Source organism: Parabacteroides sp. AF17-28 (genome assembly GCF_003479205.1).
GTDB classification, from domain to species: Bacteria; Bacteroidota; Bacteroidia; order Bacteroidales; family Tannerellaceae; genus Parabacteroides; species Parabacteroides acidifaciens.
The window spans coordinates 57672-115342 of record NZ_QUGV01000005.1 but is presented as its reverse complement, the minus strand read 5'-3'; the positions used below and the strand labels follow the sequence as shown (position 1 = coordinate 115342).

The 57671-nt window shown below is 43.0% G+C and carries 48 protein-coding genes and 5 tRNA genes (2 of these 53 cut by a window edge); 9 read left to right on the top strand and 44 right to left on the bottom strand.

The window, feature by feature from the left end:
• Window positions 1-538, top strand: the 3' portion of a protein-coding gene (locus DWW90_RS05170; RefSeq protein ID WP_122344286.1) for a glycosyltransferase family 2 protein. The gene continues 527 nt to the left of window position 1, outside the view; the window shows 538 of its 1065 coding nt (coding positions 528-1065); the start codon falls outside the window, past its left edge; the stop codon is at window positions 536-538.
• A gap of 241 nt (window positions 539-779) precedes the next feature.
• On the opposite strand, the gene DWW90_RS05165 is transcribed toward DWW90_RS05170, so the two are convergent.
• The 4 genes from DWW90_RS05165 to folB are packed head-to-tail and all read right to left on the bottom strand — an operon-like array spanning window position 780 to window position 4571.
• Window positions 780-1424, bottom strand: a complete 645-nt coding sequence (locus DWW90_RS05165) for a MarC family protein (RefSeq protein ID WP_115497880.1) — start codon at window positions 1422-1424, stop codon at window positions 780-782.
• A gap of 28 nt (window positions 1425-1452) precedes the next feature.
• Complete coding sequence (locus DWW90_RS05160) at window positions 1453-2697, bottom strand: PNGase F N-terminal domain-containing protein (protein WP_122344232.1); 1245 nt, start codon at window positions 2695-2697, stop codon at window positions 1453-1455.
• Between the two features lie 6 nt (window positions 2698-2703).
• A complete protein-coding gene (locus DWW90_RS05155; RefSeq protein ID WP_115497878.1) occupies window positions 2704-4149 on the bottom strand; it encodes a monomeric [FeFe] hydrogenase in 1446 nt (481 codons plus the stop codon).
• Between the two features lie 59 nt (window positions 4150-4208).
• On the bottom strand, window positions 4209-4571 hold the full coding sequence (folB, locus tag DWW90_RS05150) for a dihydroneopterin aldolase (RefSeq protein WP_122344231.1): 363 nt from the start codon (window positions 4569-4571) through the stop codon (window positions 4209-4211).
• A gap of 92 nt (window positions 4572-4663) precedes the next feature.
• Between folB and DWW90_RS05145 the strand changes: the two genes are divergently transcribed.
• Window positions 4664-5050 (top strand): polymer-forming cytoskeletal protein, encoded by a 387-nt coding sequence (locus DWW90_RS05145; protein ID WP_122331056.1) that lies wholly within the window; start codon window positions 4664-4666, stop codon window positions 5048-5050.
• Between the two features lie 13 nt (window positions 5051-5063).
• On the opposite strand, the gene DWW90_RS05140 is transcribed toward DWW90_RS05145, so the two are convergent.
• The 17 genes from DWW90_RS05140 to DWW90_RS05060 form a co-directional block, all read right to left on the bottom strand.
• Window positions 5064-7748, bottom strand: coding sequence for a 4-alpha-glucanotransferase (locus tag DWW90_RS05140; RefSeq protein WP_122344230.1), 2685 nt, complete (start codon window positions 7746-7748; stop codon window positions 5064-5066).
• A 112-nt stretch (window positions 7749-7860) separates the two neighbouring features.
• Window positions 7861-10404, bottom strand: coding sequence for an adenosylcobalamin-dependent ribonucleoside-diphosphate reductase (locus DWW90_RS05135; RefSeq protein ID WP_122344285.1), 2544 nt, complete (start codon window positions 10402-10404; stop codon window positions 7861-7863).
• A 254-nt stretch (window positions 10405-10658) separates the two neighbouring features.
• A complete protein-coding gene (dnaA, locus tag DWW90_RS05130; RefSeq protein WP_115497875.1) occupies window positions 10659-12047 on the bottom strand; it encodes a chromosomal replication initiator protein DnaA in 1389 nt (462 codons plus the stop codon).
• 380 nt (window positions 12048-12427) lie between these two features.
• Window positions 12428-13312: an MlaD family protein gene (locus DWW90_RS05125; RefSeq protein WP_115497874.1), complete on the bottom strand. Its 885-nt coding sequence runs from the start codon at window positions 13310-13312 to the stop codon at window positions 12428-12430.
• A gap of 33 nt (window positions 13313-13345) precedes the next feature.
• Entirely contained in the window at window positions 13346-14548 is a 1203-nt protein-coding gene (locus DWW90_RS05120) for an N-acetylmuramoyl-L-alanine amidase (RefSeq protein ID WP_122344229.1), read from the bottom strand.
• 128 nt (window positions 14549-14676) lie between these two features.
• Window positions 14677-15120 carry a 50S ribosomal protein L9 gene (rplI, locus tag DWW90_RS05115; RefSeq protein WP_115497872.1) on the bottom strand — a complete coding sequence of 148 codons (444 nt, stop codon included), beginning with the start codon at window positions 15118-15120 and terminating at the stop codon, window positions 14677-14679.
• A 21-nt stretch (window positions 15121-15141) separates the two neighbouring features.
• Window positions 15142-15411, bottom strand: coding sequence for a 30S ribosomal protein S18 (rpsR, locus tag DWW90_RS05110; RefSeq protein WP_007654155.1), 270 nt, complete (start codon window positions 15409-15411; stop codon window positions 15142-15144).
• 2 nt (window positions 15412-15413) lie between these two features.
• A complete protein-coding gene (rpsF, locus tag DWW90_RS05105; protein ID WP_115497871.1) occupies window positions 15414-15767 on the bottom strand; it encodes a 30S ribosomal protein S6 in 354 nt (117 codons plus the stop codon).
• 93 nt (window positions 15768-15860) lie between these two features.
• Window positions 15861-17126 carry a GntP family permease gene (locus tag DWW90_RS05100; RefSeq protein ID WP_122344228.1) on the bottom strand — a complete coding sequence of 422 codons (1266 nt, stop codon included), beginning with the start codon at window positions 17124-17126 and terminating at the stop codon, window positions 15861-15863.
• Window positions 17123-18265, bottom strand: coding sequence for a serine hydrolase (locus DWW90_RS05095; RefSeq protein ID WP_122344227.1), 1143 nt, complete (start codon window positions 18263-18265; stop codon window positions 17123-17125). The genes DWW90_RS05100 and DWW90_RS05095 overlap by 4 nt, the downstream gene beginning before the upstream one ends.
• 539 nt (window positions 18266-18804) lie before the next feature.
• The gene (locus DWW90_RS05090) at window positions 18805-20901 is read right to left on the bottom strand and encodes a hypothetical protein (protein WP_122344226.1); all 2097 of its coding nucleotides are present in this window, start codon (window positions 20899-20901) and stop codon (window positions 18805-18807) included.
• Between the two features lie 11 nt (window positions 20902-20912).
• Window positions 20913-22598, bottom strand: a complete 1686-nt coding sequence (locus DWW90_RS05085; protein WP_115497867.1) for a RagB/SusD family nutrient uptake outer membrane protein — start codon at window positions 22596-22598, stop codon at window positions 20913-20915.
• An 11-nt stretch (window positions 22599-22609) separates the two neighbouring features.
• Complete coding sequence (locus DWW90_RS05080; RefSeq protein ID WP_122344284.1) at window positions 22610-25885, bottom strand: TonB-dependent receptor; 3276 nt, start codon at window positions 25883-25885, stop codon at window positions 22610-22612.
• A gap of 201 nt (window positions 25886-26086) precedes the next feature.
• Window positions 26087-27019 carry a FecR family protein gene (locus tag DWW90_RS05075; protein WP_122344225.1) on the bottom strand — a complete coding sequence of 311 codons (933 nt, stop codon included), beginning with the start codon at window positions 27017-27019 and terminating at the stop codon, window positions 26087-26089.
• Window positions 27020-27101: 82 nt separating this feature from the next.
• Window positions 27102-27641, bottom strand: a complete 540-nt coding sequence (locus DWW90_RS05070; RefSeq protein WP_122344224.1) for an RNA polymerase sigma-70 factor — start codon at window positions 27639-27641, stop codon at window positions 27102-27104.
• 155 nt (window positions 27642-27796) lie between these two features.
• Window positions 27797-28447: an HD domain-containing protein gene (locus DWW90_RS05065; protein ID WP_122344223.1), complete on the bottom strand. Its 651-nt coding sequence runs from the start codon at window positions 28445-28447 to the stop codon at window positions 27797-27799.
• Between the two features lie 255 nt (window positions 28448-28702).
• Complete coding sequence (locus DWW90_RS05060; RefSeq protein WP_122344222.1) at window positions 28703-30667, bottom strand: sensor histidine kinase KdpD; 1965 nt, start codon at window positions 30665-30667, stop codon at window positions 28703-28705.
• A gap of 170 nt (window positions 30668-30837) precedes the next feature.
• Here DWW90_RS05060 and DWW90_RS05055 point away from each other — a divergent pair, with 170 nt between their 5' ends.
• Complete coding sequence (locus tag DWW90_RS05055; protein WP_122344221.1) at window positions 30838-31863, top strand: alpha/beta hydrolase; 1026 nt, start codon at window positions 30838-30840, stop codon at window positions 31861-31863.
• Window positions 31864-31869: 6 nt separating this feature from the next.
• Window positions 31870-33351, top strand: coding sequence for a capsule assembly Wzi family protein (locus tag DWW90_RS05050; RefSeq protein WP_122344220.1), 1482 nt, complete (start codon window positions 31870-31872; stop codon window positions 33349-33351).
• 1 nt (window position 33352) lies between these two features.
• Here DWW90_RS05050 and DWW90_RS05045 read toward each other — a convergent pair whose 3' ends face one another.
• Window positions 33353-34090: a 1-acyl-sn-glycerol-3-phosphate acyltransferase gene (locus DWW90_RS05045; protein ID WP_122344219.1), complete on the bottom strand. Its 738-nt coding sequence runs from the start codon at window positions 34088-34090 to the stop codon at window positions 33353-33355.
• A gap of 136 nt (window positions 34091-34226) precedes the next feature.
• Here DWW90_RS05045 and DWW90_RS20625 point away from each other — a divergent pair, with 136 nt between their 5' ends.
• Window positions 34227-34397 carry a hypothetical protein gene (locus DWW90_RS20625; protein ID WP_167451602.1) on the top strand — a complete coding sequence of 57 codons (171 nt, stop codon included), beginning with the start codon at window positions 34227-34229 and terminating at the stop codon, window positions 34395-34397.
• Window positions 34398-34466: 69 nt separating this feature from the next.
• Here the strand turns inward: DWW90_RS20625 and DWW90_RS05040 are convergent, their stop codons facing one another.
• The 22 genes from DWW90_RS05040 to DWW90_RS04935 all read right to left on the bottom strand — a co-directional run bounded on the left by DWW90_RS05040 (window position 34467) and on the right by DWW90_RS04935 (window position 53559).
• Window positions 34467-34775 carry a DUF3467 domain-containing protein gene (locus DWW90_RS05040; RefSeq protein WP_122331048.1) on the bottom strand — a complete coding sequence of 103 codons (309 nt, stop codon included), beginning with the start codon at window positions 34773-34775 and terminating at the stop codon, window positions 34467-34469.
• A gap of 338 nt (window positions 34776-35113) precedes the next feature.
• Window positions 35114-35995 (bottom strand): AraC family transcriptional regulator, encoded by an 882-nt coding sequence (locus DWW90_RS05035; RefSeq protein WP_115497858.1) that lies wholly within the window; start codon window positions 35993-35995, stop codon window positions 35114-35116.
• Window positions 35996-36002: 7 nt separating this feature from the next.
• Window positions 36003-36866, bottom strand: coding sequence for an endonuclease/exonuclease/phosphatase family protein (locus DWW90_RS05030; RefSeq protein WP_122344218.1), 864 nt, complete (start codon window positions 36864-36866; stop codon window positions 36003-36005).
• Window positions 36867-36999: 133 nt separating this feature from the next.
• Entirely contained in the window at window positions 37000-41286 is a 4287-nt protein-coding gene (gene rpoC, locus DWW90_RS05025) for a DNA-directed RNA polymerase subunit beta' (RefSeq protein ID WP_115497856.1), read from the bottom strand.
• Between the two features lie 74 nt (window positions 41287-41360).
• A complete protein-coding gene (rpoB, locus tag DWW90_RS05020) occupies window positions 41361-45173 on the bottom strand; it encodes a DNA-directed RNA polymerase subunit beta (RefSeq protein WP_115497855.1) in 3813 nt (1270 codons plus the stop codon).
• Between the two features lie 107 nt (window positions 45174-45280).
• Complete coding sequence (gene rplL / locus DWW90_RS05015; RefSeq protein WP_115497854.1) at window positions 45281-45658, bottom strand: 50S ribosomal protein L7/L12; 378 nt, start codon at window positions 45656-45658, stop codon at window positions 45281-45283.
• Window positions 45659-45703: 45 nt separating this feature from the next.
• Complete coding sequence (gene rplJ / locus DWW90_RS05010; RefSeq protein ID WP_115497853.1) at window positions 45704-46234, bottom strand: 50S ribosomal protein L10; 531 nt, start codon at window positions 46232-46234, stop codon at window positions 45704-45706.
• 16 nt (window positions 46235-46250) lie between these two features.
• Entirely contained in the window at window positions 46251-46949 is a 699-nt protein-coding gene (rplA, locus tag DWW90_RS05005) for a 50S ribosomal protein L1 (RefSeq protein ID WP_115497852.1), read from the bottom strand.
• 15 nt (window positions 46950-46964) lie between these two features.
• Window positions 46965-47408 (bottom strand): 50S ribosomal protein L11, encoded by a 444-nt coding sequence (gene rplK, locus DWW90_RS05000; protein WP_115497851.1) that lies wholly within the window; start codon window positions 47406-47408, stop codon window positions 46965-46967.
• 71 nt (window positions 47409-47479) lie between these two features.
• Window positions 47480-48022: a transcription termination/antitermination protein NusG gene (gene nusG, locus DWW90_RS04995; RefSeq protein WP_122344217.1), complete on the bottom strand. Its 543-nt coding sequence runs from the start codon at window positions 48020-48022 to the stop codon at window positions 47480-47482.
• A gap of 12 nt (window positions 48023-48034) precedes the next feature.
• Window positions 48035-48229: a preprotein translocase subunit SecE gene (gene secE, locus DWW90_RS04990; RefSeq protein ID WP_115497850.1), complete on the bottom strand. Its 195-nt coding sequence runs from the start codon at window positions 48227-48229 to the stop codon at window positions 48035-48037.
• Between the two features lie 19 nt (window positions 48230-48248).
• Window positions 48249-48321 (bottom strand) — tRNA-Trp (locus DWW90_RS04985).
• A 50-nt stretch (window positions 48322-48371) separates the two neighbouring features.
• Window positions 48372-49559: an elongation factor Tu gene (tuf, locus tag DWW90_RS04980; protein WP_115497849.1), complete on the bottom strand. Its 1188-nt coding sequence runs from the start codon at window positions 49557-49559 to the stop codon at window positions 48372-48374.
• A gap of 54 nt (window positions 49560-49613) precedes the next feature.
• A tRNA-Thr gene (locus DWW90_RS04975) sits at window positions 49614-49685 on the bottom strand.
• A gap of 10 nt (window positions 49686-49695) precedes the next feature.
• A tRNA-Gly gene (locus DWW90_RS04970) sits at window positions 49696-49768 on the bottom strand.
• Window positions 49769-49804: 36 nt separating this feature from the next.
• Window positions 49805-49887, bottom strand: a tRNA-Tyr gene (locus DWW90_RS04965).
• 14 nt (window positions 49888-49901) lie between these two features.
• Window positions 49902-49975, bottom strand: a tRNA-Thr gene (locus DWW90_RS04960).
• 96 nt (window positions 49976-50071) lie between these two features.
• Window positions 50072-50371, bottom strand: a complete 300-nt coding sequence (gene raiA / locus DWW90_RS04955) for a ribosome-associated translation inhibitor RaiA (RefSeq protein ID WP_115497848.1) — start codon at window positions 50369-50371, stop codon at window positions 50072-50074.
• A gap of 2 nt (window positions 50372-50373) precedes the next feature.
• Entirely contained in the window at window positions 50374-51270 is an 897-nt protein-coding gene (locus DWW90_RS04950; protein ID WP_199662174.1) for a tyrosine-type recombinase/integrase, read from the bottom strand.
• An 82-nt stretch (window positions 51271-51352) separates the two neighbouring features.
• Window positions 51353-51544, bottom strand: a complete 192-nt coding sequence (gene rpsU, locus DWW90_RS04945; RefSeq protein WP_115497846.1) for a 30S ribosomal protein S21 — start codon at window positions 51542-51544, stop codon at window positions 51353-51355.
• 97 nt (window positions 51545-51641) lie between these two features.
• Window positions 51642-52691 carry an S-methyl-5-thioribose-1-phosphate isomerase gene (gene mtnA, locus DWW90_RS04940; RefSeq protein WP_122344215.1) on the bottom strand — a complete coding sequence of 350 codons (1050 nt, stop codon included), beginning with the start codon at window positions 52689-52691 and terminating at the stop codon, window positions 51642-51644.
• A gap of 16 nt (window positions 52692-52707) precedes the next feature.
• A complete protein-coding gene (locus DWW90_RS04935; RefSeq protein WP_122344214.1) occupies window positions 52708-53559 on the bottom strand; it encodes a hypothetical protein in 852 nt (283 codons plus the stop codon).
• A 557-nt stretch (window positions 53560-54116) separates the two neighbouring features.
• Between DWW90_RS04935 and DWW90_RS04930 the strand changes: the two genes are divergently transcribed.
• The 4 genes in view from DWW90_RS04930 to DWW90_RS04915 are tightly spaced (at most 28 nt apart) and all read left to right on the top strand, a layout consistent with a single transcriptional unit that may run on beyond the window.
• Window positions 54117-55907: an aminopeptidase P family protein gene (locus DWW90_RS04930; protein WP_115497842.1), complete on the top strand. Its 1791-nt coding sequence runs from the start codon at window positions 54117-54119 to the stop codon at window positions 55905-55907.
• A gap of 28 nt (window positions 55908-55935) precedes the next feature.
• A complete protein-coding gene (locus DWW90_RS04925) occupies window positions 55936-56463 on the top strand; it encodes a gamma carbonic anhydrase family protein (protein WP_115497953.1) in 528 nt (175 codons plus the stop codon).
• A complete protein-coding gene (locus DWW90_RS04920; protein WP_122344213.1) occupies window positions 56464-57627 on the top strand; it encodes a serine hydrolase in 1164 nt (387 codons plus the stop codon).
• A protein-coding gene (locus DWW90_RS04915; protein ID WP_115497840.1) for an HAD family hydrolase crosses the window boundary here: on the top strand, window positions 57627-57671 show its 5' portion. 612 nt of this gene lie beyond the right edge of the window; 45 of the gene's 657 nt are visible here — the first part of the coding sequence; its start codon is at window positions 57627-57629; the stop codon falls past the right edge of the window. The genes DWW90_RS04920 and DWW90_RS04915 overlap by 1 nt, the downstream gene beginning before the upstream one ends.

Below are 57671 nucleotides of genomic sequence, written 5' to 3'. Positions count from 1 at the left end.
CGATACTCCCGCCGATCTGCTTTGGGCTACGGGAGCCTGCCTGTTTGTCCGCACTGCCGTTTATAAAGAGGCGGGCGGCTTGGATGCCGGTTTCTTTGCGCATCAGGAGGAGATCGATATGTGCTGGCGCCTGCGTTCGCGGGGCTACCGCCTGGTCTGCACGCCCGCATCGGTCGTCTATCATGTGGGAGGGGCTACGCTGAATGTGGAAAGCCCGCGCAAGACCTTCCTCAACTTCCGTAACAACCTACTGATGTTATACAAGAACCTGCCGGAAAAAGACTTGAAACACGTGATGCGCACCCGCTTCTGGCTGGACTACATCGCGGCAGCCAAGTTCCTGCTCTCCGGACATCTTCCGAACGCCCGTGCCGTGTATGAAGCCCGGAAAGCCTTTTATGAATTAAAACCGTCTTACGAACCGGTCCGCCGGGAAAATCTGGCAAAGACGAAGCTCGCCGACATCCCGGAACTGCGAAAAGGAAGCCTGATTGCGGCGTTCTATTTACAGGGGAAAAAGAAGTTTACCAAATTATAAAAGGAGAGAGAAGAATCAATAACGGATAAACACCGGTCCGCTATTGCATGTTACGGCTGTATTCCTTTTATGTCACAATTGTCTTCCTTCTATGTTACAGTTGGATTTCTTTTGTTTCACGGCCGTGACATGAATAGCGGGTAGGTATGGAAGGAACGCACATCCCGCATCGTTCATTCTATCTGCCGGATGGTTCCTTCCTTTACGGCACTATAACCCCATGAAGCACTGCAATACCATTTTACAGGTTTGCTTGCTGTAAAATATCGATCATGATCGGTTTGAAACCACTGACAAAGCATTCTACGGCGATCACCATCAGGATCAAACCCATCAGGCGCATCATCACATTATTGCCCGTCTCGCCCATATAGCGGTTCAGGCGGGTGGAAGCACGAAGGATCAAATAAGTGATAAAATAGATCAGCCCGATCGTTCCGATCAAAATACATTTCTTTGCCAACGTCACGGCATCATCCATCAACATCAAGGCATTGGCAATCGCACCGGGACCGCACAACATCGGGATCGCAAGAGGCGTGATAGAGATGTCATTCACATACGTCTTCACCTCTTCTTCCTTCAGCTTCGCCTTTGCATAACGTGCCTGAAGCATATCGAAACCAATCGTAAAGATGATTATTCCTCCTGCTATACGGAACCCGTTTGTCGAGATACCGAAGAACTTGAAGAGAAACTGTCCGGAGAAGGTGAAAACCATCAAAGTCAGAAACGACACGATAGTCGCACGACGGACAATGGCACGGCGCTGTTCTTCACTCATGCCGTTTGTCATCGTCAGGAAGACAGGCATTGTCCCCAACGGATTCGTCAGGGTAAAGAACGAGGTGAAACATAATAGAAAGAAAGGCAATAGTGAATCCATAGTATAAATGATTTAATGTGTCAATTATTTATTCATCCCAAACCAGGTAAGCTGATACCAACCAATGATTCAGCTTGTTTCCGTCTATCCCGGCTGCTTCGGGAATGCTTACCGTAAAGGTATGTTTACCCGGCTGGATATCCATCAGAGCCACTTCTTCAGGCACCACATCCGACCCCGGACACCAGTTTGAACGGGACAGGTCGGATGAAGCCAACGGCTCTTCCACCTTCTTCTCCGAATAACCGTCTTTATCGATATACGATGCCAGACGCTCTTTCAACCAGACTCCCGTTGCCGGATTAAAGCGGCGAAAAGAGGCACAATCCGAACGCCAGGGGACGAAGTTCAGCACTTCTTTTCCGTCGATAGAGACGATATTCCGTTTCTCCACAAACTCATCTCCTCCGGAATGGCCGCCATGCCCCGTTACAATATATTTCAACCGGACATTACGGGCACCTTCGGGTATATCAAAATCCATCGATACATCCCGGCGGGCAAAGATATCGGGATAGGTCTGCCCTTCATAATAAACCGTATTCATCAACGGCTCTACATGACGGCGGACAAGCGGGTCATATGCCAGGTGGGATTCATCCACGTCGATCGTGATGCTGGCGATATATCCTTCTGCCGTCCAGGTATCGATAAAGATACCGACATATGCGCCTCCTTCAAGTAAGGGATAAAGATCGGTTATATCTTGTTCCCAGCTCACATTGTCGGCCCAATGGTCAATATAGACCGGCTTGCGGTTATGCGTGAGGCTGTCATCGGGTGCGCTGAAATACCCCACTCCGAATGGCGTCATGAAGCGCATCAGTTCGACAGTCGGTTTATAATCTTCACCCGGCACGATTCCTATCATGTGTTCCAACTTCGTACTGTCCACTTCCGGGAATTGCTTTTCACCTTTGGCAATATTCAACAAATTGATACCCGATGCTTTCGGTAACACAAAACAGGAACCGGACTTATCCCAACGGTCACCGTTGGAAGCAATCGTCACCCGTAATTTGACCGACACATTGCGCCGGAAGTCGGGCAATGTTATTTTCTTCAGAATAATACGTCCGTTCACCAGATGATAGACACTGTCCGGTCCCGGTGCATTATAGGCTTCCGGATAGACATCCGGGGCAAAGCGTACAGGTGTATCGTTAAATACATGTACGGTAAAATCTCCTTTCGCCGGTATTTCCCGAGGGCCACATGCCGCCAGCGATAACATCCCGGCCAGCGAAAAGAACAAAACAATCTTTCTTATCATTTGCGTTTAGTATTTAGTAAGCTCCTTGAGCAACTGCTTCTGTCCGGAAGCCCTGTCACCATGAACGCACGGGCCTGTCACACATCCTCCTTCGCAGGCCATCACTTCGATGAACTGTCCCGGAGCCTTGCCTGTCTTGGCATAAGCACGCAGCAGAGCGACGTTCTTCTTGGTCAGGTTGGCTACTTGTATTGTATTCAGATTAGCCACCTGGTCTTCCTTCAGATATACCTTTACGGCGTTGATTACACCGCCGGTCTGTGCAAATCCATGTGCTTCACGTACGGCATTGAACAGGACGGAAAAGGGTTGTGCCTCTTCTATCTTGATGTCCAGGCCTGTCAACACAGAACCGATTTCCTCGAAGGTAAGAGTAAAGTCCACACATGGGTCCATCTTCACCTCTTTGCGCTTCGCCACGCACGGGCCGACAAAGACGATCTTGGCATCAGGATATTTCTCCTTCACGATCCGGGCTGTGTAATACATCGGTGAACCGGTTGACGAAATATACTTTTTCAGGTCCGGGATATGCTTCTCGGCCAGTTGAATATAGGATGGACAACAACTGGTTGTCATAAAAGGTTGGCCTTCTTCCAGTTTTTCTTTCAATTCCTCGGCTTCGCGACGAGTCGTTTCCATCGCTCCCTGAGCCACTTCCACCACTTCGAGGAAGCCCAGTGACTTGATCGCACCGTACACTTTCTCTACCGGGGCAGAAAACTGTGCCAAGATAGAAGGGGCTACGATAGCCACCATCGGCTCTTTATTGCGCAGACGTTGCAGGATATCGAATACCTGGGATATTTCGAAGATGGCTCCGAAAGGGCAAGCGTTTACACATTTACCGCAATAGATACATTTGGACTCATCTATATGTTCCACCCCGTACTCATCCTTGCTGATCGCTTTGACCGGACAAACCTCTTCGCAAGGAATCGGGATATAAACAATCGCATGATAGGGACAGTTCTGATGGCATTTGCCGCAACTGATACAAGTGTCGTGGTCAATCTGCGCCTGTCCATTCTTCCTGAAACGGATTGCATCTTTCGGACAGTTCATATAGCAACTGCGCGCCACACAACCACGGCAAAGGTTTGTTATCTCATAGTTCACCTGTACACAGGATGAGCAGGCTTCGTCAACCACACACATCAGGTTTTCTTTCTTATTTTCCGAACGGAACAATGCTTGTTTTGCATACTCAGACAAGGGAGTCAGCTCGTCTATTTCATCCTGCATATCAAATCCGAGCAGTGGCAGTGTCTTATATTTCCAGACTGCCCGCTCCTTGTGTACACAGCAACGGCCGATGACTTTCGATTTACGGGGACTTAACTCTATCGGTAGGCGGTCTATCTCTTCAAGCAGACGGTTTTCCTTCCAAAGTTTAACTAACTTCGCCAACAATCCGTGGCGGACTATCATTACGTTGTTGGTAAATGCCATAAGATGAATGTATTATTTGTGCTTTAGGATACAAAGATAGATATATTTATTAAAATAGCCTAACAGTATGTCTCACTAAGAATAATCGATGCACTATAAACATCTCCACCGAAAGGCGGATTCAGTTTGGCAAGCTTCAATTCGATAGCTGTCAACTGTGGAAAATATTCTTTCAAAGCTTGTAAAATGCGGCCTGCCGCATGTTCGATCAGCTTGGACGGCTTTTCCATCTGCTCCTTGACGACCGCATAGACAGCGGCATAATTAATCGTGTCTTCCAGCTCGTCACTCGTAACGGCTTTATCCAGCGGAGCCGTAAGAATCAGGTTCACGACAAAGTTATTACCAACCTTCCTTTCCTGGGGCATCACACCATGATAAGCGTAGAATTTCATTGCTTCAAGCTCTATCCTTGTTGTCATAATTCGTTATTTTATCTGTAAATGTAAATAAAGTAAACCTTTCTGCAAAAAAATAGTCTTATATTTGCGAAAAGCAACTAACTACATATATGATGGGAATAAAGCAAAAAGAAGAAAACACAAACGGCGGCTTACATAATACCCTTGCTGCCGGCACTACCGTAAAAGGCAATATCATAACGGAAACGGACTTCCGCCTGGATGGAAAAGTCGAAGGAGATATCAATTGTAGTGGTAAAATCGTAATCGGTCCGAAAGGAAGTGTTACCGGAAATATTGTTTCCGCAAATGCTGAAATATTAGGGGAAGTGGATGGTTCCGTCCATGTTAGTGCCAAACTTGTCTTGAAAGCAACCGCCGTCATTAAAGGAGATATATTCACCCAAACCCTGGAAATCGAACCCAATGCCCGCTTCAACGGCGTTTGTAAGATGTCGGGGGAAGGAACTACGAAAGAGGCTGCCAAACCCAAACAATAAAGAAAAGTCGGGCTTATTTGCGGCCCGACTTTTGAATTAGTTCTATTATCTTATTATTCAGGCTATCCGCCTGTATCAATCTTTCTAACGGGATATGCATCCTGTAACGCCAATAATGGTTAGGCACGGAAGGCACATTGATACGCTCCGCTTCATAATCTTTCCGTTTAACGGAGTCATCCATTGCAAACCAATCCTGCAACGGGATAATGGTTAACATCGAACGGGATTCCAAATGAGAAGCTACAATATGTGTCGCGATATCCGCTGTACATTCTTCCGGAGCGTCTCCGGCACGTCCCAATACATTATTATAATAACGCTGTATCTTCGCGCGATCTTCCTTCCACCAACTGCGAAGCGGTGACATATCGTGCGTGGAAGTTGTACAGACCGAATGATAAGGCAGGTTGAACATATCCGAAAACTCCCTTTGTGGCGTCTTTGGCATTCGTTCTATTTCAAGACTGAATATCTGCAACTTGTTCATTACATCAGGTACGGATTCGGGAATCATCCCCAGATCCTCCCCGCAGACCAGCATATCCGTACATCCGACCAACGGTGTCAACCGGTTAAAGGCCTGAGCCTTCCAAAAGTCGTTATGACGATGATAAAAGAAATTCCAATATAACTGATCAAAGGCGTATTGATCGGCAGCACTTAACTCGCGATACAGAAAAGACTGGCTGGCAGAAATACGCGGATGGAACTTATCCGGTTCACGCGGATCACGCAGAAACAACACTTCATTGGCAATAGCAAACAAGCCATTCTTGATACGCTGGGATGCTTCATCTATCTTTCCGGCAAACAACGCATCGACTTTACGTTGCGTATCGCAGAAAGGCTTCAGGACAAAATGGTGCGACGAAGACTGCGCCAGAAAAGAGCCGATGACTTCTTCTGCCAAGTCGCCAAACAGCTCGGGTAAGAATTCCCGGTTGATATGAGGTGTCGTCAGACGAGCTTCATTAAAGTTCAGGCCATACTGCTCTATCTCGCTCGGAGTAAGAGGCAAAGCCGGATTGAAATGTCCGCAAAGCCCCTGTACATAATCCAACGGCACTTCCCAGATACGGAAAAAGCCAAGGATATGATCGATACGGAAACAATCGAAATAGTCTTCCAGTTTATGGAAACGTTTCTTCCACCAGGAGAAATTATCTTTCTCCATCGTATCCCAATTATAGGTCGGAAACATCCAGTTCTGACCGTTCACGGAAAAGTCATCGGGAGGAGCACCGGCCTGTCCGTTCATATTGAAATACTTCGGCTCCATCCATGCCTCAACGCTTGTACGGCTCACACCGATAGGCAAATCGCCTTTCAGCACAATCCCGTTCTTACGGGCATAATCGGAAACAGCTTTAAACTGGGTATGCAAGATGTATTGCAGAAAATAAAGGAAAGAGATTTCCGGATAGGCCTTGTTTGTTTCAGAACAAAGCTCGCGGATACTACTCTTATCATATACGGAATTTTCTTTCCATTGCGTGAAGTCGGAAGTGCAATACTTGTCACGCAGATAGCTGTATGCAGCATAGGGCATCAGCCAGGATGAACTTTGTGCAAAGAACTCCTTATATTCCGGAGTGGACATAACAGACTGTCCCTCTTGTTTAAAGAATTGCCGGCAATATTCTATCTTATACTTAACAGCCTGTTCATAATCGACAGTCTCCAACGCATTCAGTTCCGCCTGTTTCCGGGCAAAGAAAGCGGCTTTCTCCTGGTCTGCCAGTTTTCCCAAATGGGGCAGACTAATATACATCGGATGAAGAGCATAAATGGATATTGCACTATAAGGATACGAATCCATACAGGTATGCGACATTGTCGTGTCGTTCATCGGAAGAACCTGGATAATACGCTGATGCGTTTTCTTCACCCAGTCTACCAGCAAATACAGGTCTCCCAGATCCCCTACCCCAAAACTCTGTTCCGAGCGCAAAGAGAACACCGGTATGACCGAACCGGCACATCGCCACAAAGGCAAGTTATCACGGAAATAAAGACCGGAGATAATAGCAGTCTCCCCTACCTGCTGTGGAGGCAGGTTCAGAATACGGTTCTCATCTTCTTCCCAATACAGGGGTTGCTGATGATCGTCGCAGATCAGGAATTTATATTCCAACGGATAGGTAATCTCATTCGCATCCAGGTCTATATGCCAAACAGGAAAAGTATCGCAACTCAATATTAAAGCCTTGTCCGGATGCCAGTTGCCCAAGCATTCCTGGTTCCCTGTGATAGCCACACGCTGATCTTTTTCGACACGTGGCACGGAGATCTTAATTGTGAGCCGCTTTCCACTCTTCACAACCCGTTCGTGCGTATTACACGGATGGGCAAATAAACTTTTCGTAAAAGCCGATGAATAAAAGGCGAGATTAGCGGGACGGACCTGCCAGTAGTCGTATAGCGTATATTGGTCGGCCGAACCGATAAAGAATACCTGATGGTTCTTTTCCCATTCCTCGAATATCTGCTTATCGCTCAAACTCAGGAAATACCGGTATTCTATATCTTTGACCGGAGTCGTAACCTCCAGCTCCAGCTGCCAGTTTCCTTCCCCCTTATAACTCATTTCTTTTGCCAAAGCCGGTTCCCATGAACCTAACTCCGGGATCGACCCCACAACACATAACTTCTGTCCCCAAACGGTATGGAAGTTGATATTAAAGGTGACTTTCATGTGTACTAAATTTAGTTCCAGACGCGAAGATACAAAAAGAATTATGAATTATGAATTGTGGATTGTAAATTGTATCCCACAACTCATAATTCATAATTCACAACTTAATTTATTACCCGCACCTCGAAGCACCGCAATTGGTACAGATCAGGCAACCTTCCTGATAGACAAGTGTTTCTTGTCCACAGTTCGGGCATTTCTGTCCTTTTGCTTCCATACCGTTAGGCAGGTATTTCTTCAAGGCCCTTTCTACACCGTTCTTCCAGGTATTGATGGATTCGTTATTCAACTCCATACCCTGAACCAGTTTAATTACCTGGTCGATAGGCATGCCATAACGCAATACTCCGGAAATCAGTTTTGCGTAATTCCAGAATTCAGGGTCGAACTTACCGTCCAAACCTTCGATTGTCATCTTATAACCACGCTTGTTTTTGAACTGGAAGTCATAATGCTTCTTGCCATCTTCGTCATAGCTCTTAATGATGCTGCCTTTGGAGACATTCTTCGGTAACATGATACCTTCGTCATCATCGGCAAGACCGGTAAAGATTTCGTAGGGACGACCATTCAGCAAACCGACAAATGCGATCCACTTTTCACGGTTATTCTGGAATTTCACCACATCAGCTTCCAATTCACGTGGACGGGTCGACACGATGATAGGCGGTTCCATACAATTACAGTCGTCTTTCTTTTTCTTGCTGTTATCGGTAGACAGCAGTACGCCTGAACGGGAGCCGTCACGATAAACCGTACAACCTTTACAGCCACATTTCCAGGCTTCTACATACAATGTGTCAACCAGTTCTTCCGTCACATCAGACGGCAGGTTGATCGTGACACTGATGGAATGGTCTACCCATTTCTGGATACGGCCTTGCATACGTACTTTTTGCAGCCAGTCTACATCGTTTGAAGTTGCTTTATAATAAGGTGACTTGGCAACCAGATCTTCCACCTCTTCCTGTGAATATTTCTTGGAAGCGGAATAACCGTTAGCCAACATCCAAGTTACGAATTTATGATGGAACACGATATATTCCTCAAATGCATCACCCGTTTCATCTACAAAGTCGACACGGGCTTCCGCATCATTCGGATTGACCTTACGGCGACGGCGGTAAACCGGCAGGAATACAGGTTCGATACCGGAGGTTGTCTGTGTCATCAGACTGGTTGTTCCGGTTGGGGCAATCGTCAGACAGGCGATATTGCGGCGGCCATACTTGACCATTTCATCATAGAGTTCCTGATCAGCTTCGCGCAGACGGTTAATAAACGGATTATTTTCTTCCCGTTTGGCATCGTAGATTTCAAATGCACCACGCTCTTTCGCCATTTCCACAGAAGAACGATAAGCAGCCAGCGCCAAAGTTTTCTGAACCTCTTCTGCAAAATCTGTAGCCTCTTCCGTACCATAACGCAATCCCAGAGCGGCAATCATATCGCCTTCAGCTGTGATGCCAACACCCGTACGACGTCCTTGCAATGTTTTTCTCTGAATTTTTTCCCATAGATGACGTTCGCTCTGCTTCACTTCCAGTGATTCCGGGTCGGCATCGATCTTCTCCAAAATCTTTTCAATCTTTTCCGACTCAAGATCGATAATATCGTCCATGATACGCTGTGCCAGTGCAACATGCTTGCGGAACAGTTCGAAATCAAAATAGGCATCTTTTGTGAAGGGATTCACCACATACGAATATAAGTTGATTGCCAATAGACGGCAACTATCGTACGGGCACAAAGGAATTTCCCCGCAAGGGTTTGTCGACACAGTGCGGAAACCGAGGTCTGCATACGAATCAGGAACGGACTCTCTCAGAATCGTATCCCAGAAAAGCACACCCGGTTCTGCCGATTTCCATGCATTATGGATAATCTTTTTCCAAAGTGCAGCCGCATCGATCTCTTTTACGGTTGTCGGTTCAGACGAATTAATCGGATACTGCTGTTTGTAGGGTGTCCCATTGACAACTGCCTGCATAAATTCATCATCAATCTTTACAGATACATTGGCCCCCGTAACCTTGCCTTCCGTCATCTTGGCATCGATAAACGATTCTGAATCCGGATGCTTGATAGAAACACTAAGCATTAAAGCACCACGACGGCCATCCTGGGCCACTTCGCGAGTTGAGTTAGAATAGCGTTCCATAAAAGGCACAAGGCCTGTCGAGGTTAATGCCGAATTTTTCACAGGAGATCCCTTTGGACGGACATGCGATAGATCATGACCTACACCGCCGCGACGCTTCATTAGCTGCACCTGCTCTTCATCAATCCGGATAATAGCTCCATAGGAATCGGCTTCTCCGTCCAATCCAATTACAAAGCAGTTAGAGAGTGAGGCAATTTGGAAGTCATTGCCAATTCCCGTCATCGGGCTTCCTTGCGGCACGATGTAACGGAAATGATCAAACAGACTAAAAAGTTCCTCTTCCGACAACGGATTAGGATACTTTTTTTCCACGCGAGCAATTTCACTTGCCAGACGATGGTGCATGTCAGCGGGAGATTCTTCGTAGATATTCCCGAACGCGTCTTTCAAGGCATACTTATTTACCCATACTTTGGCGGCCAATTCGTCGCCCGTGAAGTAGCCAAGCGAAGCTTTAAACGCTTCATCGAAGGTGTAAGTTTTACGATTCACGATTGTTTTAAGTTTAAAGATGTGCAAGTTTAAGCATAGTTTACGGATTGACCAAATTATTCAATAAAGAAAATACATTTTGTTGATAAGTTTCCAACTTCACACATAAACACCATTATTTATCAACATCTTACATCCCACCTCCAAACAAAAAGTTTTCCAAAAAGAAAAGCCTCTCCACTACAAGGTTTCTAAAAACAAAAAAAAGGACGCCACCCGGAAGTGCGTCCTTTATCCTAAATATCTTATTAAAATCAAGCCTTGAGTAATGCTTCAATCTCCTCTACGGAAGAACGGAAAGATTTATTAGTTTCGATCTGGTCTTTCACCGTTTTGCAGGCATGCAATACAGTTGCGTGATCGCGCTTACCTACAATTTTCCCAATGTGGGAAAAAGAACTATCGGTATATTTCTTTGCCAGATACATCGTAACCTGGCGAGCCTGTACAATTTCTCGCTTACGCGAATTTGTTTGAATAGCAGCCAACTCCAGATTATAATACTTACATACTACATTCTGAATGGATTCAACAGAAACTTGCTTCTTTTCCAACTTTACAACGCGACTCACGACTTGTTTAGTCAGAGGCAGGTCTATCATCCGGTTGAATGCCGTAGAATAAGCCAGTAAAGAAGCAACGATACCTTCTACATCACGTACATTCTCCGTTACATTGCTTGCAATAAAGTTGAATACGTCATCCGGTATCACCACACCGTCGTGGCTGATCTTATTTTTCAGAATCTTTTTACGCAAATCCAGGTCCGGACGATCCAGTTCAGCAGTCAACCCCCATTTCAAACGGGTAATCAAACGCTCTTCCATCCCCTGCAAATCCACAGGAGCCTTATCGGAAGTCAGAATTAACTGCTTGCCCAACAAATGCAAGTGATTAAAAATATGGAAGAAAGTATTCTGCGTCTTATCCTTTCCGATCAGTTCCTGAATATCATCCAGAATCAACACATCCACGCCCTGATAGAAATACATGAAATCATTCGTCGTATTCTTCCGGATTGCCTCCGTATACTGAACAGTAAACAGATGAGCTGAAATATACAGTACTTTTTTCTCCGGATGGATTTCCTGAATGCGATTACCGATCGCATGGCATAAATGCGTCTTTCCTACACCAGACGCTCCGAACACAAACATCGGATTAAAGGTCTTTCCCGGCTCCTGTGCGATCGCTTCACTGGAAGAACGCACCAGACGGTTACTTGTTCCCTCAAAATAGTTATCGAAGTTGTATTTGGGGTTCAAATGCGAATCCCAGTCCTGACGGGCTTTCGATTCAAACAGAGAAGGGATCTCTGCACCTTTTTTAGCAGTACGGGGAGCGTCATTACTTGTTGGTAAAGTAATCATGCCATCATCCTTCACCTTATCAACCACCTTGATACGATAATTCAAGATCGTACCCTGCCCAATCACACGATACAATGTTACTTTCAATACATTCACATACTTTTCTTCCAGATACTCATAAAAGAACTGGCTCGGTACCTGAATCGTGAATTTATTATCCTCGTATGATAATGGTATGATAGGTTTGAACCATGTGTTAAAAGCGGCCTCAGGAACGATATCCTTAATGACAGCGAGGCATTTATTCCACAAAGTTTGATATTCCGTTTGCATGATTTTTTTATTCTCCCAACTATACTTACAACTTCAATTTTTACTTTACGACTACAAAGTTTAGAAATTAATTCCGAAAAAAAAAGTGCTTTTTTATTTGGAACTCTTGATTGTTTAATATACTGTTTACAGTCAAGCAGTTAATCACAACAATCTGATTATCTACAACTTATCACGCATCCATTATAATAAATCCTTTATTAATGGGCATTCTTTACAATCCTGTTACATGAGGGCAAGGCTATCAAAAAAGGCCTTTCGATTCAGTTACACACCTCTATCTAAGAGCCTTAGACAAGTCAGTCAAGCGTATTTTATATTTTTCTGTTTAATTGGAATAATTCTAAATAAACAGTTTACACAAGAATTCTTATGCAATATTAAAATACAGAAAAATGCACATATCTTTTAGGATTCTGCTTCAAATCGAGCAAGAGCTTGGAAGCATTGTCCGCCGTACTATTCAGATTATCATAAAGTGCACGATCATTCAACAAAAGCCCCATACTATTATCCTTTGAGTTCAATTTCCGTGTCATCTGCTCCACATTATCCAATGTCGCATTTACAGCATTCACCGTCGTTGCCAAATCTAACTTCTTCAAATCTGTACTGACATCCGCAAAATTACTGGTAATCACTTTCAAATCCCCCATAATACCCGGCACATCTTTACTCAACATCTGATTAAGCTGACGGGAGGAAACAGCTAAGCTATTTGTCGTTTTTTCAATATTATCCAAAGATTGGGCAAGCGCGGGATGATTAACCAACGTCTGCAATCCACCTAAGATAGAATCGATCTTAGGAAGAAGCAGTTCGACTTGCGGCAAAATCTTTTCCTGTACAGACTGCATCATATCCGATTCCATCCGACCTTCAATGGTAGCACCGGGCTTCAGATAATCATCTACATACTTATTCAAATGGATATGCAATTCACCTCCACCCAAAAAACTATTCACAATTGTGATATAGCTACCTTTATTAATCTTCATATGATCTTCCAGGCTGATATCAATCGAAATCTTATCAGTCGCATCATAATCATAGACAATATCACGAACCAATCCCACCTTGAAACCTTCTACAAATACCGGACTCGAAATTGTCACTCCTTTCACATTCGTACAAGCCACCACATAATGATTGGTTGGTTTAAACAAATTTATCCCTTTCAAATAATTAATTCCTAAATACAGCAATGCCAGGCTTATTATGGACACGAGCCCGATCTTTGCCTCTTTGGTGAATACATTTTTCATTTCTTCTCTATATAATATAAATTCCTATTACTACTAATATTTTACTTTTTTCCCATCCTTAAAGGCGACAATAAAAGCATCTTTAAAGTCTTTTGCCACCTGACGGCGCATCTTACGAATTGAGTCAAAATTAGTTGTCTCGCCATACGTATATTTATAAATACCTTTCTCGACAAAGTAATCAACATTCTTATATCCCTTAAACAATTTAGAATTGGGAGAAAGTTTTTTATCAGAGGTCAATATTTGTATTTTGTAGACAGTTTGTCCTTTTTTCACTTGAGTAGCCATCTGCGCTTCCGGAGTGGCAGACTTCGATTGACGAACAGTTTTTACCTCTTCCGCCTTATTTTTCTGGCGAATATATTCTTCACTTCCAGGAGGAGCTGTAACAACACTTTCTTGATCATCTACGACCTGCAGAACAGGCGCAGCACTCGCATTTCCCGATAGTGCCCCACGTTTACGATCATATTCCCATTTATATTTCGTAAAAGCATTATATATAGCTGTAGCCAACTTATCCTGCCCATCTTTCGTCTTCATAAAACGCTCTTCCGCCGGATTCGAAATATATCCCAATTCTACAAGAATACTCGGCATACTCGTTTTACGCAACACAAGAAAACCAGCTTGTCGCACACCACGATTATTACGCTTTGCTGAAGTAAAGCATTTCTGAACTTCCGAAGCCAGACTAATACTTTGCTCCATGTGTTTATTCTGCATAAATTCGAAAATAATATACGATTCGGAAGATTTAGGATCGAAGCCTTCATATTTTTGCAAATAATTATCCTCCAACAGAATAGCGGAGTTTTCCCGCATAGCGACCTCCAAGTTTTCATCACTCCGGGCCAAACCTAACGTATATGTTTCCGTCCCAGACACAGAACTGCCCCGCTTCACGGCATTCGTATGAATGGAAATAAACAAGTCGGCCTTATTCCGGTTAGCAATATTTGCACGTTCGTCCAGCTCTATAAAAACATCTGTCTTGCGCGTATAGATAACTTTCACATCACTATGCTTTTCTGATATCAAACTCCCCAGCTTTAAAGCGACAGCCAAGTTAATAGCTTTTTCATTAATGACCGTTCCCCGTGCTCCAGGGTCTTTTCCCCCATGTCCGGCGTCGATCACTACTGTAAACGTTTTTTCCTTAGCCTGCAATACAGGCAAAACAAAAAACAAAGCTATTACCAAATTGATATATAGAAAAGTACTTTTTGCCACTTTCTAAATTTCTTGCAAATTTGGGACAAATGTAATGCTTTTTGATGAGTAAAACTTGGCTGATCTGAAATAAAAAAAGGGCAATTCAATATGAATCGCCCTTTTTGTTACTATATTCAGTGACTATATTACTCTGAAACTACTTCAAAAGGAATTTCCACTGACACTTCTTTGTGAAGTTTCAGGATAGCTTTGTAACTACCTACTTCCTTAACAGATTCTTTGATATAGATAATTTTACGATCTACTTCGAAACCAGCTTTTGCCAAAGCTTCAGCAACCTGGATGTTCGTTACAGAACCGAAAATTGTACCAGTTGAACTTGTCTTTGCACCGATCGTCAGCGCTACGCCTTCCAACTTTGCAGCCAAAGCCTGAGCATCTTCTTTAATCTTAGCCAACTTGTGAGCACGCTGTCTCAAGTTTTCAGCCAATACTTTCTTTGCTGATTCAGATGCGATAACTGCCTTACCCGTGGGGATTAGAAAGTTACGTCCGTAACCGTCTTTAACTGTTACGATATCGTCTTTGTAACCTAAATTGATTACGTCTTCTTTCAAAATAACTTGCATATTCTGTCTCCTCTCTTTTTATTATTTCATTAAATCGGTTACGTAAGGAAGCAACGCCAAGTGACGAGCTCTTTTAACAGCCTGAGCGATACGACGCTGAAACTTCAAAGAAGTACCAGTAATACGACGCGGAAGAATCTTACCCTGTTCGTTCAGGAATTTCTTCAAGAATTCAGGATCTTTGTAATCGATATACTTGATACCGTTCTTTTTGAAACGGCAATATTTTTTCTTTTTAACGTCTACTGAAGGCGGAGTCAAATATCTGATTTCTGATTGAGTTGCTGCCATAATTAATTCTCCTTTACTGTTTCTTTAGATGATTTCAAACTTCTTCTCTTAGCGGCATATTCTGCTGCATATTTGTCCTGGCGGAAAGTCAGGAAGCGAATCACACGTTCGTCACGACGGAACTGGACTTCCAGAGTCGCAATCGTTTCAGGATTTGCTTTGAATTCAACCAACTGGTAGAAGCCTGTTGTTTTCTTGTCGATAGGATAAGCTAATTTGCGCAAACCCCAATTTTCTTCGTTCACGATTTCTGCACCCTGTTCTTTCAGGAGGTTCGTGAATTTTTCTACCGCTTCCTTCATCTGTGCGTCAGACAAAACGGGAGTCAAAATGAAAACGGTTTCGTAATTGTTCATAAAACGCTGTTTTGTATTGTTATTACTAATAATTTTTGCGGTGCAAAGGTAGATACTTTTTTTTATTCTGCAAACAAATGACGGTCTTTTTAATCATATCAGCCAAATCCACAGCTTACAACAACCAATGGAAGAGACAGTCAGCGTCAAACCAACCCATGTCTCATAAAGAATCAACCGTAACCGTTGAGCGATCGGAACTTCGACACACCCGCCTGTTGCATGAAAAAATGACCCGTGTGGCAGATGATCCAAAACCGTCGCACTTGCATTAACCATCGCAGCTCCCCAAACGCCGGACAAGCCGGAGTTCAGTATTGCAGTTGAAAAAGAGGAAGAAGCGATTGTTGCTCCCGCTGTTGTAGAAGCAGTAGCGGCAGACATCAAAACGCCAGCGACTGGGGCAATCATAAAATCGCTGATATGCCAACTGCCCAGCAACGCGAGCAAGTCCGAGTTCAGATCTGAAGCTTTGATAATTCCGGCTATCGTCCCGGTGCCTACCAATAAAATCGCAACCGAGGACATTTTCCCAAGGCCATATTCCAAACTGTCCCCTAATACGCTCCAGCGCCTCATCGCGACCATCCCCGCAAAACCGCCCAACGGCAAAGCGATTAACGGATCTATTGTTATATCAACCAACGGACGCAAAGCCAACAAAAGAACTGTCACAACAGGAGCTGTCATACTTGCCCAAAACGGCGGGAGATCTTCATTCGATTCATTCGAACCAGAGTCTTCCACTTCTATTTTGGATGAATATTTGTCGGGGAACAGCCGTACAATCACCCAAACTGTTATAACAAAACCTATCAATGCCGGCACAACATTGGCAGCCATGACAGAAGACAGCGGTGCGTTAAAATTCTCAGCTGCAATAAGCGTATTAGGATTTGGAGAAATAATATTCCCACATTTAGCACCGCCAATCATTGCCAACAGCAATTTCAGACGTGAGATTGAATGACGGTTTGCAATCGTCAGGGCCACAGGAGCAACCGTAATGACAGCCACATCCACAAACACCCCGATAGCCGTTAACAACATTGTCGAGAAAGCCAGAGAGAAGAAAACATGTTTCACCCCTAAACGCCTGACAATTGTTTGAGAAATTGATGCCGCAGCCCCAGTCCGGATCAGTATTCCCGACAAAACTCCCGCAGTCAATATACGTATGATTGCCGGGACAAGAGCCTGAATGCCGGAAACCATGGATGTAACGGTTGTGGTCAATCCCAGACCACCAATTAAACCTCCGACCAGGGCGCCTATTATCATACTGTAAACGGGCGACGCCTTTCGTATGATCAATACGATACAAAGTAATAGCCCTATAAGAGCTCCACACGTACTCATAAATGATATTTTGCCTCCACTTCTTTCCAAAAAAGCTGGCATGCTTCTCCATATTTGGGAAGATCCTGCTGCAAAACGTAAAGCATGACAATGACTCCGTCCTTAAAATAAAATCTGGAATCCGTACCATAAGCGCCAGCGTGCCCGATCCAATCATCCGAAACAGCCCATCCCAACCCACGTTGTTCTTTCACATTCTTATCCGTCTGGTCTTTTCCCAGTTCTGCAACAGAATTTTCCGTCAGCAATCTTTTCCCGTTAAAAAGGCCCTTATTTGCAATCATCTGGTAAAATTTCACTAAATCGACCGGCGTCGAGAATAATCCTCCGGCAGCTTCTGCAAAACGTTTGCTTTTATCGTCCAGCGGATATTGCAATTGGTCGATAATCGTCTCTTCCAATTTCCCGTCCTTACCTTGTTTATAAGGAATAACTAACTTTTCCAACTGTCTCCCTGCCGGCCAAAAGGTTGTATTAGTCATGCCTAAAGGCTCAAATATCCTCTTTTGCAAGAAATCGGCATACGGCATTCCGGAAATCCGTTCAACAATAGTGGCGGCAATATTTATACTCTGGTTGGAATATGAAAACTTCTCTCCCGGTTCAGCTATAAGAGCCGTCATCGCCGTTACATAGAGACTGAGACTAAAAGGCAGCACGTCTATTTTTCCCGTCCGCTCCTGTACTCCGGCAACCCAGGACATACCGCTTGTATGCGTAAGAAGCTGTCTTAAAGTTATAGGCTGTGTAACTCGTTCGGTTACTTGCCAATTCTCCCGGCTCACACGACTGACCTTCATATCTTTCAACTCAGGAAGATAAGTCGTAATTGGTTCATCCAGATTTAATTTCCCCTCATCGACAAGCATCATGACCGCCGCCCCGGCAATGGGTTTGCTCTGAGAGGCAATCCAAAACAGGGAATTAGGCTCCATCTTCTTGTTTTTCGCAATATCCTGATAACCGAGACATTCCATGCTAAGAACTTTGTCTGCCTTAGCCACAACAGTAACAAAACCAGGTAACTCGCCCGAATCAACATAAGGTTGCAATACTTTACTGACACTCTGGGAAACAACCGACACAGGAGTCAGAACCATCATTGATAGTAAAAGAAATAAAGAATTAACACTTTTCATTTTTAGCCATTTTAATCAGTTTAAAGCTTATTATTAAATTCACACATTCGATTTCAGTTACAAATCACCCACTATATAAATCTACACTTTGTTTTACAAAAGATCGCTATACAGACTTTGTATTCAATCGGTTAAAGATATAAATATTATTCAAACAAATAGAATTATTCATCCAACAATGAACAATTTTAATTTAAATAGCAAGTATAAAAAGACTTCTGCTGTAAAAGATATTCTATTTATGTTCCGAGAATCAATTCCTCCATATAAATTCTATTTCTCTCAAATCGTATCTCTATCACGAATAAGTTTGAAAGAAACTGAATATATGCTCTTTTAGAAATATATTGCTTTATCAATTTGATTGTATTTAATAGATTCTTTCTACCATGGAGCATTGGGATTGACTAAATAAACTCGAAGTAAACTAACTCACTACTATTGTCACTATAATAATGTATAATGATTTGCGATGAAGAGAAAAACAACTAATAGTACTATATCTATGAAATACTCCATAGACATAGTACATTCTTCAATTAAAATACAGGCTTTAAACCTTCCCATTTAACACTCCACTTGCCATTATTAGGAAATCCTGGATTCACAATTTCACATCCATCCCATCCTGCGCACATCATAGCTACGACTGATAATAATCCTCCATTACCAGGTAAATACAGGGGAAGCTCTGGCGTCTGATAATTATGTCCATTTGGTAAATATGTATTTTTGGGTACATCCATAAGTAGTGCATCTATAGCCAATTCTGGTTCATTTAAACGCACAGCCGTCATCGCAATCAAGGGATAATCCCATCCCCATGTGTCTTTCCAATCCCAATTGTTCATTACATGAATCAATGTATTACGCATTACCTCTTTATTCAAAAACGGGCTTTCAGGCAAGAAACCATAGGCTGCCAATTGTGTAGGATGCCCTCCATCCCTCTCTATCACAGACTCTGCTTCTACATAAATATTATTCACAATAGGCCAAGGAGACATTTGTTCGGCCATTCGATCCCAATTGGCATTCCGTTTTAAACCCAACCGTTCCCTCCAATCATTTGCTTTCTTTAATCCCCAACTCCAATAAGCCAGTTCAAAAGCTGGATTCATATTGCTTTTATAAGTAAAATGATTCCCTTCACGAGCCGAAATAATTGGAGGACCTAACACATAACATTTTTTCACCGTATCCCAATTGGCATAATCAAACATAAAATCAGCTGTTGCTTCTATCAGATTACGATATTTATTCACAAACTCCAAACTCTGATTTTCTCGGTATAACAGTTCACAATAAAAAATCAAATGAGGTTGTTGCCAAACCAATAAGGGACCAACCTTTGATGGAGACTCTACACCATTCGGTCCTATCATTTTAGGCCAACGAACTCCCTTATAGCCTTGCTGAGTCGTATATGATTTTGCTACATTAAATATATCTTCATACCAATCCAATGTATTCGCTAAGTAAGTCGATCTATTCCACAATGTAAAATGCACAGAATGCCACCAATGCATCTCCAAATGAAATTTTCCATACCAACTATTACATGTCAATCCAGTCTCCTGAGGTGGATATTTTTGACGAGATTGAATGGCTGTCAAATATTGAGATAAAACAATTCGACGTTCCAGCTCTTTCCATCGAGGGTCTTTACTTCCCGACAAATCGACGGCTCCGCCGTCCATCCAAAAATTAAACCAAGCAGTTCTATTCACATTCAATGTCGCAGCAAAATCATCCATAGAATCAACACCCGGATCCTCTTGCTGGAAATCAACTAATAAAGTAAACTCATCTTCATCCAAAGTTTCTATAAAAAAATCATGCTTGGAAACCTCCTTTAATGTAGCCTTTACGGAAGTTTGTATGTGGCAATAATAAACAAGATCATCAACTTGGTGCTTAATCACCCAAGATTGTTCGCCGCCTCTCACCATCTCCGACAGATGAAGATCATCTTTTTCTAAGATAGCCGGATCTTTACTATGTACCGCACTTGGAAAAGGGAAACGAACCCGTATCCCTAATTTATTCGAAGAAAATAAATTGGATTTCAGTTTATAAGCCAATCTGTCTATATAAGGATGGCAAAGTGTCGTTACTTCAACTGATTCACCAGAGATTTTGAATCGGCTATCCAATGAGCCCTCCCACAAATTCAACGTCTGAACAGTTTCTTCTAAGTCATCAAGAGACATACTCCCTCCTATCTTTTCCAATCCGATCAAAGCTAACCCCGTTTGATGGGGGTTAGCACGCAGGAATTCATATCCAGAAGTATTTTTTGTCGGATAAGGAACACGTTTACCAGATGCTTGCAAAAAATCAAATGTATCAAACAACTTATAATTATTTACATTAGGGAAACTATGCCATCCCCATTCCGACATAATCGACAAAGGAATTCCTTGTTGATAAAACTCCGGAAAAGTCTGCATTCCAGTAAGATCAACCGTACTACAAAAATGACCATTCCCCACAGATAAAGGAGATAAAGCCTCAGGTTTTGTCAATACAACATTATGTCGCAAAACAAGACTCATCCTATCTATTTTATTATTTCCTAACAGACTACAAATACAAGAAATAACAAAAGTGAATATTATTGCTATTTTTTTCATTATCAGCCCTTTTAATTGGTATAACCTGGATTTTGTTCTAATACCGCATAAACGTTCGATTCTATCTCTGAAAATGGTATTGGCCATAAATTGTGATAATCTTTTATTGTTTTACCAGATAATGGATTATATTTTTTATTGCGATCTGCCAATTTTCCCATTCTACATAATGTACACATACGCAATTCTTCAAATGACAATTCTCTCAACCGCTCATCCAATAAATAATCAATATCGATTTCAGACGATTTTACTAATTTAGCATGTGCCCGAGCACGTACTACATTTATATCAGAAGTCGCATTCTCTACATCAGACTTTGCAAGATAAGCTTCAGCTCTCAACAAATAAGTTTCAGCTAAGCGAAACACATAAGTTTCTCTATAAGAAGAAGTCGTATTACTCATAACAATATGTTCTCCATATTTGGTAAGTTTAGGATTTCCATTGCTATCCTTTTCCCACAATTCTTCCGGAACATCTCCTGTCACTTTCATAAAGAAAGGATACCACATTCGAATCGTATCAGTCTGAGAAACAAAACCATCCGCAACAAACCATTTTCCAAATGCAGGAGAATTCTCATTATCAATCCTCATGTCCCGAACAATATTATATGAAGAATTTCTTAAATCAGTATCATCCGTCCACACCCCATGAGTCATATGATAAGTCGGCTGAGCCCAACCAATCCCTCTACCTCCTTTTTCTGCAGTTAAATGAAAAGCAGGTGTTGTTACCTTCTTGCCTGTTTCATCTTCCACTGTGATATTTATAGCATTATAGTAAGGCAAAATCATTCGAGGTCTTTCGTCGCCTGCTGTAGATGCAAAATTCAAATAATCCCATTGAAGTGCCCATAAAGTTTCCTTATTTCCAGAAGTACTTCTATTTTGATTACCAGTCTTGTGCAGATCAGAGCAAACATCCCCAGGTTCACCAATTTTAGTACCAAAACGTTCTGTCATCAGCGCCATAGCTGGGTAATTAATCACAGAAGAAAGGACAGATATCGCTTCTTCATATTCTTCCAAAGAAATAAGAATTTCTCCCAATAAGTGTTGGGCTGCTTGCTTTGAAATTTTACCATCTTTTACGTTGTCTATATCAGCTAATAAAGAGACAGATTCAATTAAATCTGTTTTTGCTTGTTGATACACTTCAATCCGAGTAGCCCTAACAAAATCTCTTCGAGGACTTGTGATCTCTTCCAATAGAAGAGGTACTCCACCATACAAATTTGCTAAAATTCGATATCCAAAAGCTCTAAAAAATAAAGCTTCCCCCCTTATAGCCGTTGTTTCGTTATCCGATAATCCGGAACTCTTTAAACGAGACAAAATCAAATTCGATTGATTAACTATCGCATAAGTATACCTCCAAAAATTTAAGACTCCCGGTTCCGTTGGAATCATTGTTGCTTCATAATTATTTAATCTGGAGTTTGCATAATAATCAGCTGCTCCAAAACATAAATCTGTCCCATACCAAAACATATATCTTTCATGAGCTGTTTGCTCATGAAATAACCAACGAGTTTTATTATATAGAGTATTAACTGCACCTTGAAAATCTTGTAATGTCACCAATGAATTTTCAGGTGTATAAATAGAAAGAGGTTTTTCTTTAAGAAAATGACTTTCATTACATGATGAAGCAATCATCATAAACAGTATAAAACCAAATAAATATTTCATATCAAAATCATTTAAAAATCAAAATTAACGCCAATTGAGTAAGTTCTTAACAACGGGTATCCACCTTGAACACCTACACCTGTTTCTGGATCCATTCCATCCCATTTAGTAATGGTAAACAGATTCTTTCCACTAAGATAAATCTTAAAATTATTTATACCCACTTTATTCAAGACTTTCTTTGGTATTCTATAAGAGAAAGTTAAGTCTTGTAATCGAACAAAACTCCGCTGTGTATAAGGATGGAAAGCATAACCCACAGAGGGCGAAAAATATCCCAATTGCCTATATTTTGCATCAGGATTCTCAGGTGTCCAATAATCAAATTTAAACATGTTATTTTGATATGCACCGTCTGGTTCGAGTATCGCGGAACCTGAATTTGCCCAATAATAGTTTTTACCTCCTTGAATAGAATTAAGTAAAAATTTCAATTCAAAATCTTTATATCTAAACGTATTCTGAATACTGAAACGATAAGAAGGATCCGAATAACCTAATATTTTACGGTCATTAGCAGCGGTAATATTACCATCTTTATCTATATCTTCTATTTTATATGTACCATACATAAATCCGTTAGGTATAATACCAGCATTATAATCTTCAATTTGCCACATTCCAATAGCGTTGAAGTCATAACAAACCCCATAAGGCTTATCTATAAAGATTTTGCTTGAGATCAGATCATCTTCTTTTCCATCTCCATCTGCATCGATTCCTAAAATACTTTTCACTTTGTTTCGATTTAATGAAAAGTTAAACGTAACATCCCAGCTAAAATATTCATTACTAACCGGAACCCCTGTTATTTTTAACTCTGTACCCCAATTGGATAATTCTCCTATATTAGTTGCAATAGAATTAATATTATTGTTCATATAGGGAATATTTACATCATATAGTAAATCTTTCGTTTTTGACTTATAGAATTCCAGAAATCCGAATATTCTATTATCAAAAAATGAGAAATCGCTTCCTATGTTAAAGGTCTTTGTCGTTTCCCATTTTAAATCACTATTTGCCATTGTATTTAAAAAAGAACCTTTCTCAGCAGGGGCTCCATCTCCATACAAATAAGAGTCAACAAATTTCATTGTTGCCATCGTTTGGTAACGTGAAAGCGTCCGGTTCCCATTTACTCCATAAGAAAAACGCAATTTTAAATCATCAATCCAATCATTCTTATCTTTAAGAAACTCTTCTTCGCTAAGACGCCAAGCTACTGCAGCAGAGGGAAAAACCGCAAATTTATTTGAAGAACTAAATCCAGAAAATCCATCTCTTCTGACTGTCCCTGTAAAAGTATAACGGTCTTTATATGTATATCCTATACGAAACATCGTATATAAACTCGTCTCTTGCCATGCTGAAGATGCTATTTTTTGCAATGCAGCATCAGCTGCACCCAAGTTATTGAAACCTAAAACATCATTACTAAAATTACTTCCAGAGGCAGACGTTGATTCATACACACGTTTTTCAGCACCATATACAAATGTCGCGTTTACATCATGCTCATCAAAACTACGTTTATACGTAACAATATTATCGATCGTCCAGCTATATTGACTATCGTTTACCTTCGATCCGCTTCCTGTTAAATCACTCCCCCAGGGATTAAATTGAAAATCCTTATTGTTTATCAAATTTTGCGAAAAATTCAATCGATAGTTCAATCCTTTCACAAACGGAATATCAACATCTACATAAAAATTCCCCCACAAATTATACCTCTTATCAATGTTATCTTGCTGAAGGTCTAATAAAGGATTTAGTTGTGTCTTATATACATAAACTATGTTTTCCCCATTCTCATCCGTAACAGGGCTCAAAGGAGGCAACTGTCTTATTTTGTCGTAAGACAAATTTGTCCCTGAATAATCACTAAATGTAAAGAACGTCTGAGCTCCAATCTTCAACCAATCCGTCACTTTCGTATCTAAATTCATACGAATATTATATCGCTGATACTCATCTCCTTTCATCAGATTTTTCTGGTCTGTATATCCGATTGAAAAAAAATAGCTACTTAATTCGTTCTTCCCTCTTATACTCAAGTTCTGAGTGTTGATATACGGGAGATTGTTTGTACCCAAGTCCCACCAATCCGTATTCCTTCCATTCAGAAAACCTTCTGTTTCCTGATTATCTTGAAAATATTTAGTCACATCCCAATCCGGATTCGGAGTAAGCAAATCTTCTCCTACTCTACTCTCTGAAATTTTAACATCTGCAATTTGTTGCAAATAACCTTCCCGATCATTTAAATTTATTTTATTTGCTGACTGTTGAATAGAAAATGAACCACTATACTCAATAACCGGTTTGCTCATTGCCTTTACAGTTTTTGAAGTAATAAGCATCACTCCATTACTAGCTTGAGAACCATAAATTGCCGCAGAACTTGCATCTTTTAGAATATCTATAGATTCGATATCATTCATATTTAAGTCCACCAAATTTCCTCTATAAATAATTCCATCTAATACTATCAAAGGAGAGTTCGCACCTGAAATAGATGTACGTCCACGAATCGTCATTTCAGGATCTGTACCTGCTTGCGTCACAGCTCCTACGTTCATTCCAGGGACTGTTCCTTGCAAAGCAGATGCAAAACTCACGTTCGGAGATTCTTTCAATGCATCCAAATCTGCACGAACAACAGAACCCGAAATATCCTTTTTTAACGCCGTGCCATATCCGACAACGACAACTTCATCCAAAGCCTCGATATCTTCTTTTAGCACAACATTATATAAAAGGCGATTATCTACTTTTACTTCTTGTGATTTATAACCTATATAAGAAAATACCAATGTTGCGTTAGACGCAACATTAAGGGAGAAACTCCCTTCTAAATCAGATATAACTCCATTAGTCGTCCCCTTTTCTATAACATTCACTCCTATAATAGGTTCACCTTTTTGATCCACAACTTTTCCTGATATATTCTTATCTTGCTGTTGAGTAACCAACATGTTTTCTTCTTTCCGAGTAAGAATAATATTCACTCCCTCTATTGTAAAAGCTAGTCCCGTATTTTTTAATACTTCATTTAAGACATCCTGGACTAACTTATCTGATGCAGATACAGATACTTTTTGTTTCAAATTGACATCCCGATTCGAGACAAACAAATAATCTGTCTGATTTTCTATCTCATTAAGGATATCTTCTAATTGAACTTGATTTTTATTCAAACTAACTTTCGCATTCTGAGAATTTGCCTGACCAGCAAAAGCGAAACATGAACATAATAGTAAAGACCAAGTAGTCAATTTCATAACTCTGCGTATTTGATTCCTCCCTGAATCTTTTTTTCGAAAAGTCTCAGGTAAAAAATAATTTTTCATACCTTTGTAATTGATTTTAAATTAATAAGTATATTAAATAATGTACTGGAGAGCCGGTGGTTGTTGGCGCAACTGCCGGCTCTTTTTTACGTGTTTCTCATGTGTCCTTTCCCATAGGCATTCCCGTTTTTATCAGTTAATATATATGATGTTTCTCTCTTCATCCCGCTTATATTTGAAAGGGAAGTCTTTTTGCAAAACGCGCAAGGCATGATCAACTCCATCAGATATCCGAAGCTTCCCTCGATATCCCAAATCTTTCACAGCTTTATTGTTAACTACGATCTGCACATCATAGAACTTTTCAAACAGTTCCATAATTGCATTAAAAGATTTATCTTCTATATAGATCAAACCGTCTTTCCAGCGGTAACTATTCACATCGGTTGTTGCCGACACCAGTAAAGAATCCCCGAGAAGCTTGGCTGTTTGTCCCGGAGATAAAAAGACGGCTTTCGGACATCGAGAATTATATAATTTGACTTTACCTTCATAAAGACTCGTTCTAAATTGCGACTTGCCTCTATATGCCTCTACATTAAATATAGTTCCCAGCACTTCCACATCATACTTATCCGTTTTTACAATAAACGGTTTCTTATCTTTCGCCACCTCAAAATAGGCTTCTCCATCCAATGTAATTTCCCGGTTCTTTTTGGCAAAAGCCATCGGATAGCGGATCGAGGTATTGGCGTTCAACCAGACGTTCGTCCCGTCCGGCAATAAAATATTGGTTCGGTTTCCGGCCGGGACGCTGACACATTGATAAGATTCAGACAACCGGCCTATTCTATAATTATCATACAAATAAAAACTTCCCAGCAGAAACAGAACGGATGCCGCTATTTTCAGACTCCAGCTTAACCAAGGCTGTATGCGTAAATATCTTCCGACCTTAGTATTAGGCTTATCCACAAGAATAGAAGCATCGAAGCGAATCCGCTCCCGGATAAACCGTTTCCGGTTAGCCTCATCATGCTCGATCCACTGGTGAATAGTCTCTTTCTCTTCCTCGGAAGCCTGTCCAAGAAAATAACGGATAAATATATGCTGATCTATATTCATTGCTCTCTTTTTAGTGTTTCTAAAAGTAGAGCAACTCAAAGGGAGAAAATCCTAACCGTAATAGTACTTTTTTTGCAAAAATTTAGTTCAGAAATAAAAAGATAAGCGGAATGTAGTCTTTCAACCTTTGCAAAAGATGGTTGTTCGCCTTATTTATGTGATAATCTATTTTTTGCAAGGAGACGCCCAATATGCCGGCAATCTCTTTTCGGGACTTATTTTCCAGACGGTTGAGCACAAATATATTCCGGGTCTGATCAGACAATTCGTCTAAAGCGCCCATCACTATTTTCATGATATCTTTGGAAAAGATCGTACCATAAGTCTCATCTTCCAAGGTCTGGATACGGGTTACGATTTCCCAGTCATACAACTTTGTGTGGTTCTTACTATACTCGATCTCAACCTGAAGGTGTTTCAGATAGTTCAGGCATTTATTCTTTACGGACTGCAAAATATATCCCAACACATCGGTATCGATCGGCAGCCGGTGCTTATTTTCCCAATAATACAACAGTGCATCGTGGGTCATATCCTCCGCTGTCGGTAAATCATTGACATAATAAAAAGCGTATCTTACAAAACGCTGATAGTACGTATTGTAAAAAACGCCAAAATTCATCTCCGAATTTATATCAAAGGGATTTATTATGTTTCTCCGATTCTCCAAGTAAGTATGTTCTAACTCCACAAAAATAGCTTTTACCTGTGGAATTATCCAAATCCCACGACACTATTTTTCACCTGCCCCTGTAAAATCTTATGTATTCCTGTACATCAGCCTTCCAACACATAAACCTCGCCCCGCAACATATCTTCCGCCTCCTGCTTCATTACTTCCGGGATGGGGGTCACAGCGCCTTCGTCTATCTTGCGGATAAAATCAGGATATTCTTTTTTATAAACATCAAACATATAATTGGCAAAAACAAACATCACGGTGAAGCGGAGGTTCGCCAAGCGGTCGCACATCTTGACGAACGAGGCGAATTTCGTCTCGCATATACCTTTATAATAGGCAGCATTCGCACGCTCGTCGCGATTGCGGCCTTTCTCATTGGTCAGAGCGTAGACAATTTCCGGAACCTGCCGGTCGAGTTGCTCCTTGCTTGCGTCCGGCAAGGTTGTTCCTTCCGGCTTGAAACTGCGGACAAACTTCACGACATCGTTATAGGTCATGCGGGCATCTTCTATCGTGTCGTGCAGATAGGCCGAAGCATAGAGAACAAGCACATCCGCTTCCGTTTCCGCTACCAGATGGCCGTAGCGGGAGACATACGAAGCTGTCAGTTTCAGGTGAAAACCGTAGGGAAGGAATTTCCCATAGCGCTGATTAACACGGTCATGGATGGCAAAAGCCTCCTTTTCCATTGCACGTAGCCACTGCTGGTTAGCCTGCACTGTCTTAACAAAATCAAGTTGTTCCATTGTCTATCTATTTAGTTCCGACAAAATTGTCTGCAAAGATAAGCGGTTTCATCCTATTTCCTTATCTTTTTTATGCAATACTATTAGTCCTTTCCGAAGCATTCGTAACTTGTCCGCTTGGCGGCGAACGATCGTTCGCTTGGCGCCGGACGATCGTTCACCAGCAAGCGGACGATCGTTCACCGCCAAGCGGACAACTAATAATAGACGATGGAAGAGGTAACGGATCGGATAGTACGGCCTAATCTATACCGATCACACGGGGAATATGACGCTGAAAGTGGAGCCTTTCCCCAGCTCAGAAGAGACTTCCATACGCCCTCCGAGTTTTGTCACCAAAGCTTTGGATATGGCCAATCCCAAGCCGACGCCGGTCGTCCATTCCGTTAGCTTGACAAAGCGGTCGAAGACACGGCCCAACTGCTCTTCCGGTATGCCTTCGCCGGTATCCGTCACATAAAAGACGAGTTCCGAGGCTGTTACCCGGTAGCCAAAACGGATGGAGCCTTCCTTGGTATGTTTGATGGCGTTTGTCAACAGGTTCGTGAGCACTTGCGTCAGGCGGCTGCGATCGGTATGAAGTGTAAAGTTAGGGCAATCGTCCAACTGCAACATCACGTTTTCAGGCATTCGCAACAATATTGTACTGTAAATATCTTGCATCAGCACCGGCAAATCCTGATCACTCAAGACAAATGCAAGCGTGTTCGACTCTATTTTCGATATGTCCAACACATCTTCTATCAACCTCTGCAACAGATCATTGTTTTTCTGGATAATCCGGGCAAACTCCCGGCGAGTCTCTATATCTTCTTCCTCTGCAATTATTTGCGAAAAGCCGACTATTGCATTCAACGGCGTACGAATCTCATGGTTCATATTAGCCAGAAAGGTCGACTTCAGGTTATCGGCTTCCTCTGCTTTTTCTTTTGCAATTTTCAGGCGGGCTCCGGAGCGTTGGCGGGAATAAGCCAGCAAGCCTAATGCTGCACAAATCAGGAGCAAGACGATCACTCCACCACCGTAAGCCAAAGCCTTGGCATGCGATTTCTCTGCCTCCAACTCTAACTTCTTGCTTTGCAGTTCCAGTTTATCCACTTCCCTTTGCGTCCTTAACTTTGCCAAATCTTCATAATATTGGGCATGGACAATCGAATCGCGTACAACTTTCGAATCTCTGTAAGCTTTGGCCGATTCCATTCCTTTTCCCATCTTATAATAGATATCGGCCCTGAAGTCTTCCACTGTAACCCAGTCATTATAACGTTTATTACTCAAAAGGATCTGTTCCAAACGGTCGATCACAGCAAGCGCCTTATCATAATCTCCGATCAGATTATAATATTTCATCCAAAGGAATTGCGCCATGATCTTTTCCGTATTCATATTATACTGATTCTCCAGCTCATCTAATTTTTGCAAATGGGAATAAGTAAGCAAAGCATTCTTTTGATTAATATAATACTGTGCGGAGTAAAGGTGAAAACTCTGTTTCAGAAAAGCTAACGTGTGCTCCTCATCCAGCCGGAAGATTCCTTCCTTTTCACAGTTCTTTATACAAGTATCGAGTTTAAACAAGTATTCCTCTTTCGTCTCTTTGTTCAATAACAAGCGCAACAGATAGAATCGACGGATACGGGAAACTCCCCGCTCTTCCATGCCCTGCAGAATCTCATTACACAAGTTGACGCCTTCTGCTTTCAAACCGATACTGAAATAATAGTTTGCCAAAGCCTGGTTAGCCATATCCACTCCTTCCGGATAATTAAAACGGACAGCCAGTTTCTTCATACTTTCGACTTCTCCGAGAACTTGTTCGTGGGTTCCTTCATTTGTCAAGGTGTAAATATTCCAGCCTTTCACTCGGCACAAATCTTCTATCCGGTTGGTTGCGATATATATAGGTTCAGCTTGTTTTAGGTAAAAGCGCATACTATCCGGGTTTCTGGCATAATAATAGCGCATCAGCAATAACAGAGCATTGCCTTTGTAAAAGTCGTTATTCTGTTTCTGGGCCTCTTCCAATAGCAGGTCCGCATATATTTTATACACGTTGTTACGATTATTCTGATAAAGCAACTCGTTTAGTTTTATCAATTTGCTGCTATCCGGCAAGCCCATTAACTGCTGCCGCAAACTGTCTGCCGTATTTGCGACAATCATACTTACAACAAATAGTTGTGTAAGGATAAGACATATTAAAATTCGCATTTCCCTCATTTAGAACTCCAGAGTTTCAACCCCTTTATATTTTGCGACGCAATTTAATCATTAGAAATAAATGTTACAACAAATACTCGAAGATATAAAAGGGGAAGATTGTATTTTTGTCGCGCTTGCGGGCAACAAACACCCGGATAAAGACGTTATAGTAAAGAAATCAAACAGATATGACACGGAAACTATATTTTATTATCTTATCACTGCTCTTCTTCTCAGCCCTTTATGCCCAATACGTTCCAGACGTACTGGGCGACAGTTATCTCCGCCGGACTATCCAAATGCCGGACGATTATGAGGGGAAAGTGGTCTGCACGCTTGTCAAGAAGCCGCAACTGCCGGACACCAAACAGGCTATACTTTATATACATGGCTACAATGATTATTTCTTTCAGAAGCAACTGGGCGACAGCGTGAACGCACATGGCTACAATTTCTACGCCATGGACCTCCGCAAATACGGCCGCTCGATCTTGCCGGGCCAAGATCCTTTCTTCTGCAAAAGCTTGAAAGAGTATTTTGCAGATATCGATACGGCCCTGGCCATTATCAGGGAAGAGGGCAACGACAAAATATTGTTGATGGCGCACTCTACGGGAGGATTGATAACTCCTTATTACCTGAACAGCAAGAAAGGGGAACTGCCTGTAGACGGACTGATACTGAACAGTCCTTTTCTGGACTGGAACTTCGGCTGGATGATGGAAAAAGTCGTAATCCCGGTCGTTTCCTTTATCGGCAAGCTCTTTCCGAACCTGACTGTACAGGGATATGGCGACGCTTCATACGCGCACAGCCTGCTAAAACAGTTCAAAGGGGAATGGGAATACAATACGGACTGGAAGATGATAAACGGCCATCCGAAAAAAGCGGGATGGATAAACGCCATACAGGAAGCACAAAAAACTGTTCAAAAAGGGATTGACTTGGATTGTCCGGTCCTGGTGATGTCGTCAAATAAATCATTTCCGGAAACAAAGGAATGGAACAATGAATATCTCTCGTCCGACATCGTACTGGACGTACACGATATCCAGAAATACGGGCAAAAGCTGGGCAATTATGTCACACGCGATACGATCCCAAACGGCATCCACGACTTGATACTGTCCGAAAAGGCATCACGTGACCATGTATATCGCACGGTGTTTGATTGGCTGAGTTTTTATCCTTACCTTTGTCCGGTAAAAAATTAATTTGGAATGAAAGCCTTACAAACAATCATTATAGCTATCACCCTTCTATATTCAGCAAACATTTTTGCACAAACGGAGGAAACGAAAGATGCGACCTCATATAAAGCCGAAGCGTTCGGCTCGGTTAGCAGTGGTTCGACTACTCCATTCTGGATGGTGAGCAACCGGTACGGAATTGTTCCTTTGGATGCCAACAACGGTTATCTGAATGCAGGTGTGTTCCATCAGCAACATTTGGGAAAAGGTTTCCGCTGGAGCGCAGGACTGGATCTTGTTGCTGCGGTTCCCCGCTATCACAATGTGTTCATTCAACAGATTTATGCAGAGTTAGGATACAAGAGCCTGCTTTTGAGCATCGGCAGTAAGGAGAACCGCCATTCGCTTTGGGATCATTCCCTTAGTTCCGGCGACATGGTACTTTCCAACAATGCCCGCCCGATTCCGGAAATAAACTTGAGCATGCCTGAATTTACAGTTGTCCCGCTGACGAAAGGTTGGATGCAGGTAAAAGGGGATTTTGCCGTAGGCAGGTCTTTTGATACCGGATATCTGGAAGATTTTTCCAATGGGAAGCAAACTTATATAAAGGATGTACTCTGGCATCATAAATCCCTTTACGTCCGTATCCAGGATACGAAAAACGATTTTCCTCTCTCCGGTATAGTAGGTGTGCAGCACTGGGCACAATGGGGAGGAACCTCCAGTGATCCGAAGATAGGCGTGCAGCCCCATTCCCTGAAAGACTTTATCCGGGTCGTTTGCGGCAGCGAGGGTGGCGGCGATGCCACGTTGTCTGATCAGATCAATGTATTGGGCAACCATTACGGTTCGTATGATTTCAAACTGGAATATACGATGCCTAACTGGAAACTGGCTGCTTATTACCAGCATTATTTCGAAGATAAATCAGGAATGATATTTGTGAATGGTACAGACGGATTGTGGGGAACGCAATTGGATCTTCCGCACTTTTCCTGGCTGAAGAAGGTTGTAACGGAATACCTGGTCACCCGTAACCAAAGCGGACCGTTCCATTTTATCCTGTTCGACCACGACAAATATAAAGGTCCGGGAGGCGGAGGAGACAATTACTATAATAATATCGAATATATAACAGGCTCGTCCTACTTCGGACGCGGATTGGGCTCCCCTCTTCTGACTGCTCCCGAATACAACACGAACGGGGATGTCGACTTCAAGAACAACCGTGTCCGTTCCTGGCATCTGGCTTTTGAAGGAGATTTATCACCGATGGTATCCTACCGCCTCAAATACACGCTTATGAATAGTTGGGGGACACCTTACGGTCCGTTTCGGAATAATAAGCGCAGCAATTCGGGACTGGTCGAAATCAAGTACCGCCATCCTCGCTTGCAAGGCTGGGAATTCACAGGAGCGATAGCCGGGGATACGGGTTCCCTGTATGGAGACAATGCCGGTTTCAGCCTGAGTGTCTGCAAACGCGGCATACTTAAATCCTGGAAATAACTTATTTATATTGTTCCCATAAAGCAGAAGCGATGATCTCCTGCGTTTGATCGGCCATTTGCTGCAACTCTTTATGGGAAGCCTCCATTCCTTCCGTTGAAATAGGCGGATGGATAACCATTTCCATTTTATGCCGGTGAATATTCAAAGAGCCGATCGGCAATACGTCAAAAGGCCCGTTCAAGGTGATCGGAACAATGGGTAAATGTTGGTCGACAGCCATTTGGTATGCACCTTTCTTAAAACGGATCATTTTCCCATCATAGGTACGCGAACCTTCCGGGAAAACAATCACAGATGCTCCGTTCCTCAGACAACGTTCCGCTTCCTGTACACTACGCGTAGCAGCTTTGCGCGTTGAATTGTCCACAAAAATAAAGCCGGCAGCCCGGCAGGCTGCTCCGACAAACGGGATTTTGGAAATCCCCGCTTTCATCACCCATTTGATAGGAACACCCAAAAAACCATATATAAGAAAGATGTCGAACGCTCCCTGGTGATTGGATACAAATACATACGACTTCTTCCGGTCTATATTCTCCCGCCCTTTAACTTTCACCGGACAAAGCGCCAGATGGCATGTCAGCCACGACCAAATCATTCCGGGGTAATAGGCAAATATCCGTTCCCCTCCCAACAGACAACCCACAATCACCGTCACGGCCGTAAGTATGGTGAGCACGACAAATACCGGCACCATAAACAGCCACAAATAAAGTATGTAAAGAATTCTAACCATATATAAATGCTTTATTATGCAAATATAAAGGCTAAATTCAATGGTTTCATTATTTTTCTCTCAAAATATTTTTACAATCGGGTTATTATTGCTTTATTTGCGGTAGAAAAAAATAATATATAAAATATCTATCACCATGAACGAATTATTGAAAAATCTGGGGGTAATCGTACTCCTTATCGGTGTTATCATTTTAGCAGTACCGGCTATCAGTGGAGGTATGTCAAATACGATTCTTCTTACCGGTTTAGGAATCATTATCCTGGGTTATATCGGTCATATCGTTATTAACAAAAGACTCGGATAATCTCACACACACTTACAAATAAAAAAGACCGCTCAAAAGAGCGGTCTTTTTTATTTTCTACCAAAGAGATCAGGCTTCACCTTTCACGCCTCCGATGGGAGGAACAAAATCTTCAAACTTTGCAGTCTTGCCGCTAACCTGCTCTTCGAACTTTGCCAAATTATCCTGCAAGGCAAACAGCAGGCGTTTAGCATTATCCGGAGTAAGTATCACACGACTTTTTACCTGTGCTTTCGGTGCCCCCGGTACGACCCGGATAAAGTCTAAAATAAACTCAGACGATGAATGCGATATAATTGCCAGATTTGCATACGTTCCCTGAGCCATCTCTTCTGACAGCTCTACCTGAATTTCATTTGTCGGTTTGTTATTTTCCATATCTCCTATTTTCATTTATAAATATTCTAAGACAAATATACATATTAAAATCGGAATGCCAGCAAATAAAAAGGGCCACCTTCACAGGCAGCCCTTTTTCAGTTGTGTTTTTAATTCTCAATTCTTTAGACCAATGTAAAAAAAATACCTTATTGTGTTTAATATTTTCTAATCAAGACGCTTAAACTAAGGCCATTCGTCTTAGTGAATTCGTTGTTTATTCAACATTACAAAGATATGACCAACAGAATTAACCACCAAATACTATTTTATCATTATATGATACTATTTCGTCAGATAGAAAACTTCCATTCTGTGAATTAGTTTAAAATCATGTTTTAAACCCTAAAACGAGTTCGTGCATATTTTTCACGATATTCGGTAGGAGTACTACCTTTTCGTCGCTTAAAAGCTCGATTAAAATTCGATAAGTTATTAAAACCGGACTTATAACATATTTCTGCTATTGTATCGCTTGTATCGATCAGACGACAAACGGCTTCCGATATACGAATGTCATTCAAATTATCAATAAAAGTTTTTCCAGTCCATTTTTTTAAGAAGCGGGTAAGCGATGCTTCACTCATATTTATTAACGAAGCAAGTTCAGGTAAAGAAACCGGACGCTGATAATTTTCGTGCAAAAATAGCATGATCGTATCCAAACGATCATTATCTATATTCCGGAAATTTTCCACTGTATTGACAGCATTTAACTTGCGGGCTTCTTCATCCAGCGATAATGTCTTGAGTATATCTATCAAACGTAACAAATTGTGAAAAGAATCCGATTCCTCACTCGACAGCTTTTTCAATTCCGGCTGAATATGCAAAATCATTTCCCGGCTAAAAACTAATCCGCACGATGCCTTATCAAACATATCTTTTATCGTCTTAAAATGACGCTTATTAATTAAACTGTCGAATAAAGAGGCATGGAACTGGATCGTAATCTCCAGCATATCCGTGCAAGAACATTTGTGATTAGAATAAGCATGCTTAGTTCCTCCGGCAACTAAAAGCAAATCAAGATCTTCCATCTCCTCCACCGAATCTCCTACTATACGGATCGCTCCTCCGGCATTCTCCAAATAGTTCAGTTCAAATTCCGGATGTATATGAAGCGGATAAGAAAAACCACGCTTAGGTCGCTGCATCACCATAAAACAATCTTCAGGTGAAAGCGGCGTAATCTCTCTTAATACATCTACGGAATCCATAATCTGTTTACTGAATAAGTATTCTTGATATAACCGGACAATGGTCTGAAGGATACAAATTTCCCAGACTTTCAGCCAACACACCGTGACGAAGGACCTTTATATTGCCTTTCACAAATATATAATCGATCCACTCACGTTTCTCCAAGGGAATACGTCCGAAATCATGAAAAGTCCACTCCGGACCATAACGTAACGGAGCCACTGTACGGGTATGCGTTAAGCAACGCGGATCATTAGCGTCCGTCAGAACTTTGATCGGATCATCTTCCGGAACTGCATTAAAATCACCGGTAACAACCACCGGTAAATTTCCGGATAAGCTTTTTACCTGCGCAAGAACCAGAGAAGCACCTTCGTGACGAGCCACCTTTCCCATATGATCCAGATGAGTATTCAGAAAGAAAAACTCTTTCCCGGATTCTTTATCTTTAAAGACAGCCCAAGTTGCCACGCGCTCACAAGCAGCATCCCAACCTTTCTTTCCTACAGCATTTATATCTTCTGCCAACCAGAAATTGCCACTTTTCACAACGGTAAAACGATCCTTCCGATATATGATAGGAGCATATTCTCCCTTAGTTTTGCCATCCTCACGCCCTACCCCTACATATCCATAATCAGGCAGACGCTCCAATAAATCAGTTAATTGATTATGCAGCACTTCCTGAGCACCAAACATATCCACATCGTAAAACTTAACCACATTTGCGGCCAGATCTTTCCTGTGTTCCCACCAATTATCTCCATCCGCTTTCGTACTCAAACGAATATTAAAAGACATTACATTCATTTCATTATCAGGATGCTTGGCAAAAGCAACATTCATAGATAAAAGAAAAGCAAATAAATAGAGCAGAACTTTTTTCATATATCGCATATTTTAATTATCAAGTCAATACACAAATATAAGGACTCTGACCTTATTAAACAAATTCCAGAAAACAAAATAGGGCTACCGAATAAAAATCCGATAGCCCTATTTACTATTTTACTTTCGTATATTACTCGTCGTCTCTGTCCATAGCATTAAAGTCTACGACGTTCTTACGATTTGCAAAAATACGTTCGAATTCATCTTTAGCACCAACAACCAGCTTGTCGAAATCACGCTGACCTGTACCGGCAGGAATAAGATGACCACAGATAACATTTTCTTTCAAACCTTCCAAGCGGTCTACCTTTCCATTGATAGCAGCTTCGTTCAACACTTTCGTCGTTTCCTGGAAAGATGCGGCAGACATAAAGCTATTTGTCTGCAGAGCTGCGCGGGTAATACCCTGGAGAATCTGATTGGCTGTAGCCGGAACCGCATCACGCACTTCAACCAACTTCAAGTCGCGGCGTTTCAGCATACTGTTCTCGTCTCTCAACTTACGAACCGTCACGATCTGACCAGCCTGCAATGTCTGGGAATCTCCCGGATCCGTAACAACTTTCTTGCCCCAGATACGATCGTTTTCATCCATTACTTCCAGCTTGTCTACAACCTGCTGTTCCAAGAAGCGAGTATCTCCCGGATCGATGATTTCCACCTTACGCATCATCTGGCGGACGATTACTTCGAAGTGTTTATCGTTAATCTTCACACCCTGCAGACGATATACGTCCTGGATTTCATTTACGATATACTCCTGAACTGCCGTCGGCCCCATGATAGCCAGAATATCAGACGGAGTTGTTGCACCATCAGACAACGGCATACCGGCACGGATATAGTCATTTTCCTGAACAAGCAGCTGCTTAGACAGAGGCACCATATATTTCTTAACTTCACCCAGTTTAGAAGTGACGGTAATTTCACGGTTACCACGTTTGATCTTACCAAAGCCAACCTCACCATCGATTTCTGAAACGACAGCCGGGTTAGACGGGTTACGAGCCTCGAACAATTCTGTTACACGAGGCAAACCACCGGTAATATCACCTGCTTTACTTACAGCACGCGGGATCTTAACCAAAACCTCACCGGCCCGGACCATATCGCCCTCGTCTTTCACAACGTGAGCACCTAACGGCAATGAGTAATTCTTCAGATAATTTCCGTTTTCATCCACAATGTGGGCAGCCGGAGCTTTCGTCTTATCCTTGGATTCGATAATGATCTTTTCCTTCAAACCGGTTGTTTCGTCACTTTCAACATTGTAAGTTACGTTTTCAACCAAGCTCTCAAATTCGATTTTACCGGAAACCTCAGATACGATAACGGCATTGAACGGGTCCCATTCGATGATAACATCACCTTTCTTGATTGTATCCCCATTCTTGAAGAACAATTTGGAACCATAAGGAATATTATGAGCCAACAAGACAATCTTCGTCGTAGGATCTACAATACGAAGTTCAGCCAGACGGCTTACAACAACCTGACATTTCTTGCCTCCCTCTTCACTGTCTACGGCACGAAGCTCTTCGATTTCCAGAACACCGTCATATTTAGAAGTAATGCTGTTTTCTGTAGCGACGTTAGAAGCGATACCACCGACGTGGAATGTACGCAATGTCAACTGAGTACCCGGTTCACCGATTGACTGTGCAGCAATAACGCCGACAACCTCACCTTTCTGAACCATCTGGTTCGTTGCCAGGTTACGGCCATAACATTTTGCACAAACACCTTTCTTGGATTCACAAGTCAATACAGAACGGATTTCAACACTTTCGATCGGAGAATCTTCGATCTTCTTGGCTGCATCTTCACGGATTTCCTCACCGGCACGGACAATAACTTCGCCTGTCAACGGATGAATGACATCATGAACCGACACACGTCCCAGGATACGTTCTCCCAAACTTGCGATCACTTCATCATTATTCTTTAATTCCGTACAGATCAAGCCACGCAACGTACCACAGTCTTCTTCGTTGATGATCACATCGTGCGAAACGTCAACCAGACGACGAGTCAGATAACCGGCATCGGCAGTCTTCAAAGCCGTATCGGCCAAACCTTTACGAGCACCGTGAGTTGAAATAAAGTACTCCAACACAGACAAACCTTCCTTAAAGTTTGAAAGGATCGGGTTTTCAATGATCTGACCGCCTTCCGCGCCACTCTTCTGCGGTTTTGCCATCAAACCACGCATACCGGACAACTGACGAATCTGTTCCTTAGAACCACGGGCTCCAGAATCCATCATCATATAGATAGAGTTGAAACCGTCGTTATCAGCCGTCAACTGCTTCATCAATGTATCAGACAGCTTGCTGTTGACATGTGTCCATGTATCGATAATCTGATTGTAACGTTCGTTGTTGGTGATGAACCCCATATTGTAGTTGTTCATAATCTGCTCAACTTCGTCATAACCTTCTTTCACCAATTCCTCTTTCTGAGGCGGGATCAGAACGTCGGCCAAGTTGAAAGACAGACCACCCTTAAAGGCCATGTAATAACCCAAATTCTTGATATCGTCCAAGAACTGAGCCGTACGGGCAACACCACAAACCTTAATCACCTTACCGATGATATCGCGCAGTGCTTTTTTACCCAATACTTCATTGATATAACCTACTTCTTCCGGAACGAATTCATTAACCATCAAACGGCCGACAGAAGTTTCGATCATTTTCTTAACCGGATTGCCATCCTTGTCGATGTCGTTCACATACACTTTGATCGGAGCGTGGATATCCACCTTCTTCTCATTATATGCAATCGTTGCTTCTTCCGGTCCATAGAATACCAAACCTTCGCCTTGTGCCCCCTTGCGCATCTTTGTGATGTAGTACAGACCCAATACCATATCCTGGGAAGGAACGGTAATAGGCGCACCGTTTGCCGGGTTCAGAATGTTATGGGAAGCCAGCATCAACATCTGTGCTTCCAATACGGCTTCGTTTCCTAAAGGCAAGTGAACAGCCATCTGGTCACCGTCGAAGTCGGCGTTGAAAGCCGTACATGCCAACGGGTGCAGCTGAATAGCCTTTCCTTCGATCAGCTTCGGCTGGAATGCCTGGATACCCAAACGGTGCAATGTCGGTGCACGGTTCAGCAATACAGGATGACCTTTCATTACATATTCCAGAATATCCCAAACAACCGGTTCTTTACGATCCACGATTTTCTTTGCAGATTTAACCGTCTTCACGATACCGCGTTCGATCAATTTACGGATTACGAAAGGTTTATAAAGTTCGGCTGCCATATTCTTCGGCAGACCACATTCATGCATCTTCAATTCAGGACCTACGACGATAACCGAACGAGCTGAATAGTCAACACGTTTACCCAACAAGTTCTGACGGAAACGACCTTGTTTACCTTTCAAACTGTCAGAGAGAGACTTCAGCGGACGGTTGGCATCTGTCTTAACGGCACTCGACTTACGAGAGTTGTCAAACAGTGAGTCCACAGCTTCCTGAAGCATACGTTTTTCATTACGCAAAATCACTTCGGGAGCCTTGATATCGATCAATCGTTTCAAACGATTGTTACGGATGATAACACGACGATACAAATCGTTCAAATCGGAAGTGGCAAAACGTCCACCATCCAACGGAACCAACGGACGCAGTTCGGGCGGAATAACCGGCACCACCTTCACGATCATCCATTCCGGTTTGTTACGGCCTCTGGAAGCACGGAAAGATTCAACGACCTGCAAACGTTTCAACGCTTCGTTCTTACGCTGCTGTGAACCGTCCGTACTTGCACGGTGACGCAATTCGTAAGACAAAGAATCCAAATCCAGACGGGCCAGCAAATCATAGATTGCTTCAGCACCGATCTTTGCGATAAACTTATTGGGGTCCGTATCTTCCAGCATCTGGTTTTCCTTTGGCAGGTTGTCCAGGATCTGCAGATATTCTTCTTCCGAAAGCAAGTCCAATTCAGCAACAGTGTCTACGCACCCCGGCTGAATCACCACATAACGTTCGTAATAAATAATAGAATCCAGCTTCTTGGTCGGCAAGCCTAACAAGTAACCGATTTTATTGGGCAGGGAACGGAAATACCAGATATGAGCGACGGGAACTACCAGATGGATGTGTCCCATACGTTCGCGACGCACTTTTTTCTCTGTAACTTCCACCCCGCAACGATCGCAGACAATCCCTTTGTAACGGATACGCTTGTATTTTCCGCAATGGCATTCGTAATCCTTGATCGGACCAAAAATACGCTCGCAAAAAAGACCGTCACGCTCAGGTTTGTACGTACGATAGTTAATCGTTTCCGGTTTCAAAACTTCACCACTGGAGTTTTCAAGAATTTCTTCAGGGGAAGCCAGACCGATGGTTATTTTTGAAAAGTTACTCTTTATCTTGTTTTCTTTTCTAAAGGCCATATTTTTTATTTATAAAGAGTTATCAATGAGTAAGCAGATGAGCCGAAGCCCATCTACTTATATTGTTTTTTGAATTAATCCAGAGTGAAGCTTAAACCAAGACCTCTCAGTTCGTGCAGCAATACGTTCAGAGATTCAGGGATACCCGGTTGTGGCATCGGATCACCTTTCACGATTGCTTCATAAGCTTTGGAACGTCCGACAACGTCATCAGACTTGATTGTAAGGATTTCCTGAAGAACATGTGCAGCACCGAAAGCTTCCAGTGCCCAAACTTCCATTTCTCCGAAACGCTGACCACCAAACTGTGCCTTACCACCCAGAGGCTGTTGAGTAATAAGAGAGTACGGACCGATAGAACGGGCGTGCATCTTATCATCAACCATGTGACCCAATTTCAGGAAGTACGTAACACCGACCGTAGCCGGCTGGTCAAAACGTTCACCGGTTCCACCATCATACAGGTAAGTTTTACCATAGCGGGGCACACCGGCTTTATCCGTCCATTCGTTCATATCATCCAAAGTCGCACCATCGAAAATCGGAGTAGCAAACTTCACACCCATCGAGCGACCGGCCCAACCTAACACAGCTTCAAAGATCTGTCCCAAGTTCATACGGGAAGGCACACCCAGCGGGTTCAAACAAATATCAACCGGAGTTCCGTCTTCCAGGAACGGCATATCCTCCTGACGAACGATCTTGGAAACAATACCCTTGTTACCATGGCGACCGGCCATCTTATCACCTACCTGAATCTTACGTTTCTTTGCAATATAAACTTTCGCCATCTGAACAATACCAGTCGGCAGTTCATCACCGATCGTAAGATCGAATTTCTTACGTCTTAACTCGGCATCCAGTTCTTTATATTTCTTCAGATAGTTCAGGATCACCTGCTTGATAAGTTCGTTCTTATCTGCATCAGCAGTCCATTTGCTTACCTGAACAGCATTGTAATCCAAATCTTCCAGAGCCTTACGAGAGAATTTCGCTCCTTTCGCAATGATCTCTGTATTCATATAGTCTTTTACACCCTGAGAAACCTTACCAGTGGTCAAAACCAACAATTTGTCGACCAACAGATTCTTCAGGTCGGCCATCTTCATTTCGTATTCCTCATCCAGCTTCGGCAGAATAGCCTTATCAGTCAGTCTGGACTTACGCTTTTTAACAGCTTTCGAGAATAAAGCAGTTTCGATAACCACACCACGCAAAGACGGAGTCGCCTTCAAAGAAGCATCCTTCACATCACCGGCCTTATCGCCGAAGATCGCACGAAGCAGTTTTTCTTCCGGAGAAGGATCCGATTCCCCTTTCGGAGTAATCTTACCGATCAGGATATCACCCGGTTCAATGCGGGCACCTACACGGACAATACCTCTCTCGTCCAAATCCTTGGTTGCTTCTTCGCTGACATTAGGAATATCGGATGTCAACTCTTCCATACCACGTTTCGTTTCACGAACTTCCAAAATATATTCGTCAACGTGAACTGAAGTAAAGAAGTCCTCACGAACCATACGTTCGTTCAGAACGATAGCATCCTCATAATTGTATCCCTTCCAAGGCATATAGGCCACTTTCACATTACGTCCCAGTGCCAATTCACCATTCTGGGTAGAATAGCCCTCTGTCAAAATATCACCGGCTTTCACACGCTGGCCACGATGGCAGATCGGACGCAAATCGACAGTCGTACTCTGGTTCGTCTTACGCCATTTCGGAATCGTATATGTCTTAATTGAATCTTCGAAACTTACGAATTCTTCGTCTTCCGTACGATCATATTTGATCTTGATGCAAGTAGCATCCACAAATACGACTTCACCTTCGCGTTCAGCCATGATCTGTGTACGTGAATCGCGTGCAACCTGTGCCTCGATACCGGTACCCACGATCGGAGCATCCGTACGCAACAAAGGAACTGCCTGGCGCATCATGTTAGATCCCATCAATGCACGGTTGGCATCGTCATGTTCCAAGAACGGAATCAAAGAGGCCGCAATAGAAGCAATCTGCTGCGGAGCAACGTCCATCAAGTCGATTTCAGAAGGCGGTACAACAGGGAAGTCCGCTTCAAAACGAGCTTTCACCCTATCAAGTATAAATTTGCCATCATCATTCAAAGGGGCATTACCCTGTGCGATGGTCAATTCTTCCTCTTCCTCTGCCGTGTAATATTGTAAACCTTCGTCAGAGAAGTCGACTTTACCATCCACAACCTTACGATACGGAGTAGAGATAAAGCCCAGATCATTGATCTTTGCATACACACAAAGGGATGAGATCAAACCGATATTCGGACCTTCAGGAGTTTCAATAGGACAAAGACGGCCATAGTGTGTATAGTGTACGTCACGAACCTCAAATCCGGCACGTTCACGAGACAGACCGCCCGGTCCCAGGGCAGACAAACGACGTTTATGCGTAATCTCAGCCAGCGGGTTTGTCTGGTCCATAAACTGCGACAAAGCATTCGTACCGAAGAAAGAGTTGACAACCGAAGAAATGGTCTTCGCGTTAATCAAATCGATCGGGGTAAACACTTCATTATCGCGAACGTTCATACGTTCACGAACCGTACGGGACATACGGGCCAGACCAATACCGAACTGGTTATACAGCTGCTCGCCAACTGTACGCACACGACGGTTACTCAAGTGGTCGATATCATCAACAATCGCCTTCGAGTTGATCAACTCGATCAGATACTTGATGATCTCGATTATATCTTCTTTCGTCAAAACCTTAATATCATCGCTGGTAGTAAGGTTCAACTTCTTATTAATTCTGTAACGGCCTACTTCACCTAAGTCATAACGCTTTTCAGAGAAGAACAGGTTCTGAATAACTTCACGGGCACTTGCTTCATCTGCAGGTTCTGCATTACGCAACTGACGGTAAATATACAGGACAGCTTCCTTTTCAGAGTTACTGGGGTCTTTCTGGAGCGTATTATAGATGATGGCATAATCCGAAAGATTCTGGTCTTCGCGATGCAACAGAATGTTCTGCGTACCAGACTCCAGGATAGCCTCTATGTTGTCGCTATCAAGAACCGACTCACGGTCGATGATAACGTCATTACGTTCAATAGAAACAACCTCACCGGTATCTTCATCTACGAAATCTTCCACCCAAGTCTTCAATACACGGGCAGCCAGCTTACGGCCGATCAGTTTCTTCAGGTTTGTCTTTGAAACTTTTACTTCTTCCGCCAGATTAAAGATTTCGAGAATGTCTTTATCGCTTTCAAAACCAATAGCTCTTAAAAGGGTTGTTACAGGCAATTTCTTTTTACGGTCGATATACGCATACATCACATTGTTGATGTCTGTTGCGAATTCGATCCAGGAACCTTTAAAAGGAATGATACGTGCTGAATACAACTTTGTACCATTAGCGTGTGTACTCTGTCCGAAGAACACACCGGGTGAACGGTGTAATTGTGAAACCACAACACGCTCTGCACCATTTATCACGAAAGTACCTCTCTCCGTCATATACGGAATCGGGCCCAGATACACATCCTGTATCACGGTATCGAAATCCTCGTGATCAGGGTCTGTACAATACAGTTTTAACTTCGCTTTTAAAGGCACACTATAGGTTAACCCGCGAGCGATACACTCATCAATCGTGTAACGGGGCGGATCAATATAGTAATCTAAGAACTCCAACACAAAATTGTTACGAGTATCTGCTATCGGAAAATTCTCAGCAAATACCTTATACAATCCCTCCTTTTTTCTCTTTTCGGGAGGTGTGTCAAGTTGAAGAAAGTCTTGAAATGACTTCAATTGTACTTCGAGAAAGTCCGGATACGGGAACTGATTTTTAATCGAAGCAAAATTAACTCTTTGGTTTTCAGCTGTTGAAGACATCTAGTAAGGAATTTATTGAACTTATTGAAATTATAGACACAAAAAGGTTAAGAATCTCCTTGGAGGGAGACTCTTAACCAAATCACCTGATTACCAGGTTATAAATACTATTTAAGCTCAACTTCAGCTCCAGCTTCTTCCAACTGTTTCTTCAATGCTTCAGCATCAGCTTTAGCGATTCCTTCTTTGATAGCGCTGGGAGCACCATCTACCATATCTTTAGCTTCTTTCAAACCAAGACCTGTTAATTCTTTTACCAACTTAACGATAGCCAGCTTGTTTGCACCAGCTGCTTTCAATACTACGTCAAAAGAAGTCTTTTCTTCTTCTGCAGCAGCAGCGCCGCCAGCAGCAGGACCAGCAACAGCAACAGCTGCAGCTGCAGGTTCGATACCATATTCTTCTTTCAGGATTGTAGCCAGTTCGCTAACTTCTTTTACGGTCAGGTTTACTAATTGTTCTGCAAAAGCTTTCAAATCTGCCATTTTTGTATGATTTAAATGTTTGTTTATCTGTGTAAATTAAAAAAATTATCTTTCTTCCAGAGTCTTCAACAGACCATGGATAGTTTGTCCTGATGACTGAAGAGCAGAGATAACGTTCTTCGCCGGAGATTGCAACAGCATGATAACATCTCCGATAAGTTCGTTTTTGCTCTTGATATTTACCAGTGCTTCAAGGTTCTCTGCGCCGACATAGAAGCTTTCCTGTACATAGGCAGCTTTCAATTCCGGTTTAGCAACAGTATCTTTCTTAGCATCCTTGGTAAAACTCTTAATCAGACGAGCAGGTGCGTTAGCAGTCTGTGAGAACATCACAGCTGTATTGCCTTTCATTGCAACATGCAGAGGAGAAAAATCACCACCTACATTTTCCAATGCTTTCTTAAGCAAGTTATTCTTTACAACAACCAACTTGATCTCATTCTTGAAACATTCCCGTCTCAATTTGCTTGTTTTCTCAGCATTCAATGCTTCGATATCAGTCAAATAGAAATTAGGATATTCCTTTACGATTTCAGTCAGTTGATCTATGACTAAGCTCTTATCTTCCTTTTTCATTGTCCAATAATTTTAATTAGTTTTCTTCAACTGATTTGGGGTCTATTTTAATACCCGCACTCATTGTACTTGAAAGATAAATGCTCTTTATATATGTACCTTTAGCTGCAGACGGTTTCAACTTCAGAAGAGTTGAAATAAATTCCTTAGCATTGTCACGGATTTGATCGGGGTTAAAAGAAACCTTACCGATTGAAGTGTGAACGATACCGGATTTGTCTACCTTAAAGTCGATCTTACCTTGCTTAACTTCTTTCACAGCGTTGCCGATCTCATTGGTAACCGTACCACTCTTCGGGTTAGGCATCAAACCACGCGGGCCTAATACTCTACCCAGAGCACCGATTTTACCCATGATAGAAGGCATCGTGATAATTACGTCAATATCAGTCCAACCGCCTTTAATCTTTTCAATATACTCATCTAATCCTACATAGTCAGCTCCAGCAGCAGTTGCTTCAGCTTCCTTGTCTGGTGTACATAATGCGAGAACCCGAACTTGCTTACCAGTTCCGTGAGGCAGTGAAACCACGCCTCTTACCATTTGGTTAGCTTTACGAGGGTCAACACCTAAACGGACATCAACATCTACGGATGCATCAAACTTAGTAGTAGTAATTTCCTTTACTAAAGCTGAAGCTTCTTTCAATGTGTATGCTTTCCCAGCTTCAATCTTGCCCAAAGCCAACTTTTGATTCTTTGTAAGTTTACTCATCTCAATTGAAGTTTATTAATTATTACCCGGGAATGTCCCTTTAACAGTGATACCCATACTTCTTGCTGTTCCGGCAACCATTTTCATAGCTGACTCAACAGTGAAGCAGTTCAGATCGACTAACTTGTCTTCTGCAATAGTTTTTACCTGATCCCAAGAGATTTCTGCAATCTTCTTACGATTCGGCTCAGCAGAACCACCTTTCTGTTTGGAAGCTTCCAGTAATTGGATAGCTACAGGAGGTGTTTTCACAACAAAGTCGAAAGACTTATCAGCATAGTAAGTAATTACCACAGGTAAAACCTTACCAGCTTTGTCTTGGGTTCTGGCATTAAATTGCTTGCAAAACTCCATAATATTAATACCCTTAGAACCTAAAGCAGGTCCTACTGGGGGAGAAGGGTTTGCTGCTCCTCCTTTAATCTGCAATTTGATTTGTCCAGCAACTTCTTTAGCCATTGTTTCTAAAATTTTTTAGATATATAACATCGATAACTTTAAGAAAGGAGTACTTTTCGTAACAAGAGTACTTATTCTTTCTCTACTTGCATATAACCCAACTCAAGCGGTGTCTTACGTCCGAAGACCTTAACCATCACTTTGAGTTTCTTTTTCTCGGCATTGACCTCTTCGATTACACCGGTGAAACCGTTGAACGGTCCAAAGGTGATTTTCACATTCTCGCCAACATAGAACTGGACGTCCAGGTCTTCCTGCTGTTCCTGCAGTTCGTCGACCGTACCTAAAATACGGCTTACTTCTGCCGGACGCAAGGGAACGGGATTATCCGATCCACCTAAAAATCCGATCACATTGGGAATGTTTCTCAATCGATGAGCAACTTCTCCGACCAATGCAGCCTCTACCAATACATAACCCGGCAAGTAAGCTCTTTCTTTCATCACTTTCTTACCATTACGTACCGTGAAAGTCTTTTCCGTAGGAATCAGCACCTGGTTGACATATTCACCCAGATCTGTATTCTTCAGTTCAGCCTCGAGGTATTCTCTGACTTTATTCTCCTTGCCACTAATGGCGCGCAGAACATAAAATTTCTTTTGAATATCAGACATACTCTAAACTGATTAAAAGATTTTCTCGTAGAAGAAACGCATCACGCCTTCAAAGCCTAAATCAATAACAAAGATTAATGCGGCGATTATAAGGGAAGCAAACATAACAACCACAGCACTATTGGAAAGCTCTGTTCTCGTAGGCCAAGAAACTTTATAAACAAGTTCGTTATAAGATTCCTTAATATAAGTAATTATCTTTTTCATCGAATCTATAGATTTTTAGCACGGAAGGAGAGGCTCGAACTCCCGACACCTGGTTTTGGAGACCAGTGCTCTACCGACTGAGCTACTTCCGTAAAATAGCCAGTCCTTTAACAAGACTGGCTACACTTTGTATGTATTTGAATTAGTTTTCTAATTCTGTGATCTGACCAGCACCTACTGTACGTCCACCTTCGCGGATAGCGAAACGAAGACCTACGTTACAAGCTACCGGGTAGATCAGTTCAACTTCGATTGTTACGTTATCACCAGGCATTACCATTTCAGTTCCTTCCGGAAGAGTGATTTCACCTGTAACGTCCAATGTACGGATATAGAACTGAGGACGGTATTTGTTGTGGAACGGAGTGTGACGACCACCTTCTTCTTTTTTCAGGATATAAACCTCAGCTTTGAAGCGAGAGTGTTCTTTAACCTGACCCGGGTGGCAGATTACCATACCACGTTTGATTTCGTTCTTGTCGATACCACGCAGCAACAGACCTACGTTGTCACCAGCTTCACCCTGATCCAACAGCTTACGGAACATTTCAACACCTGTTACAACAGATTTCATGCCGTCAGCACCCAGACCGATGATCTGAACTTCTTCACCAACTTTTACGATACCTGTTTCGATACGACCTGTAGCAACTGTACCACGACCTGTGATAGAGAACACGTCTTCAACCGGCATCAAGAAAGGTTTGTCAACTTCACGCGGAGGCAGCGGAATCCAAGTATCTACAGCTTCCATCAGCTCCATTACTTTTTCTTCCCATTTTGCGTCACCGTTCAAAGCACCCAGAGCAGAACCACGGATGATCGGAGTGTTATCGCCGTCGAAATCATAGAAAGAAAGCAATTCTCTCATTTCCATTTCAACCAGTTCCAACATTTCTTCGTCGTCTACCATGTCACATTTGTTCATGAAAACAACCAATCTCGGAACGTTTACCTGACGAGCCAACAGGATGTGCTCGCGAGTCTGAGGCATAGGACCATCAGTAGCAGCAACTACGATGATAGCACCGTCCATCTGAGCAGCACCAGTTACCATGTTCTTTACGTAGTCGGCGTGACCCGGACAGTCTACGTGAGCATAGTGACGGTTTGCAGTCGAATACTCTACGTGAGAAGTGTTGATTGTAATACCTCTCTCTTTTTCTTCAGGAGCGTTGTCGATAGAATCGAATGAACGCAATTCTGAAAGACCTTTCTTTGCCAATACTGTTGTGATAGCAGCTGTCAAAGTTGTTTTACCGTGGTCAACGTGACCAATCGTACCAATGTTCACATGTGGTTTCGATCTGTCAAATTTCTCTTTTGCCATAACTTTAATTGTTCTTTATTTGATTAATGATCATGTTCTAAAATATCATTTTTGAGCCGGTGCCGAGACTTGAACTCGGGACCTCTTCCTTACCAAGGAAGTGCTCTACCGCTGAGCTACACAGGCAATAAATAAGAGCGGAAGACGGGGCTCAAACCCGCGACCCTCAGCTTGGAAGGCTAATGCTCTATCAACTGAGCTACTTCCGCAATTTAATTGCCAATTGTCCATTTTCAATTAGCAAGTGGGCAGTGATGGATTCGAACCACCGAAGTCGAAAGACAGCTGAGTTACAGTCAGCCCCATTTGGCCACTCTGGTAACTGCCCAATATGTTGTTTTGAGCCTCTTGTCGGATTCGAACCAACGACCCCGAGATTACAAATCACGTGCTCTGGCCAACTGAGCTAAAGAGGCATGTCCGCTTCAAAAAGCAGCCGTTTCGTCACCAAGGCGAAACGGCTGCAAATTTAGGCATTATTTCTTACATACCAAATTTATCTACCGTTTTTTTTATTTGGCTCTGATTTTTTCCTTGAATTTAACTAATTGCTTTTCCAGCGCTTCGACACATTCGTCGATTGATCCTTCAAAAGTGTCATTTACCTTCTCAGCAAAACAGTCTCCATTCTTAATTTTCAGTCGAATAGCAGCTTCTTTATTCTTCGCGGTCTCAGGTTTGACAACCTTCAACGTTACTTCTGCTAATATTATGCCGTCGAAGTATTGCTCCAACTTACTAACTTTCTTCTGAATAAACGCTTCCAGTTGAACTGTTGCGTCAAAATGGATTGCCTGAATTCTAATGTCCATAATTAACCTCCTTCTTTTTGTGCTCTTGGATGAGCATGATACACTTTTTTTAATTCCTCAAAGGTTGTATGTGTGTAAATACTGGTTGAAGCCAGACTGCTGTGTCCGAGTAACTCTTTCACGGCGTTCAGCTCCGCTCCGTTATTCAACATACTTGTCGCAAATGAATGTCTTAATACGTGGGGACTGCATTTTGCCAATGTCGGAATGTCCGAGAGCTTCTTTTTTACTATTGTATAAAGAATGCTGGTGGACAACTGTTCTCCGTTCTTCCGAACCAAGAACCATCCGCTTCCTGAGCCAACTTCACGATTTCGGACTTCAGTGTATGCAAGCATCAAGTTTTTCAATCTTTCTGCAAAAGGGATCAACCGTTGTTTGTTGCGCTTCCCCGTCACCTTGATCTGCATGGCATCGTAGTCTATGTCGGCATCTAACAAGCCGACCAACTCCGAACGCCGCACACCGGTGTCGTAAAGCATTTCAAGAATCAAGCGATCCCTCACACCTTCAAAATCCTCATCAAACCCGTCTCCATCCAGCAATTGTTCCATATCCTTCTCTTTTACAAAAGTAGGTAACGGCTTCTTTGTTTTCGGACCGGTTACAAACCGTAACGGGTTTACAGAAACAAATCCCTGCTTCATAAGGAATTTAAAAAAAGACTTCAAAGAACTTAATTTCCGGTTGACCGACACGGGCGAAATCTTGCTATCCAATAAGAATATAATCCAATTCCGTACAATATCCGTATCTACTTCTTCCGGTATAAATGCGCCTTCTTTCTTCTCTTTTACAAAACCTTCAAACTGATGCAAATCCTGAGAATAAGCATCAATCGTATATTCGGAATAATTCCGCTCATACCGAAGATAATCTAAAAACGAATCAATCTGCACATTCACGTTGCATCAACTTTTATGCAACGAAAATAGGAATAAGAATCCAATAAAACAAGCCTGGCAGATAGATTTTGTATTTTTATTCTTCTACCTGCTGCAATTGCTGAACGTAAACAGCGCGCATAGTCTGTTTTCTCTTTGTAACAGAGGGTTTTTCGAAAGCCTGACGGTTTCTCAATTCTTTAACTACACCTGTCTTTTCAAACTTTCTTTTGAATTTCTTCAGCGCTTTTTCAATGTTTTCGCCTTCTTTCAATGGAACTACGATCATAATTTAATTTTATTATATTGTTTATTACTATATCCACAAATTGGGCAGCAAAATTACTGATTGTTTCGGGATTAGCAAAACTTTCGAAGAATATTTTTTATAAATCATCCAACCGGAAAGGCGGATAAGCAATCCCCTTTTCCGTTATAATCGCAGTTATCAGTTCGTGGGAAGTCACATCGAAAGCAGGATTATAGGCTTTCACTCCTTCGGGAGCCATCCTCGAAGTGTACCACATATCCGTAATTTCATCAGGGCTACGTTCTTCGATGACGATCGAATCTCCGTCCGGACAAGCCAGGTCGATCGTCGACGTCGGCCCCAGCACATAAAAAGGAATGCCGTAATGACGGGCCAGGATCGCCACGCCTGAAGTTCCGATCTTGTTGGCCACATCACCATTAGCCGCGATCCGGTCGCAACCGACCACAACCGCCTGCACCCAACCTTTTTTCATGACGATCGACGCCATATTATCGCAGATCAGCGTAACGTCCACGCCGGCCTTATGCAATTCGTAGGCCGTCAGGCGCGCTCCCTGCAGCAGCGGGCGTGTTTCATCGGCAAACACCTTAAATCCGTACCCGCGTTCTTCCCCCAGATAGACCGGAGCCAATGCCGTCCCATATTCCGAAACAGCCAAATGCCCGGCATTACAGTGTGTCAGGATTCCCATTCCCGGCTTGAGCAAGGAAAGGCAGTTCTCCCCTATCTTACGGCAAGCGGCTGCATCTTCTGCCCGGATAGCCTCCGACTCGGCATGTAAAAGCCGCAGAAGTTCCGCCACCGGAAAGTCCGGATGACCGGTTACGACCTTCTCCATCCGGTTCAGCGCAGCAACCAGATTGACTGCCGTCGGACGGGAAGAGGCCAGATAGTCCTTGATCTTCAGAAATTCCCTGTAAAAATCATCGAACGCAGCAGCCTGGATCTGCCTGCTACAGACGTAAATGCCATAGGCAGCCGCAATCCCGATGGCAGGTGCTCCGCGTACCTTTAACTTATATATGGCATCCCAAACCTCGGCAGCCGAAGCGAGGGAAATGTAAACTTCTTCACCCGGCAAACGGATCTGATCCAAAATAATGACAGCGCTCGCATCTTCACTCAGGCGAACGGTCTTTAAGGCGGCAATAATTGTATTCATCTTTTTTATTTACTGATCAAAAATGGCTCGGCATATCCATAGAGGGCTTATGTGTCACAATAAGGATTATAGAAGTAAGTGCAGAAACCCCTAAAGCCGCATATCCGATAATCCAACCGGTCGTTTGACCACGCCGGTTACAATAATAGGAGAAATTGCCTTCCTCGCTCTGCCCGATCCGGATGCCCGAAGGAGACATCTTTCCGGCATCTACCCATTCGGAAAGATAGAAAGACGATTCATAAACGGATTTATGTTCTTCCTTTCCCGTATAAATGGTCAGATAACTCCTGATATGCAACGGACTGTTTCGCTCCGTGAACTCCATTACTTTCAGGTTTGTCCTGTTGCCGTCGGATGTCACAAAAGAGCGTTTCGTAAAGCTGCGATCAGGAATCTGGTCCAGAAACTCCCGTCCCAAACACAAAGCTGAAGATTCGACCCTTGACTTAGGTGGAATAAATTCGACTCCTCTCGGCAACTGCACTTCCCCGAAAAAGGAACCGCTTGAATAACCGCTGACCGTACCATCTTGCCAGGTAGAAGAGTAAGATTCCACCTTCCCATGTACAGGCATTACATCCTGATAATAGCTTATCGCTTCGTCTCCCAGAACCAGGGAAGAACGTTGCCAATCGATATACATCGGCTCGTCCAATTTATTATACACTGTCACATTCACCGGCGCATCTTCCCCATAAAAATTATAGATGATGCACACGCTGTCGTTCTCCTGCACGAAATCATTATATTCGTTCATTCCCGAAATACCACTATTGGCACTCAACATCGAATAGTAGTACGACGAACAGGAGCTTAAACAGAAAAGCAAGCCCAAGAAACAGGTAAAAACAATCAACTTCTTCATGGCTTTCTATGTATTAAAGTGTGTAGAGGCAAATATAAGCATTTAAACCGATTTCCGGTTTAAACGGCATCGATTTATTTGTATTCATTTCCATGGGCATGGAAAACAGCTGTCTATATGATCAAAAGCAATTGTCTTCGCATTCAAAAGTAATTGTTTTTGTGGTTACAGACAATTGTTTTCTTTTCCGGATATCATTATCTAAATAAAAGAAAAAAAGAACTGTATATATTTTATATTATATATATATGGTAGGGAAAAACCGCTTTCCGTTCAACATATGCCTATAAGCATTGAACATCAACTCCTATATAAAACCGCTTTCTGTTCAGTATAGAAAAACAATACAGTATATCCTATTTTGCCTTATATTATCATATTTGGTATGATTACAAGGAAAAACAGTGCTACTTTTGTACAACAAAGCGTAGTTCTTGCCAATTTGGATAGACAGCTTTCAACCGGGTTCAAAGATAATCCCCGCCAGGTTCTTTCGTTATCCGGGAATTTTATAACTTTGCAACTATAGTAAACGTTGACAAAATAAATAAAATGCGATGAAAACAAACATTCCTGAACGCATTGCCGCCCTGAGGGACGCAATGAAACAGCATAAGATTGATGCTTACATCATTCCGACTTCCGATCCGCACATGAGCGAATATCCGGCCGACTGCTGGAAATACCGTGAATGGATATCCGGGTTCACCGGTTCGGCCGGTACTGTCGTCATTACAGCCGACAAAGCCGGATTGTGGACTGACTCCCGTTATTTCCTGCAAGCTACGACCGAATTGGAGGGAACGGGTATCGAACTTTACAAAATGATGCTGCCCGAAACACCGACAATCCCGGAGTTCCTGTCGCATGAGCTGAAAGCCGGGCAGACAGCCGGACTGAATGGCGAAACATACAGCTTAGCCGAAGCACGCGCTTTGGAGAAATCACTGGCTGCAAAGGATATCAAACTGGACACAAACGCTTCCCTGATCGATCCTATCTGGAAAGACCGGCCAGCCATCCCGGAAGCTCCGATGTTCGAAATGCCGATCGAGCTGAGCGGAAGATCGGTTGAAGACAAGCTGCTCGACATCAACAAGATGTTGCATAAAGCCGGTGCCGACTGCACCATTCTGTCAGCCTTGGACGAAGTGGCCTGGACATTCAATATCCGGGGAACGGATGTTACTTACAATCCGGTCGTCGTCAGCTACGCCTTTATTTCCGAAAAGGAAAGCGTGCTCTTCGTCAATCCAAAGAAACTTCCGGCCGACATAGCCGAACATCTGAAGAAAGAAGGGGTGACATTGGCCGACTATGGCATGTTGGCTACTTATCTTTCACGCCTGCCCGAACAGACACGGGTTTTCATCGACGGCAAACGGACGAATGTCGCCATCTGCAATGCCTTACCGAAAAGCAGCATCCTTATTGAAGGAATTTCGCCTGCCAACCACCTGAAAAGTATCAAAAACGAAACAGAGATAAAGGGATTCCGCAATGCAGTCCTGAAAGACGGTATCGCCATGACCAAGTTCTTTTTCTGGCTGGAAAACAGCCTGAAGGCCGGAGAAAAAGTGACGGAGTTGAGTGCAGCGGCCAAACTGACGGCTCTGCGCGCCGAGCAACCGCAATATGTGATGGACAGTTTCGCCAGCATCTCCAGCTACGGTCCTCATGGGGCAGTCGTGCACTACTCTCCTACTCCTGAAACAGATACGGAATTGAAAACCGACAGCTTATACCTGCTCGACTCCGGTGCCCAATACCTGGACGGGACAACCGACATCACCCGCACAATCGCCCTTTGCGACGAGCCGACCGAACAGATGAAGAAAGACTTCACCCGCGCCCTGAAAGGGACGATCGGTATCGCCAAATGTAAATTCCCGGCGGGCATACGGGGTTGCCTGATCGACGCTTTCGCCCGCAAGGCGCTTTGGGATGCCGGCATCAACTACCTGCACGGCACCTGTCACGGCATCGGCCACTGCCTCAACGTGCATGAAGGGCCGCAGAGCATCCGCATGGAAGAAAACCCTGTCATCCTCGAACCCGGCATGGTGATGAGCGACGAACCGGCCATGTACCGCCCCGGCGAATATGGCATCCGGACGGAAAATATGATCCTGATCCGCGAAGACAGTGAAACCGAGTTCGGGAAGTTCCTTAGCTTCGAGACATTGACTTTATGTTACATCGACACCAAACTGGTCATCCCGTCCATGCTCTCCGTACGCGAACATGCCTGGTTGAACAAATACCACCAGATGGTGTACGAACTGGTAAGCCCGCATCTGAATGAAGAAGAGAAGGCTTGGCTGAAAGAGAAAACAACAGAAATTTAAACAATGGACAATTGTCAATTATATTATTATGGCTTTAATTAAATCGGTAAGGGGCTTTACACCCAAAATTGGTAAAGATACATTCCTGGCAGACAACGCCACGATAATAGGTGATGTCGAAATAGGAGAAGGGTGCAGTATCTGGTTCGGAACGGTACTGCGCGGCGATGTCAATTCCATCCGCATCGGTAATGGCGTGAATATACAGGACGGATCTGTCCTGCACACGTTATATGAGAAATCGACCATTGAAATCGGCGACGATGTCTCGGTCGGCCATAACGTGACGATCCACGGGGCGAAAATATGCAACGGCGCCCTGATCGGGATGGGTTCGGTGGTGCTGGACCATGCCGTGATCGGCGAAGGGGCCATTGTGGCTGCCGGATCAGTCGTGTTGAGCAAAACAATCGTCGAGCCGGGAAGCATCTACGCCGGCGTACCGGCCAAATTCGTCAAGAAAGTGGACCCGGAACAGGCGAAAGAGATCAACCAGAAGATCGCCAAGAATTATCACATGTACTCATCCTGGTATAAAGAAGAAGGGGCGGAATAGATGAAAAAGATTGGATGGGCAATACTACTGCTTGCCTGTTGCATAGGAGGTTTTTTAGCATTGCCCTCCAATTATTACCTGCGCAGGGCGCTCACGCATTTCCTCCCCAAGATCGACCAATACCCGATCTTTGAGAACCGGATCGTGAAGGCGGGCGATCCGTCTCCCTGGAAACAGGCGGAGGCATACAACACTTGTTCGATTCCGGAGAAGTATCTTCCGGTCTTTGACGAATTAGGAACGGTGGCGTATGTCGTCATACAGGACAGTTCGTTGCTTTTCGAGCAATATTGGGAAGACTATTCGCCGGAATCGCACAGTAACTCGTTTTCGATGGCCAAAAGCATCGTGTCATTGGCTATCGGATGCGCCATTGATGACGGTTTGATCCGGGATGTGGACCAGCCGGTCAGTGACTTTTTTCCGGAATTCAACGGATATAACGGGAAAACGCTTACCATCCGCCACCTGCTGACAATGAGCGCGGGCGTCGATTTCCAGGAGGCTTATTCTTCACCTTTCTCCCCCACGACAAAACTGTATTACGGGAATGACCTGCACAAGATCGCGTTCGGCATGAAAGAGATAGCCGAACCGGGCGTAGACTTTATCTACCAGAGCGGCGTCACCCAGCTACTCGCTTTCTTAGTGGAGAAGGCGACAGGAGAAAGCGTCAGTTCGTATGTCTCCCGCAAACTATGGACCCCGATGCAAGCGGAAGAGAATGCCTTGTGGAGCTTAGACAAAAAGGACGGTATGGAAAAGGCCTATTGTTGCTTCAACAGCAATGCACGCGACTTTGCGCGTTTCGGTCAATTGCTCCTGAACGGGGGAAGCTGGAACGGCAGACAACTGATTTCGGAAAGCTACCTGAAAGAGGCGACGACGCCGGACAGTACGCTCCGCTTTGCGGAATACGACGAACCGAACCGTTGCTATGGTTTCCAGTTCTGGCATCTGAACTACAAAGGCATGGATATTCCGTACATGCGGGGAATACTCGGGCAATATGTCTTTATAATTCCCGATAAGAATGCAGTTGTCGTACGCCTTGGACACAAACGTAGCGACACCCGCACCGGACAACACTATCCGGATGACATCAACACTTGGCTGGACGCAGCATTGGAGATAATGGAACAAGGAAAACAAAACAATCATTGATGAAAGAATACAACTATCTCCTGATGGATCTGGACGGCACGATT

What these genes read in the sequence shown, in the direction of transcription:
- DWW90_RS05165 (WP_115497880.1), bottom strand. Translation starts at nt 1,424, where the DNA reads ATGGATTCACTATTGCCTTTCTTTCTATTATGTTTCACCTCGTTCTTT.
- DWW90_RS05160 (WP_122344232.1), bottom strand. Translation starts at nt 2,697, where the DNA reads ATGATAAGAAAGATTGTTTTGTTCTTTTCGCTGGCCGGGATGTTATCG.
- DWW90_RS05155 (WP_115497878.1), bottom strand. Translation starts at nt 4,149, where the DNA reads ATGGCATTTACCAACAACGTAATGATAGTCCGCCACGGATTGTTGGCG.
- folB (WP_122344231.1), bottom strand. Translation starts at nt 4,571, where the DNA reads ATGACAACAAGGATAGAGCTTGAAGCAATGAAATTCTACGCTTATCAT.
- DWW90_RS05145 (WP_122331056.1), top strand. Translation starts at nt 4,664, where the DNA reads ATGGGAATAAAGCAAAAAGAAGAAAACACAAACGGCGGCTTACATAAT.
- DWW90_RS05140 (WP_122344230.1), bottom strand. Translation starts at nt 7,748, where the DNA reads ATGAAAGTCACCTTTAATATCAACTTCCATACCGTTTGGGGACAGAAG.
- dnaA (WP_115497875.1), bottom strand. Translation starts at nt 12,047, where the DNA reads ATGCAAACGGAATATCAAACTTTGTGGAATAAATGCCTCGCTGTCATT.
- DWW90_RS05125 (WP_115497874.1), bottom strand. Translation starts at nt 13,312, where the DNA reads ATGAAAAATGTATTCACCAAAGAGGCAAAGATCGGGCTCGTGTCCATA.
- rplI (WP_115497872.1), bottom strand. Translation starts at nt 15,120, where the DNA reads ATGCAAGTTATTTTGAAAGAAGACGTAATCAATTTAGGTTACAAAGAC.
- rpsR (WP_007654155.1), bottom strand. Translation starts at nt 15,411, where the DNA reads ATGGCAGCAACTCAATCAGAAATCAGATATTTGACTCCGCCTTCAGTA.
- rpsF (WP_115497871.1), bottom strand. Translation starts at nt 15,767, where the DNA reads ATGAACAATTACGAAACCGTTTTCATTTTGACTCCCGTTTTGTCTGAC.
- DWW90_RS05100 (WP_122344228.1), bottom strand. Translation starts at nt 17,126, where the DNA reads ATGAGTACGTGTGGAGCTCTTATAGGGCTATTACTTTGTATCGTATTG.
- DWW90_RS05095 (WP_122344227.1), bottom strand. Translation starts at nt 18,265, where the DNA reads ATGAAAAGTGTTAATTCTTTATTTCTTTTACTATCAATGATGGTTCTG.
- DWW90_RS05090 (WP_122344226.1), bottom strand. Translation starts at nt 20,901, where the DNA reads ATGAAAAAAATAGCAATAATATTCACTTTTGTTATTTCTTGTATTTGT.
- DWW90_RS05085 (WP_115497867.1), bottom strand. Translation starts at nt 22,598, where the DNA reads ATGAAATATTTATTTGGTTTTATACTGTTTATGATGATTGCTTCATCA.
- DWW90_RS05080 (WP_122344284.1), bottom strand. Translation starts at nt 25,885, where the DNA reads ATGAAATTGACTACTTGGTCTTTACTATTATGTTCATGTTTCGCTTTT.
- DWW90_RS05075 (WP_122344225.1), bottom strand. Translation starts at nt 27,019, where the DNA reads ATGAATATAGATCAGCATATATTTATCCGTTATTTTCTTGGACAGGCT.
- DWW90_RS05070 (WP_122344224.1), bottom strand. Translation starts at nt 27,641, where the DNA reads ATGAATTTTGGCGTTTTTTACAATACGTACTATCAGCGTTTTGTAAGA.
- DWW90_RS05065 (WP_122344223.1), bottom strand. Translation starts at nt 28,447, where the DNA reads ATGGAACAACTTGATTTTGTTAAGACAGTGCAGGCTAACCAGCAGTGG.
- DWW90_RS05060 (WP_122344222.1), bottom strand. Translation starts at nt 30,667, where the DNA reads ATGAGGGAAATGCGAATTTTAATATGTCTTATCCTTACACAACTATTT.
- DWW90_RS05055 (WP_122344221.1), top strand. Translation starts at nt 30,838, where the DNA reads ATGACACGGAAACTATATTTTATTATCTTATCACTGCTCTTCTTCTCA.
- DWW90_RS05050 (WP_122344220.1), top strand. Translation starts at nt 31,870, where the DNA reads ATGAAAGCCTTACAAACAATCATTATAGCTATCACCCTTCTATATTCA.
- DWW90_RS05045 (WP_122344219.1), bottom strand. Translation starts at nt 34,090, where the DNA reads ATGGTTAGAATTCTTTACATACTTTATTTGTGGCTGTTTATGGTGCCG.
- DWW90_RS20625 (WP_167451602.1), top strand. Translation starts at nt 34,227, where the DNA reads ATGAACGAATTATTGAAAAATCTGGGGGTAATCGTACTCCTTATCGGT.
- DWW90_RS05040 (WP_122331048.1), bottom strand. Translation starts at nt 34,775, where the DNA reads ATGGAAAATAACAAACCGACAAATGAAATTCAGGTAGAGCTGTCAGAA.
- DWW90_RS05035 (WP_115497858.1), bottom strand. Translation starts at nt 35,995, where the DNA reads ATGGATTCCGTAGATGTATTAAGAGAGATTACGCCGCTTTCACCTGAA.
- DWW90_RS05030 (WP_122344218.1), bottom strand. Translation starts at nt 36,866, where the DNA reads ATGAAAAAAGTTCTGCTCTATTTATTTGCTTTTCTTTTATCTATGAAT.
- rpoC (WP_115497856.1), bottom strand. Translation starts at nt 41,286, where the DNA reads ATGGCCTTTAGAAAAGAAAACAAGATAAAGAGTAACTTTTCAAAAATA.
- rpoB (WP_115497855.1), bottom strand. Translation starts at nt 45,173, where the DNA reads ATGTCTTCAACAGCTGAAAACCAAAGAGTTAATTTTGCTTCGATTAAA.
- rplL (WP_115497854.1), bottom strand. Translation starts at nt 45,658, where the DNA reads ATGGCAGATTTGAAAGCTTTTGCAGAACAATTAGTAAACCTGACCGTA.
- rplJ (WP_115497853.1), bottom strand. Translation starts at nt 46,234, where the DNA reads ATGAAAAAGGAAGATAAGAGCTTAGTCATAGATCAACTGACTGAAATC.
- rplA (WP_115497852.1), bottom strand. Translation starts at nt 46,949, where the DNA reads ATGAGTAAACTTACAAAGAATCAAAAGTTGGCTTTGGGCAAGATTGAA.
- rplK (WP_115497851.1), bottom strand. Translation starts at nt 47,408, where the DNA reads ATGGCTAAAGAAGTTGCTGGACAAATCAAATTGCAGATTAAAGGAGGA.
- nusG (WP_122344217.1), bottom strand. Translation starts at nt 48,022, where the DNA reads ATGTCTGATATTCAAAAGAAATTTTATGTTCTGCGCGCCATTAGTGGC.
- secE (WP_115497850.1), bottom strand. Translation starts at nt 48,229, where the DNA reads ATGAAAAAGATAATTACTTATATTAAGGAATCTTATAACGAACTTGTT.
- tuf (WP_115497849.1), bottom strand. Translation starts at nt 49,559, where the DNA reads ATGGCAAAAGAGAAATTTGACAGATCGAAACCACATGTGAACATTGGT.
- raiA (WP_115497848.1), bottom strand. Translation starts at nt 50,371, where the DNA reads ATGGACATTAGAATTCAGGCAATCCATTTTGACGCAACAGTTCAACTG.
- rpsU (WP_115497846.1), bottom strand. Translation starts at nt 51,544, where the DNA reads ATGATCGTAGTTCCATTGAAAGAAGGCGAAAACATTGAAAAAGCGCTG.
- mtnA (WP_122344215.1), bottom strand. Translation starts at nt 52,691, where the DNA reads ATGAATACAATTATTGCCGCCTTAAAGACCGTTCGCCTGAGTGAAGAT.
- DWW90_RS04935 (WP_122344214.1), bottom strand. Translation starts at nt 53,559, where the DNA reads ATGAAGAAGTTGATTGTTTTTACCTGTTTCTTGGGCTTGCTTTTCTGT.
- DWW90_RS04930 (WP_115497842.1), top strand. Translation starts at nt 54,117, where the DNA reads ATGAAAACAAACATTCCTGAACGCATTGCCGCCCTGAGGGACGCAATG.
- DWW90_RS04925 (WP_115497953.1), top strand. Translation starts at nt 55,936, where the DNA reads ATGGCTTTAATTAAATCGGTAAGGGGCTTTACACCCAAAATTGGTAAA.
- DWW90_RS04920 (WP_122344213.1), top strand. Translation starts at nt 56,464, where the DNA reads ATGAAAAAGATTGGATGGGCAATACTACTGCTTGCCTGTTGCATAGGA.